The following is a 56586-nucleotide window of genomic DNA, read 5'->3' on the forward strand; positions in this document are numbered from 1 at the left end:
CGTACGTCGTCGACGGGCTGTCCAAGCGGGTCGCCCCCGGGCTCACCGTCGGCTTCCTGGTGGTGCCGGAGGGGCGTGGCGACGAGGTGGCAGGGGCACTGCGGTCGGGCGGGTGGACGGCGGGGCGGTTCGCGCTGGAGGCGGCCGTGCGGTGGATCGGGGACGGGACCGTGGCACGGCTGGTCGAGGCGAAACGGGAGGACGCCCGGGCGCGCCAGCGGCTGGTCGCGGAGCACCTCGCCGGTTTCGCCGTACGGGCCGACCCGCGGGCGTACTTCGCGTGGTGGAGGCTGCCCCGGCCCTGGCGCGCGGATGTGTTCACGGCGGCCGTGGCCCGGCGGGGGATCGCGGTGACCCCGGGACCCGCCTTCGCGGTCGGCGGCCGTGGGGCGGATGGCGCCGCCGCGGACTGCGTCAGGCTCGGACTTGCGTCGGCTCCTCCGCCGGAACTGGCGGGGGCTCTGCGGACGCTCGCCGCCGTCGCACGTACAGGCCCGTGAGCCAGGCGCCCAGGGCGACCGCGAGCCCGACCCCCAGCAGCACCCAGGAGACCATGCGCAGTGTCTCGGTGAGCGCGTCGTAGACCGCGCCCGCGGCGGGGTGGGAGACGCCCGCCGGGAGGTCCTCCAGCGTTATCCGGCGGCCCACCGCGATCGCGATGGCGAGCAGCGCCGCGCCCAGTGCCGTGCCGAGTCCGGTCGCCAGCACGGCCCGGCGGCGGCACACGGACAGCAGGATGCCGGTCAGGGCGAAGCAGGCCGAGGCGACGGGAAGCCAGAAACCGGTGACTTCGAGCACGTGGAACCCCTTCCGGAGCTTCGTCAGGTCCTCCGACTGCAGCAGGGTGATCTTTCTGTGCGCGACCGGGATATGGGTCGCGAACGGCACGTGCTCGTCGGTGAGTTGCCGCTTCATGCGCTCGGTGGCGGGGGCGAGGTCGATGGTGACGGGGCGGTCGCCGCCGTCGTGCAGGGCCCGCATCACCGCGTCGTGGGCGGAGAGGTTCGCGGTGTCCCAGGCAGTGCGGAAGGCCTCGGTACCGGTGAACGAGCGGACCGCGTCATGTACGAACGTGTGTACGGAACCCTGGAGGGGTGCCCCGACGTGCACCGTGCGCATGATGCCGTCGGTGACGGCGCTGGCGACGGCGTCGCGGACCTCGGCGTCGGAGGCGAGTGGGGCGGTGGTGGCGGCGTAGCGGGCGCCGTCCTCGATGCCGTACTTCGCCCACGCGGTGAGGACGCCGAGCGGTGTGAGCAGGCATGCGAGGCCGACCAGCACGGCGGAGAGCATGCTCTGGAGCTGTCGGGACACGCCACCAGCGAAACGTGTCCGCGCAAGGTCGGCGAGCGGATCGCCTGCAAATGGGTTGATATGACCACCCGAAGGGTGAGTGGTGGCGGGCGGGCGCGGCGCTCTCCGGTGGAGGGTTCACCCGAACGGGTGTTATCTGGTGTGGAAGAGGAAAGCGGCTCAGGCTCCTCGACCGGCCCCGGGAGCAATCCCGGGTGGCGGGTGAGTGAGGGAGACGCATGAGGCCCCGGCACCGGCATGGGCCGACATGCCGGGGTCTCGTGCGCCGGGGAGCTGGGGAGGGCGGGGAAGCCGTAACGGGGAAGTGCGCAGGGTGCGCAGGGCGAACGAATCCGTGGAAGCCGGGAGACGGACGGGACTCGGGAAGCTGGGGAGGCGGGTCGACGAGCGGAGGACGGGAAGCCGGGGCCCGGGACGCGGGTTGGCGGGGAGCCGGGCGCGGCGACCGTGGGTTCCCGCGCCCGGGAGGCGAGCTGATCGAAGGTCAGCCGATGCGGTGTCCCTCCGAGTCCTCGTGCGTGTAGTAGCGGTAGAAGTCGGCCAGGAAAACGGCCGCGGCGACCGCGAGCGCGATGGCGGCCGAGCGCAGCACGCTCTCACCGGTCTGGCTGTACAGGAAGCCGAGCGCGATACCCGCGAACGCCGCCCACAGCACAGCGTGCAATTCGCGCCGCAGGAGCGGCGCCACGATGAGCAGACCGATGCACAGCGCCGCGAACACGATCGCGGACACGAAACCGAACAGCAGGTTCCAGCCGGTGATGGGACCGGCGTCGCGCCGCAAGGCCGCGGCCCAGTAGCCGTAGACGAGTCCGATGGCGACGGGCACCGCCACCCTCGCGACGGCGTGCGTACGCTCGTCGAAGACGTCCGGCGGGCGGTGGACCGTCCTGGTCCCGGGGGATGCGGTGATGGACGCGCGTGGTGTTCCGGACGTGGGTGCCGCACGAGCCATGGGAGCACTCCTTCCTCTTCGCTCCTGCCCTCCAGGTCACACCTGGCCGCGGCGCCCGGCAAGTCGGGATGCGCGGGCAATTCGGATGCACGGGCAATTCGGATGCACAGGCAATTCGGATGGACGGGCAGGTCGGATGGACGGGCAGGTCGGGATGCAAGGGCCCCGCGCGCGTGTTTCGCTGGGCTTCATGAGGATCGTGCTGTTCGGGGCGACGGGGATGGTGGGCAGCCGGATCGTCGCGGAGGCCACGCAGCGCGGACACCGGGTCACGACCGTGAGCCGCTCCGGTCGGTCGCCGGTGCCCGGGGTGACGGCCGCGGCGGCGGACGCCACGGACCCGGCCAAGGTCGCCGCGCTGGCGGCGGGTGCCGACGTGGTGGCCAGCGCGTGCGCACCGCCACGAAACGGTTCGGACCCGAAGGAGCCGTTCCTCGCCCTCAACCGCGCTCTGGTCCGCGGCACGCGCGAGGCCGGGGTACGGCGGCTCGTCGTGGTCGGAGGCGCGGGCAGTCTGGAGGTGGCGCCCGGGCAGGCGCTGAGCGACCAGCCCGGGTTCCCCGAGGCGGTCCTGCCCGAGGCGCTCGCCCACAGCGCGGTCCTGGAGTACTACCGCACGGTCGACGACCTGGACTGGACGTACGTCTCCCCCGCCGCCGAGATCGCCCCCGGCGAACGCACGGGCAGCTTCCGCGTGGACGGTGACCGGCTGCTCACCGACGCGGACGGCAACAGCCGGATCAGCGCCGAGGACTACGCGGTCGCATTCGTCGACGAACTGGAGCAGGGCGCCCATACACGCGCGCGCATGTCGGTCGCGTACTGACCGGACGGACGGCGACGCGGGTGCCTGACAGGCGACCGCCGCATCAACGGCCGGAGGAGGGCCGGTCCCTGCCGCCCGGCGACGCCCCCCCGCTGGGCCTCGGCGAACTGGCCCGAGGGGCCGTCGGCCACGCTGCACGTGCCGCTCGCGCCCGGCGAGACGCTGCTGCTGGTCACGGACGGGATGGTCGAGGCACGGAACGCCCCCGGGAAGTTCTTCCCGCTGCGGGATCGGGTGGCCCGCGCGGTCGCCGAGGATCCGCGCGCCGCCGAGCCGGGCCGTCCGGTGCGCCCAGTCCGCGATGGCACGCTGCGCCACCGCGGGGGGCGTCTCGAGGTCGACACGACGATCTTCGCGGTACGACGGGGGCGGGCGCCCGGCGGCCTGCAGCGAACGCCCGGTCCCCGCGTCCGACCGCACGGTGCGAGGCTGGAGGCATGCGGCAGGCGTACGGGACCGTGGGCAGGGGCGGGGCGGACGCTCCGGCGACTCCCCGTCCGATCGAGACGGTGTGGAAGACCGGCTACCGCTTCGGCCCGCCGACGGACGAGCCCTCCCCCGACATCGAACCCCGCCGCGAACGCCATCACGAACCTCACCGCGAACGCCATCACGAACACCACGACGACCGGACGGGCTGACCGGCCGTGCACGCCACCCTGCTCATCGCCCTCCTGGCCTTCCTCGGCGCCGTCGCGGCCGGGCTCGCCGGGGCGGTCGCGCTGGTGCTGTTGCGGCGGCGGTCGCTGGTCGCCTCGCTCGTGGTCGTGGCGGTCGTCGCCGTGACCGCGATGCTCGCGGGGACGCTCGCCGTGGCCTGGGCGATGTTCCTGTCACCGCACGACCTGACCGTCGTCACCACGGTCGCCGCGATGGCCGCCGTCGTGTCCCTCGCCACCGCCCTGATGCTCGGCCGCTGGGTCGTGTCCCGCAGCCGGGCGCTCACGGACGCGGCCCGCACCCTCGGCGACGGCGCCGACTTCACCGCGCCCCCCGGCCCCGCCACCGCTGAACTCGCCGCGCTCAGCAGGCAGTTGGCAGCCACCAGTGCCCGCCTGGCCGAGTCCCGGGACCGCGAGCGCGATCTGGAAGCATCGCGGCGCGAACTCGTCGCCCGGATCTCGCACGATCTGCGCACCCCGCTCGCCGGCCTGCGCGCGATGACAGAGGCGCTGGAGGACGGCGTGTCCGCCGAACCCGAACGCTACCTTCGCCAGATCCGCACCGAGGTCGAACGCCTCGACGCCATGGTGCGCGACCTGTTCGAACTCTCCCGTATCCACGCGGGCACCCTCGCCCTGTCCCTCTCCCGCATCTCGGCCTACGACCTCGTCGACGAGGCGATCGCGGGAGCGGAACCACTCGCCCGCGAGCTGGGCGTACGGCTGGTCGGCGGGCGGGTCGACCCCGTGCCGGTCGAGGCCGACGGCCGGGAGATGAGCTGCGTGCTGGGCAACCTGCTGGTCAACGCGATCCGGCGGACGCCCGCGCACGGCACGGTCGCGGTGGCCGCCGAGCGCTGCCCGGCCGGGGTCGTCCTCTCGGTCACCGACGGCTGCGGCGGGATCCCGGAGGAGGACCTGCCGCGCGTCTTCGAGGCGGGCTGGCGCGGTTCGGACACGCGGACCCCGCCCGGGGCGGGTCTCGGACTCGCCATCGTCCGCGGCATCGTGCAGGCCCACCACGGCCGGGCCGCGGTCCGCAACGTCGCCGGCGGCTGCCGCTTCGAGGTGACGCTCCCGGCGGCCGCCACCTGACCCCCCTGCCGTCTCACCCCTCTGCCGCACAACCCGTGCCATAGGCGGGCGTTTGCTCTGCCTCCGTCGCCCCTTTGCAGGCGCAGCGGTTACCGTGCTGACGTAAGTGATCGATCGGGGAGGGAACGATGCCCGGAACCGTGCTGCTGCTCGCGGCCTCGCCCGCGGGCAAGGGGTGTCTGGTGGACGCGTCGTCCGTGCTCCCGGTGCTCGCGGCCGTCGCCCCGCCGGTGCTGTCGGGCACGGACACGGCGAATGTCGTCGAACTCGTCGACCCGCTGGAGCCGCAGGCCGTCCTCACCCGGCTGCGGGCCGCCGCGACCGCGCCCGGTCCGCTGACGGTGTTCCTCACCGGGCAGCTCCAGCTCGACCGCCGCCAGCGCCTGCCGCATCTGGCGCTGGCCCGCACCACGGCGGCCACGGTCCGCTACACGGGGTTCCCCTGGCACTGGATCCGCGAGGAACTGCGGCTGCGGCCGCCGGGTGCGACGACGGTGTTCGCGGATCTGCATGCGGACCCGGAGACCTGGCAGCACCTTGTCGCCAGCCCCCTGGACTGCGGCCCGTCGGTCCCGCTCTACGGCCGCCTCGCCCCGCCGCCGCCACGCCGCGCACTGGCGGTTCCGGCGTACATGAAGACGCTGGCGACGATCCTGCGCAGCGGCCACCGCCCGGACCCGGCGACCCTCCACCAGCAGACGCTGACCCGGGTGTACGCGGACACCGGCGCGCAGGGGGACATCGTCCTGTCTCCTGCCCTCAACCACCCGGTACCGGCGCGGAGCTGGCAGACCCCGCACACCTCGCACACCCCGCACACATCTGGGACCCCGCACACCCCACGGAACCTGGAGAACCCCAGGACCGCGCACGACCCCCAGACCCCGTACATCCCCCAGGCCCTGGACATCCCGTACACCCCCCGGCCCTCGCACGCGCCGGGGTCGGCCCGGACACGGCAGACGGCCCCGGCCCCCGTACCGTCCCAGGCCGGAGCCCCGACTGCCTGGGATTCCCCCGCTCCCCTGGATACCCCCGCTCCTCCGGCTACCTCGGCTCCTCCGGCTACCTCGGCTCCTCCGGCTACCTCGGCTCCTCTGGATACCTCGGCTTTCCTGGATACCCCGGCTCCCTTGGATACCCCGGCCCCTCCGGATCCGCACGCCGCGCTCACGGCCGCCGTCCAGGACGGGCGGCACGCGGAGGCGGCCGATCTCGCGGCACGGTGGGAGCGGTCCGCGCTGCGGGAGCACGGCCCGGGCTCCGAGGAGTCGCTGCACTGGATGGAGGTCCGCGCCGACCTCGCGATGCTCGCGGGTGATGCCGACCGCAGCTGTGAGACCTGGCTGTCGGTCGCCAACGCCCGTCTGTCGGCCGGTCAGAGTCCCAAGGACCCGGCGGTGGAGGCGGCCGTCGACCGAGCGCACCACCAGTGGGGCCGGATGGGCGATCCGGTCCGGGCTCGTGAACTGGGCCCTGCGCTCGCCGACTTGCGCGCACGGGTGCCGGGACGGCGCGAAGGTGCCCTGATCCACGTCCAGGAGCACCTGCGCCGTCTTCAGCAGCTTCAGAGCCAGCCGTGACGGCGCACGGCCGCGCGTGCCCCAGCCGGTGAAGACGAAGTACTTCCAGCTCCCGTGCGTCGACGAGTGCGCCGAGTGCGCCGGGTGTGCCGAGGGCGGCGAGTGTGCGAAGACCGGCTCATGTCAGTGACACATGCGCAAGTGCCCCCGAGACCAGGGTCGTTACGCCGGGCAGGAGCGTGGACAGGTCGGGCGCGAAGTGGGGGCTGTGGTTGCTCGGGACCGCCGCGAACTTCTCCATCAGCTCCGCGCCCGGCGCCACCTCCCACACATCGGCCGGCGTGGTGGTCACGAACCAGTACGCGTACGGGACCCCGTCCGGCGCCAGATGCGGGAAGTCCTCGCTGCCCATCGCGGGGCCGGGGTCGAAGACCGTGGCCGCGCCGAACACCTCGCCGTGCACGGCGGCCACCCGGCGGTCCGTGCCCGCGTCGTTGACCGTGGCCGGGAAGTCGGCGCCCACGGTCACCTCGGGCTCGCGCGGGCAGCCCGCGGCCAGGCACTCTCCCGCCGCGATGCGCCGGACGGCGGCGGTCATCCGGTCGCGGACCTCGGCCGACTGCGTGCGCAGGTTCAGGGCGATGTGCGCCCGGGACGGGATGATGTTGTGCCGGGTGCCCGCCTCGATCCGGCCCACGGTGAGCACCGCGGAGTCGCGCGCGGCTGTCTCCCGGCTGACCACGGTCTGCAGACGGGTGACGAGGTATGCGGCCGTCACCACGGGGTCCACGGTCGACTCCGGGCGCGAGCCGTGGCCGCCCCGGCCGTGCACGACGACGTCCATGTCCGTCGAGGCGGACAGGATCAGTCCCGGGGAGTGCGCGTAGAGCCCGGCCGGGCCCGGGGCCGCGTGCTGGGCGAGCAGCACGTCGGGGCGCGGAAAGCGCTCGTACAGCCCGTCCGCCACCATCGCCCGCGCGCCCTGGCCGGTCTCCTCGGCGGGCTGCCCCACGACCACCAGCGTGCCCGACCAGGTGTCGCGTCCGGCGGCCAGCGCCCGAGCCGCGCCCGCCAGCCAGGTGACGTGCAGATCGTGCCCGCAGGCGTGCATCGTCCCGGGCACCTCCGAGGCGTACGGCAGTCCCGTCTCCTCGGCGACCGGCAGCGCGTCCATGTCGGCGCGCAGCAGGACGGTGGGCCCCTCGCCGTTGCGCAGCACGCCGACGACCCCGGTGCCGCCGACGCCCTCGGCGGTCTCGAACCCCGCCGTGCGCAGGACCTCGGTGAGTTTCCCGGCCGTACGGTGCTCGCGCAGGGACAGTTCGGGATGACGGTGCAGATCCCGGTAGAAGCCCTCCAGGCCGGTGACCGGGAGGTCTGCGGTGAGGTCCAGCGCGGTGCGTGCGGCGGGGGAGGTCACAGGGCAAGCGTATGCCGGTGCCGGGCGCCGCCGCCCGCCTGCGGAAAGGGTTCAGGCGGTGGGGTGCTGGACGTGCCGGACCTGCCGGACGTGCTCGGTGTGCGGAACCGGCCCCGCCGCCCGGGCGGGGCCCGTGTCGGCCGCCGCGATCAGGGCGGCCACGGCTACGACGGCCGCGGCGAAGCCCCTGGCGTACCGCGCGGATACGCGTCCCTGGCGCACGGAAAGGTGTCCGAGCACGGCAACCGACCTCGCAATTACAGCCACGGATCAAGCGCATTTAACGTGCTCCCAACTTAGGGTGTGGGCCGCCTCACGGGAAGGGAGTCATGGGGCTGGATTGCCCAAGCGGTAGCCCCGAACGAATTGACAGGAAGTCAGTAATGCGTCCTCCGTAAGTGCACTTACTGGCATGATTGATCGCATGGCGGATCGGGACGACCCGGAGACCATCGGACGCAGAGTGCAGCGCCTGCGACGCGAACGCGGCCTGACCCAGCGACAGTTGGCGGAGCCCTCCTACACCGCCGCCTACATCTCCACCCTGGAGGCCGGCCGGGTCCGCCCCTCCGACGAGGCGCTCAGGCATCTCGCCGAGCGTCTCGACGTGGGGTTCGACGAGCTGGCCACCGGGCGTCCGGCGCACCTCGCCACCGGTCTGCGGCTCAGGCTGACCGACGCCCAGCGCACGCTCGCCACCGGCGAGGCCGAGGTCGCGGCCGAGCAGTACGGTGCCCTGCTGACCGAGGCCGAGGCGCACGGTCTCGGCGCCGAGCGGGCCGCGGCGCTCCTCGGGCTCGGCGAGTGCGCCCTGGAGCTGGGCGACCTGGCGGCCGGCCGGCAGTACTTCGAACGGGCCGAGAAGTGCCTGGGCGACGCACCGCTGCCCAGGCGGGTCCCGGCGCTGCGCGGGCGCGCCGTCTCCCACTACCTCGCCGGTGAACTCCGCTACGCCTGCTACCTGCTGGAGTCCACCCTCGACGAGCTCAACCGCTCCGGACTGCACGACCCGGACGCCCTGCTGCTGCTCTACGCGAGCGCCATCGGCCCGTACATGGACATGGGTGCGCACGCGCGAGCGGCACAGGCGGCCGAGTTCGCGCTGGCGCTGGCACCCCAGGTGGGCGATCCGGCGCTCGTGGCGCGCATGCACCGGTCGGTGGCGCGCACCCTCCTCGCCGAGGGCCGGCTCGCCGAGGCGGACGCCTCCCTCGCCAAGGCCGCCGAGCTGTACCGGCAGCTGCAGATCCGCACCGAGCTGGCCAATTGCCACTGGATGCGCGGCTATCTTCATGCCCAGAACGGTGAACTGGGGCGCGCCGAGGCGGAGTTGCGCGAAGCCCTCGCCATGCTCTCCGAGCAGCGGGCCGCCCTCTACAGCAGCCAGGTCGCGGTGGAGCTGGCGGACGTGCTGCACCGCGGCGGCAGGTCCCAGGAGGCCGCGGAGCTGCTGCACGGCGTGCTCGGCGACATCGGCCCCGAGCGCGGTGCCGTGCACTCCGCCGCCGCGCACCGCCTCCTCGGCATCATCGCCGAGGACGCCCGCGACATGGAGGCCGCCGAGGAGCACTACGTCCGGGCGCTCAGTCTCCTGGAGCGGGCGGGGGCGGCAGGAGACCTGGCGGACCTGTGCCGGCTGCTCGGCGATCTGCTGCGCCGTACGGGCCGGGTGGAGGCGGCTCTGGACGCGTACCGCACGGGCCTCGGCCATCGCACCGCCCCCGGCACGACCACCCTCGGCCCCGCACCGGCACAGCCGCCGCTCTGACCGCCCGCTACCGGGCGGATCCGGGCGGGCGCACAGCGGCCGTCGTCAGCGTGCGGAGCGAGGACGGTCGGGCAGGTCGAGGAGCGCAGGTCGAGGAGCCTTCGGATCCCCCGCGAGACGGATCCCCCGCGAGACGGATCCCTCGCGAGACGTATCCCCGGCAAGACGCTGCGGATCCCCGGCGAGATGGTTCTGATCCCCCGCGCGACGCGTCAGGGTGTGACGATCGCGAACCCCCGGTCCGGGGCCGTCACGTAGGAGAACAGCCGCTTCAGCAGCCCCCGGTCGCCCTCCGTCTCGATGCCCGCGAGGCCCCTGCCCGCCAGCAGCCCCAGGAGTTCGGGGCGGGTCAGGGTGAGCGTCAGGCCCGCGCGCGGCCTCGGTGCGCGGTGCAACGGCAGACTGCGGTGCGTGAGCGCGCCGTGCTCCAGATTGATCCGGTGCCGGCGCTGCTCGTCGATCACGACCAGGTCGATGACCAGCCGTGGCTCCTTCGCCGCGCGCGGACCGTCGATGCGCACCGCGAGGGAGTCGAGCAGCATGCCGACGGTGAGCGCCGACGTCGTCTCGGCCGTGTCCGTGGCCATGGCGCCGCCGCCCGTTCCCGTGCGCAGTTCCTGTGCGCCGGTCAGATAGATGTTGCGCCAGGGCCCGTTCTCGGCGCCGTACCCGAGCCGTTCGTACAGGCCTGCCAGGGTCTCCCTCGCCCCTTCGTCGTCCGGGTCGGCGAAGACGAGGTGGTTGAGGAGGGTCGCGGCGAACCGCAGGTCCCCGGCGTCGGCGTACCGCCGGGCCGCCGCGTGCATCGCCCGCGGCCCGCCCGCCACCTCCACGTACCGCCGGGCGAGCGCGACCGGCGGATGCTCCCAGAGGTGGGCGGGGTTGCCGTCGTACCACCCCAGGTAGCGCTGGTATACCGCCTTGACGTTGTGGCTCAGGGACCCGTAGTAGCCCCGTGCGTGCCAGGCGGCCTGCAGCGCGGGCGGCAGCCGCAGTTCCTCCGCGATCTCCGGGCCCGTCAGGCCCCGGTTCATCAGCCGCAGCGTCTGGTCGTGGAGATACGCGTACAGGTCCCGCTGTTCCCCGAGCAGCCGGACGACGTTCTCGTGCCCCCAGGTCGGCCAGTGGTGCGAGGCGAAGGCCACGTCGTAGGCGTCGCCGAAGAAGTCGACAGCCTCGTCGAGGTAGCGGGACCAGACGCGGGCGTCACGGACCGGGGCGCCGCGCAGGGTCAGGATGTTGTGCAGGGTGTGCGTGACGTTCTCGGCGAGACACAGCGCACGCTGATCGGTGAAGAGGAAGTTCATCTCGGCCGGGGCCTCGGTGTCCGGCGTCAGCTGGAACAGGATCCGGACGCCGTCGACGGTCTCCGTCTGCCCGCTGTGCGTGATGTCGACGGTCGGCGGGACGAGGGTGACCGTGCCGGTGGACAGGGTGGTGCCGAGCCCGGTGCCGATCTGCCCGTCGGCCGCCTTCGGCAGCCGGGTGCCGTGCATGAACACGGCGCGGCGGGCGATCGCGGGCCCGGCGAACACGTTCTCGCTCACCGCGTGTTCCAGGAACCGGACGGGCGCGAGGACCGGCACCCCCGCCTCGTCCTCGCGGGACAGCACCCCGCGGGCGCCGCCGAAGTGGTCGACGTGGGAGTGGGTGTAGACGAGCCCGGTCACGGGCCGTTCGCCGCGGTGCTTCCGGTACAGGGCCAGGGCGGCCGCCGCGCACTCCGTTGAGATGAGCGGATCGACGACGATGACGCCGTCGTGCCCCTCGACGAGGGTCATGTTGGCCAGATCGAGCCCGCGCACCTGGTAGACGCCCTCGGTCACCTCGTACAGCCCCTGCCGCGCGCACAGTTGGGACTGCCGCCACAGACTCGGGTGCGCGGTGCCGGGACAGTCCCCGTCGAGGAACCCGTAGGCGTCTCCGTCCCACACCACCCGCCCGTCCGCGGCCGTCACCACCCCCGGCACGAGGGCGGCGACGAACCCGCGGTCGGCGTTCTCGAAGTCGGTCCGGTCCTCGAAGGGCGGCAGACCGTCGGGGGGCGGGGCGTCCATGGGGCCAGCTTCGGCGCGGGGGATCCGAGTGGCCAGCGGTGGGGGACCGTTCGAGGTGCCCGCGGATCACCCGGCCCCGCCCCTGACGGGACGGTGCACGAGGACCTTCGCCAGGGCCCCCGCGGACGCGGGCAGATGGGCCGGTGTCGCCGGCTGCCTCCCCTGGGCGGGGTGTTCGGCGAACAGGGCCGCCGTCATGCTCAAGGCGGGGGTGGCGGTCGTCATCCACAGGGTGCGGGTGCCGGGACCCGTGCCCGCGCCGCCTGAGAAGCCGTAGGGCACCGGCTCCGCCTCGCCGGCCGCACGCGGAACCGCCGCGTACGTGGCCACCACCGGGGCCGCGAGGGCCGGAATGACCTGGCTGGTGTCCGGGTGGGCCGAGTAGACGGTGCGTCCGGCGCGGGTGATCGTCGCCACCGTGTACGGGGTCGCGTACCTGCCCTGGGCCGCCATCGCCGCGTACGCCGAGGCCAGCTGCAGCGGGTTCGGGGCTGCCGTCCGCCGGAGCGGGGCCAGAGGGCCGACCGGCTTGAGACGCATGAAGGGGTCGAGCGCCGTGCCCGCCTCCACGGCGCCCGACAGCGCGTCGTTGAACGGCTGGTGGGCGTAGTCCGCGCCGCCGTACAGCACCCGGACCGCCCCGTCGCCGGGCACCAGGCCGATCACCGCCGCGTGCAGCGTCGTCCCCTCGGACAGGCCCGGTACTCCCTCCGCCACCCGCTGGCTCACCGCGTCCTGCCCGGCCAGGTCGAACGTCGTGTGCACGGTGTAGCCACCGCGGGCCAGCTGGTCCACGGTGATGCCCAGCCGGTCGGCGGACTCCTTCGCCGCCGCGTCGATCAGATACTGGCGCTGCCCGTCCATGTCGCCCGGCGGATAGAAGCGGAACGCGGGGAACCGGGCCTGGGCACGCTCCGCCGCCGTGAGGGCACCGCTGTCCGCCATCGCGTCCAGGATCCACTCCCAGCGGTCCATCAGCTTCCGCGTCACCTCGGGGTCGGAGCCGGCGCGCTCGTAGTACGAGGGGATGTTGATGACGGCCGCCAGCGCCGCGCCCTGGCCGACCGTCAGGTCCTGGACGTCCACGCCGAAGTAGTTCCGCGCGGCGGCCTCGATGCCCGCCGCGCCCCGGCCGAAGTACACGGTGTTGAGGTAGCCCTGCAGGATGGAGTCCTTGGAGCGGGTGCGGTCCAGCTTGACCGCGATCAGTGCCTCCCGGAACTTCCGGGACAGCGACTGCTCGGGGCTGAGGAGCGCGTTCTTCACATACTGCTGGGTGATCGTCGAGCCGCCCTGCCGCTCGCCGCCGCTCAGCGTGGACACCGCCGCGCGCAGGACGGCCCGGGGCGAGATCCCGGAATCCGTACGGAAGGAGCGGTTCTCCGCGGCGATCACCGCGTCCTGAACGGGGCGCGGCACCCGGGACAGCGGCACCTCCTGACGGTCCACCGGACCGCGCCGTCCCAGATAGGCGCCGTGCCCGTCGACGAAGACCGTGGACTGCATCGCAGTCTCCGGGTGCGGCTCGGGGATGCCGGTCATCTCGTACGCCACGACGAGCGCTCCCACGGCGAGGAGCGCCAGCGCGCCCAAGGCGGCCGCCGCACGCCGCAGCCCACGGCCCCGGGCACGGCGGCGACGAGGGGTGCGGGCGTCCCGACGGCGGCGCGAGGCCGCGGACCGTATGCGCGCTCCCGGGCGTCGTTGCGCGCCCAGCGCCCTCGACGCGCTCATCGGCCGAAGTCCGTGCTCGCGATCACCGCGCCCGCCGCGTCGTACACCGTGACTCTGCGTGTGCCTCCGGAGGGCGGCGGGGACGTCGACGTCTTCGAGGCGGCGTCGGGCAGCTTCACCGAGGCGTACCAGACGCCCCAGCCGGGTCCTCCCGCGAGGGTGAGGGCCATGCCCTCGACGTCACCGCCGACGGTCTCGGTCCTCACGCGCGCCGCCTCGCCCTTGCCGTGGTAGATGCCGAACAGGAACCGGGCGCCGCCCCGGCCGGTCGCCTGGAGCCCGACACCTGGCCGGTCCCGGGCGAGGCCGCCGTCGGTGACACCCCTGAACCGGGCCGGGCCCTGGGGTTCCGTCCAGTGCATGCCGTCCGCGGTCAGCCAGATCCTCCGTCCGGGCGCGACCGGGACCCGTTCGCCGGGCGTGACCACCCGCACCTTCCCGGCGGTCACGGACGGCGCCGCGACCGGCGAGTTGACGCGGTCGGCCTCGGACCCGGTGCTCCGAGCCGCCATGGCGGCCAGCGGCACCAGCAGCAGTGCGCACCCCGCGCCCAGCAGGGCCGACCGCCGCCTGCGCCGGGTCCGGCGGCCGAGACGCTCGATGCCCGCGAGCGGCGGCCGCGACGGAGTGATCCCGTAAGCGGCCTCGGCCAGTGCCTCGCGCAGACGCGCGGCCTCGGCGTTCGTCACGCGCGGCTGGGCTTCGGTCCTCGAGCGTTTCATGGGTGTGCTCCGGAGACGGGGTGGGGGCGGTCGCAGACGTCGTAGGCGGGATGGGCGCGCAGGGCCGCAAGGCCGCGCCGGACATGGGTCCTGACCTTGCCGGGCGAGCAGCCGAGCAGCTCGGCGATCTCGGCCTCGGTGAGGTCGTCCCAGTAGCGCAGCACCAGTACGGTCCGCTGCCGGGCGGGGAGCGTGGCTAGCGCCTCGGCGGCCGCGGTCCGGCGCTCGACCGGCTCGGTGTGCCGGGCGTCCCGTCGGCGCATCGGCTCGGGCAGCAACGGGATCGGCAACAGGGCCGGCGTACGGGCGACGCGTCTCCTGCGGATCCGGCCGAGGTTGTTCCTGACGAGCGAGCGCCGCACGTGGAAGTCGACGTCATCACGCGGGACGCGCCGCCAGCGGGAGTACACCTCGGCCAGCGTGGTCCGCACGAGGTCCTCCGCCTCGTGGAAGTCTCCGGTGAGCAGGTGCGCGGTGCGTACCAGAGGGGACCAGGCCGCGGCGGAGTACGCGGCGAAGTCGGTGCTCACCGCGGAGGCTGTAGACGTCTCGTACTGCGGCACGGGCTTGGTTCCTCCGGGTCGGGTATGTGTGGGGGTGAGGGGCGGGAGGCGCGTGGACCGGGGGAGCGTGCGGTTACCCCGCCCACGGGTCACCTCAGCCGGGCGTGGACACGGCCCTTGGCGTCGTGGATGGCGAATTCCCCACGCGGCCGCGCTCCCCGCCGCCGGTCGGCCCGTCAACTGCCGCTCGACGTCCGCCCTTTGGCGCACCGGCACGGGGTGGCTGAAGATGACGGACATCGGCATGCCGACGCCCGTCGCTCTCCTCGTCGTCGATGTCGAGATGGGCGACGCTCAGCCGTTTCAGCGGCGCGGGCGTGGACTTGGCACTCGCCGGGGCCCTCGGAGTGGGCCGCGCGGTGACGCTGAACTCGGTGGTCGCATCGGTCCGGGCCGTGCGGGCGCAGCCCGTGAGCGCCCGTCAGTGGGCACATGGCGGCGGCAGCCCGGGCGAGCCCGCCGTGCCGGCTCCTGGCTCTGCTGGTCATCCTGTCTTCCCTGTGGTGTGTTTCGATGTGCGGCGTACGGGACCTGTACGCACGGGGGAGACGGCCGGGTTGCACGGGAGTCGCGGGAATTCGGACCAAGTCGTGGCGGGGCCATGAGCGAGCGGGCGGCGGGGGCGTGACCGAGAGCGTGGTGGGGGCATGACCGAAGAAGAGTTCGACGCGTTCTACGCCGCCGCGTTCCCCCGGCTGACCGGGCAGTTGTACGCGTTCACCGGGGACCACGGTGAGGCCCAGGACGTCGTCCAGGAGGCGTTCGTACGCGCCTGGGACCGGCGGCGGGAGTTCCTCGCCGACGGGGCGCCCGAGGCATGGATACGGACCGTGGCGATGCGGCTCGCGGTGAGCCGCTGGCGGCGGGCGCGACGCCGGCTGGAGCTGATGCGTCGTACTCCGCCACCGGAGCACACACCCGGTCCGGACCCCGAGCGGGCCACGCTCGTGGCCGCGCTGCGCAAACTGCCCGAGGCACAGCGGATGGCCCTGGTTCTGCACCATCTGTGCGACTTGAGTGTCGAGCAGGTAGCCTCCGAAACCGGTGCTCCCGTGGGGACGGTCAAGGCCCGGCTGTCCCGGGGCCGGGCGGCGCTGGCGCGGGAACTGGCCACCGGCGAGGGGGAGAGGGAGGACGACCGTGTCCGATGACCTCACCACCCGACTGCGTGAACTGGCCGAGTCCGGGCAGCGTCCGTCTTCCGTCTCCGGCGCGGATGTCCGCCGCCGGGCGGGTGCGCGCCGACGCCGCCGCCGTACGGCCGCCGCGGTGGCCGGCGTCTCCGCGGTGACGACCCTGGCTGTCGCACTGCTGGTGAACCTCACCGGCCCGGACCAGGGCGAACGCCCCTCTCCCGCCGCGACCCCGACCACAGTGCCCAGCACCGTGGCGGCGGCCTCCGCCACGGTGGATCTCACCCGGCGGGTGCTCCTCATCGGCGGTCGGCAACTGCCCGTCAGCGCGGGCACGGTGCTGTCCCCCACGCCCACCGGGCGTATGACGGTCACCGCCCGGCTGGACACCAAGGCGGTGCCCGGCCGGGACGCAGGCGTCGCGGGCTCCTACAGCGTCAAGATCCCCTGGGTGATCGAACTCCGCGCGGACGACGGCAGGACCACCTTTCTCGGCGGCCTGATCTACGACGCCAAGGCGGCCGGGAACCATGACGCGACGAACGGCTGGATAGGCCTGGAGCCCGCGCAAGCCGTGTGGCTCTACCGGCAGTTGCGGGTGGGCGACGTGATCGACATCGAGGACGGCGGACCCTCGCCCTCGGCGCTGCGGACGTCCGAGCCGGGCGGAACCCCTGAGGCGGGGCCGCCGTCGAGCACGCCGTCGGTGCCCGGCGGGCCGGGGAGCGGGCAGTCCGGCTAGCCGGACTGCGGCTCCTCGGCGAGCCGTGCTCGTCGTCGGCTCCTCGCTCGGCGGCTGGATCGTCGCCGAGATGGCCGTACGCGACCACGCGGGCGTCATCACCGGGCTCGTCCTGATCGACGCCGCCGGCGTCGTGGTCGAGGGCGAACCGATCACGGACTTCTTCGCCCTCGACGCCCGCGGGGTCGCCGAGCACGCCTACCACGACCCCGACCGCTTCTCCATCGACCCGGCCGGTGTCCCCGCCGAGCAACTCGCCCTGCGCCAGGCGGACATGGCAGCCCTGCGCGCCGTCGCCGGTGATCGGGACATGCACGACCCGAAGCTGCTGCGCCGTCCGGGCCGCGTCCAGGTCCCCACCCTGCTGCTGTGGGGCGAGAGCGACCGCATCGTCACGCCCGCCTACGGCGCGGCCTACGCCGCCGCGTTCGGCGACGGCCGCCTCGAGATCGTCCCCGAGGCGGGCCATCTGCCGCAGATCGAGCAGTCGCAGGCCACATTCGCCCTGATCGACGCATACGCGAAGGAGTGAGCAACCCCACGCACGGCGCCGGGCGCGCGCCGGGGCCCGGGCGCAGGGCCGCCCCTAGGATCGCGGGCCATGGACACACTCGGTCTCTTCGTCGTTTGCGCTCTCCTTCTTGCCGGTTGTGCGGGTTACGCCGGTGTCGACAGCAGGATCAGGCGGACCGACCGCCGCATCGCCCGCGTCGAGCAGAAACTGGACCTGCTCCTCGACCACTTCGCTCTCACCCGGACCGACCCGGCCCTTGAGCAGGTCACGGCTCTGGCGCGGGACGGCAGGAGGATCCAGGCGATCAAGGTGTACAGGGAGATCACCGGGGCCGACCTCAAGGAGGCGAAGGAGGCGGTGGAGCAGATGGCCGAGTCGACGTGAGGCGCTGCCTCGCTCATCGGGACCCCGGTTTTACTGCAACTTGCTTGCAAGTAGTATTCCCATGCACAAAGGTGGGTGTCGCAGTACCCGGAGCAGAGGGGATTGCACCAACCCCTCCCGCGAAGAAAGGCCCCACTCCATGCCCCCGTCCTCCTCACGGATGCGCATGTCCATCACGCGGCAGGAGTGGGGCCGACTCGGCGGGATGGCCGCGTTCGTCCTGGCGCTGCACGTCATCGGCTGGTTCACGCTGGTCGGGATCGTCGCGCCCGAGCACTACAGCATCGGCACGAAGTCCTTCGGCGTCGGCATCGGCGTGACCGCGTACACGCTGGGCATGCGCCACGCCTTCGACGCGGACCACATCGCCGCGATCGACAACACCACCCGGAAGCTGATGGGCGAGGGGAAGCGTCCGCTGTCGGTCGGCTTCTGGTTCTCGCTCGGCCACTCCAGCGTCGTCTTCGGCCTGGCGCTGCTGCTCTCGTTGGGTGTCAAGACCCTGGCCGGGCCGGTCCGGAACGACAACTCCGAGCTGCACAACGTCACGGGCCTGATCGGTACGACGGTCTCCGGCACCTTCCTCTACGTCATCGCCGTGATCAACCTCGTCATCCTGGCCGGCATCTGGAAGGTCTTCCGGCAGATGCGGTCCGGGCGGTTCGACGAGGCGGCTCTGGAGGAGCAGCTCAACAACCGCGGCTTCATGAACCGACTGCTCGGCCGCGTGATGAAGTCGATCACCAAGCCCTGGCAGATGTACCCGCTGGGCCTGCTCTTCGGCCTCGGCTTCGACACCGCGACGGAGATCGCCCTCCTCGTCCTGGCCGGTTCGGGCGCGGCCTCGGGCCTGCCCTGGTACGCGATCCTGTGCCTGCCCGTCCTCTTCGCGGCCGGCATGTCGCTGCTCGACACGATCGACGGGTCGTTCATGAACTTCGCGTACGGGTGGGCGTTCTCCAAACCCGTCCGCAAGGTCTACTACAACCTCACGATCACGGGTCTGTCCGTCGCCGTCGCGCTGATCATCGGCACGGTCGAACTGCTGGGCCTGCTCGCCGAGAAACTCCGGCTGCAAGGCACCTTCTGGGAGTGGATCGCGGGAGTCGACCTGAACACCCTCGGCTTCGTGATCGTCGGAATGTTCTTCGCCACCTGGGTGCTCGCGATGATCGTGTGGAAGGTCGGGCGCATCGAGGAGAAGTGGTCGGCGGGACTGGCGCAGCCGCAGCCGCAGCCGGTGGAGCAGGCAGCCGAATAGGGGGAGAAGGCGCGCGGGAGCACGGCTGCCGGGACGTAGGCATCGGGGCTCGCTCGGTGGATCACCCGGTCGCCCATCTCGCCGTCCGACGGTCCTGGCCGGCGATGCCTGACTCGCGCTGCTCGCGATCGGTGGCGGGGCGGCCTTCCGGAACGTGGAGATCCGGGAGTCCGGCAGGTGACCGGACCTGCTCATTCCTGATGTGGCCGAACCGTGATGGTCAGTGAAGTCGTCGCGCTTTCAACGAGGTTGACACGCCGCGCCCACTGATCGACTATGTGGTCGAACCGTGACTCAAGTGACCAGTGAGCTCGGTGCTTCTCTTCGACCACTCTTCCCGGCCACGGTCCCCGGCGGCTTCGCGCTGCCCGAGTCCGTCATCCGGGTCCGGGCTCATGAAGTTGGGGATCGTATGCGCGATGTCTCACCGGGAGGCGGCGGCAACGCCCTGCCGATCGGGGCCGGTGCGGCGGGCATCGCGGTCGTCGCGCGGCGACGCCCCTCACGAACCCGGGCATGACGCCCCCGGCGTCCTTCCGACCATCCTCCAACGGGCCCGGCGCTCTATTCCCCCGGTGAGCGCCGGGCCCACCTTTCGTAGGCCCGACCCGCGCTCCGTGGAGGAGGGGGAGATGCGGGTCGGGCCAGCTCGGCCTCGTGGGCGGCGCGTCGCCTCAGCCCGTGGTCGGCACCGGTGAAGGCGTCGTTGACGGCGGCGGGGTGAAGCCCGGGGGCGGGGAGAGGACCACCGTGGGCTCGCCGGGCTGCGGGGCCGGCGGGGTGAGGTTGACCTTCGGATCCTTCGGCGGGGTCGTCTCCTTGAACAGGACCTGGTCGAAGTTCACCAGGCCCGTCTGTTCCAGCACCGTGATGTGGTCGAGGACGGTGTCATTGGCCTGGTCGGCCAACTGGCGGACCAGGGTGTTCTGCGTGGTTGCGCGGATGTTGGCGATGACCGGGAAGATGGAGCCGTGTGTCACGCGCAGGATGTTCGCGAGGTCCTGGTCGAACTGCTTGCCCTGGTCCGCGGTGAGCGTGGCCACGAACCCCTGCTGCTGCGGGCTCGCCTGGTTGGGCAGCGTGATACCCAGCTGCGTGGCCACCCTGCGGCAGGCGGCATCGAGGTTGGCGTGGCCGTTGATCAGGTGCATTCCCGCGGTGCGCACGGCCGGCGTCGTGCCCTTTTTCAGGGCCAGCTCACCGGAGGGGAACTCCCACAGGCCCGCGGCCCGTACCTTGACGACGAAGTCGCGGTCCGCCTCGGTCAGCGGCCCCGCCGAGGTGTTCGCGATCACGCGGTTCTGTGCGCTCGACGTGGTCTGCAGTCCCAGCATGGTGGGGTAGGCGAGCGCCGTCAGCGTCAGCATCAGGGCGCCCGCCACGAAGACGGTTCCCGCCGCGTTCCGTGAAATGCGCATGGCCCCTCCTGGTTGTTCGGACGTCCAGGGGTACGGGTAGGGCGGGAGCCAAGAACCTTTTCCTTAGGCAAAATCCGCGGCCCGCGCTGTGGGGGGCGTCACACCTGAGGTTGCCGGTTAACTCCGCCGTCCCCGCGCCCAGTTCGGCGGACAGCGGGACGATCAGGTCGGAGGCGTACGGCAGGGGCATACGGACGGTTTGCCACGAAGTCCTCGAAGTCCCCTTCGCGCACGGCCCGTCCCGTCTTCGGCGGGCAGGCGGGCAAAGACACCGCGCGATACGGAGGGGGCCCGAGAGCGGCCTCGATATCGGCCTCGCTCATGTCGTTTACGATGACCGCTACCCGCATGCCCTCGCGGTTGCCGAGGACGCCGAGGACGCCGAGGACGCCGAGGACATGGTCGAGGAGGGTGGTCTTGCCTGCCTGCGCGTGGCGGTACCGGGGAGGGAAGGCGCGCGCCCGTTATGTTCAGTCGGAACATCCGAAATTTCGGAGCGAGCATGCAGAAAACGGATGAACTGGCTGAGGCGGTCTCCGTGACTCCCACGGTGACCGTCGAGACTCCCGTACGCCCTCGTCCGGTGCCCTGGCCCCTTCTCGTCGTGCTCCCCGCGGTCGCCTCCGCGGCGACCGTCCTAGCCGTCCGGGGCCCGAACGACCCGGCGGTCGCGGCCTGGCGGACCGTCTGCCTCGCCATCACCGTGCAGGCGATGCCGTTCCTGCTGCTCGGCACGGCCCTGTCCGGCGCGATCAACGCGTTCGTGCCGGCGCGGGTGTTCACCCGGGCGCTGCCGAAGCGCCCCGCGCTCGCCGTTCCGGTCGCAGGGGTCGCCGGCGCCGTGCTGCCGGGCTGTGAGTGCGCCTCGGTGCCGGTCGCGAACAGCCTGATCAGCCGGGGAGTCACGCCGGCTGCCGCGTTCGCGTTCCTGCTGTCGGCCCCCGCCATCAACCCGGTGGTGCTGACCGCCACGGCCGTCGCCTTCCCCGGCAGCCCCGCCATGGTCCTGGCCCGGCTGCTCGCCTCGCTCGCCACCGCCGCCGTGATGGGCTGGCTGTGGCTCTGGCTCGGCCGCGAGGAATGGCTCAGGCCGGCCGTACGCCACACCGGACACCGCCCGGGGCGCAGCCGCTGGAACGAGTTCCGGCTCGGCTTCCAGCACGACTTCCTGCACGCGGGCGGCTTCCTGGTCCTCGGGGCCATGGCGGCGGCCACCTTCAATGTGACGGTCCCGCGCTCGGTGCTGGACACGTTCTCCGGATCGCCCTGGCTGTCGGTGCTCTTCCTGGCCGCTCTCGCCATCCTTCTCGCGGTCTGCTCGGAGGCCGACGCGTTCGTGGCCGCCTCGCTGAGCGGCTTTTCGCCGCTGGCCCGGCTGGCGTTCATGGTCGTCGGCCCGATGGTCGATCTGAAACTGATCGCGCTTCAGGCGGGGACCTTCGGCCGGGCCTTCGCGCTGCGCTTCTCCACCGCGACGACGGTCGTCGCGGTCCTGTGCAGCGTGCTGATCGGAGGGGCCCTGCTGTGAAACGCCCCGCTCAGGTGCTCCTGCTCGTCGTCAGCGGCCTCGGCCTGCTCCATGCCTCCCTCTTCACCGACCTGTGCCTCAGATACGTACGGCCGGGGCTGCGGCCGTATCTGATCGCCTCGGGCGTGCTGCTCCTCCTGCTGGGGCTGGCCGGCGCGGCGCTGGATCGGAGGGAACCGCACGAAGGCGGTCACGGCAGCGGTGGTCCGGAGGGATCCGCGCGGGGTCACGACGGTGCGCAGGCGCACGCGGACGGCCTCGGCGGTCAGGGGACACACGCGGACGCTCTCGTGGGTGCGGAACCCCGCACGGAGGGACTGCGCGGCACGGACGTGCGCGTGCCCGGTCAGGAGGGTCCGGCAGGGCATGCGCCCGGCCGTGACGGTTTCGAGGGGCATGCGCCCGGCCGTGACGGTTTCGAAGGGCTGGCGCCCGGTTCCGCGGGGCACGCGCCCGGCCACGACCACTCCGGCGCCCCCCGTATCGCCTGGCTGCTGTTCCTGCCCGCGCTGAGCCTGCTCTTCTACGCGCCACCGGCTCTGGGCGCGTACACCGCGTCGCGCGAGGCTCCGAAGGCCGTGAAGGAGCAGAAGCGGTTCGACCCGCTGCCCGCCACCTCGCCCGTCCCCATGACCCTCACGGACTTCACCACCCGGGTGCAGCAGGACCGCGGGCAGGCCATCAAGGCGCGCAGCATTCAGATGACCGGTTTCGTCACGCCTGCGCAGGGCGGCGACTGGTACCTGACCCGGATCATCTTCACGTGCTGTGCGGCGGACGCGCAGTCCGTCAAGGTGCGGGTGTACGGGGCGCCGAGCCTGCCCTCCAACACCTGGGTGTCCGTCACGGGCACCTGGCACCCCGGCGGCCTCCTCGGCACCAGGTCTGCGCCCGTCGCGCTCGACGCCCATGACGTCCACCGCATCACCCAGCCGGTGAACGCCTACACGGACGCGCTTCCGCTCACGCCTTCCCGCTGACGGACCGCCGGGACGGGGCGAGAACCGGACACGCCCGGCTCTCGGCCCGTGCGGAACGGCCGGTGAACCAACGCCCAAGCCGTACCCATGAGTTCACAACCATCGGCCATGGCGTGGATAAACCTTCAACAAAACTTCTCCCGGTCCCGCAAAGGGGTCTACCCGCATAGAAATCCCGGTGCTGTCATGCTCACGACCGCCCGGACCATGCCGGGCACCACACCGGGAGACCCCCATGTCCCGAATATCCCGATCCCTGGTCACTTCACTCTCCAGCCTCGCCCTGGCCGCCGCGGGCCTCGCCGTCACCGCCGGCTCCGCACACGCGCAGTCGTGCAGCCAGGGCGACCTCCCCCTCCCCGACCCCAGCTGTCAGCCCGGCGCCCTCAACCCGGACGTCACGCAGAACACCATCCGCTCCACGATCTGCGTCTCCGGCTGGACCGCGACCGTGCGCCCGCCGTCCTCGTACACGACCGCACTCAAGAAGCAGCAGATCGTCGAGTACGGCTACAGCGACACCAACACCGCGGACTACGAGGAAGACCACTTCGTGCCGCTCGAGCTCGGCGGCGCCCCCAGGAGCGAGCAGAACCTGTGGCCCGAACCGCACTACGGCAACGAGACCTCGGCCGACAAGGACGCCGTCGAGAACAAGCTCAAGAAGGCCGTCTGCGCCGGTAAGGCGAACCTCGCCGACGCCCAGAACGCCATCATCACGGACTGGACGACCGCGCTCCACAAGCTCGGCCTGGGCTGAGAACCGTCAGGCCATCCAGAAGAAGACGGCCGTCATGCGCTTGTCCGCCAGGTCGCTTCCCCAGTAGCCCGTGGCGCTGTGCATGATGTTGGCCTTGTAGAGAAGAAGCCGGTTGTAGCGCTGCGGCACGCGTACGTCCTCGGTGAACGCGTCCGGTGAGACGTAACGCGTGCCCAGCGCCTCGACCAGGTTGGTGTGCGGCGCCTGCACCATGTTGCCGCCGAGGACGCCGCCCGGCAGGTTCTGCCGGTAGAAGCTGGTGCCGCAGTCCTTGGGAACGTTGGGGCTGAGGTAGAGCACCGCGGCATAGCGGCACAGGGCACGCGAGTCGGTGTGCGGGCGCGGCTCGCCCTCGTCCTTGCCGACGACCTGGATGCAGTTGTGGTTGAGGGTGCCGCCGCCTGGCGCGGTCTCCTGCCACAGCTTCTGCGCGCCGGTCTCCTTGCGCACCAGCCGTTCCACCCGGGCGAGTTCACCCGGTTCCAGGCCCGGCATCGTACGCAGCCCGGGCCAGCTCTCCCGGGTGTAGGGGTACCCCTTGGTCCAGTCGTCCTTGGCGAGACAACGGGCCCTGACCTCGTCCACGTTCGGCAGCACGTCGTCGAGGATCCAGTAGTCGCGGCCACGTGTGGGCTTGCGGTACGGGAGGACCGGCAGAAGTGGGGGCTGGGGGGACATGCGGGTGAACATACAGTCCGCGACCACCACCGTTCCCCTTTGGGCCGGTCAACCTTCCGTCAACTCAATGACTTTGTGGAATGGCGGAGGTGGCGCCCTTGTGGCCATGGCGCGGGCCGGTCAGGGAGCCGGAGTGGCCGGGCCGGACCGTCTTTGTCCGCTGGGGCGATTCCGCCGAGCTGTCCTCCGGTGAGAACACCGCCATGCCCACGAACATCGCCGTGAGGAACAGCGCCGCCGCCGCGATCAGGCCCACCGCGCGAGGCCGGCGGACGGCGAACGCGCGAAACGACGTCCGCTCACGACGGCTCCCGGCCGCGGGGCGTTCCTGGCGCACGGATGCGGCCGGGCGTTCACGGCGGCCTCCCGTGCCCGCGTGTTCACGGCGGCCTCCCGTGCCCGCGTGTTCACGGCGGCCTCCCGTGCCCGCGTGTTCACGACGGTCTCCCGTTGCCGGGCGTTCGCGGCGGGTCCCCGTCGGCCGGTGCTCGCGCTGGCCCGCAGTCGCGGGACGCTGACGGTGGGCCGCCCGGTGGCCGGGGGGCGGGGGTGTCGACGGGAGTTTGTACGTCGTCACACCGGTCTCCGTGTGCGGAGGCAGGAGCGGTGCCGGGGCCGCCGCGGGGGTGTGGCGCGGCTCCGAGGCCGCGGCCGGGAGCGGTTCGGGACGGCCTCGCCAGGCGCCGGTGGCGAACCAGTCGGCGGCCTGCCGTGCGGTGGGACGGTCTTCGGGCCGCTTGGCGAGCAGACCGAGAAGGTAGTTCTCGAAGGCGGGCGGCAGGGCGACGCCCAGCTCGCGGGGTGGTACGGGAGCCGTGTCGAGATGGTGGTGGAGGATCGCGATCGGGGTGTCGGCCCGGAACGGCGGGTGACCGGTGAGGAGTTGGTAGAGCACACAACCGAGCGAGTACACATCGCTGGGCGGTCCCGCGGGCTTGCCCAGGGCGCGCTCGGGGGCGATGTACAGGCTCGTGCCGACGATCTGTCCCGTCGCCGTGAGCGCCGCCGACGGGTCGTCCATGAAGCGGGCGATGCCGAAGTCACCGATCTTCACCGTGCCGCCCGCGTCGAGGAGCAGGTTGCCCGGTTTGATGTCCCGGTGCACGATGCCCTGTTCATGGGCCACCGCGAGTCCGGCCGCCGCCTGTGCGGCGATGTCCGCGACCCGCTCGACGGGCAGCGGTCCGTCCTCGGCGAGCACCTGGGACAAGCTGTCGCCCTCCACCAGCTCCATCACCAGGAACAGCCGTCGCTCGTGCTCACCGAAGTCGAGGACTCCGACGACATGAGGATGGTGGAGCCGCCCCGCCGTCTGGGCCTCCAGGCGGAATCGGGAGTCGGCGGTGGGGTCCGCGTTCTGGGCGAGCAGCACCTTGACGGCGACGGGCCTTCCGAGCATCTGGTCGTACGCCCGCCAGACCTCGCCCATCGCGCCACGCCCGATGGTGGTGTTCAGCTGGTACCGGCCCGCGATCAGCACCTGTTGTTCATCCTCATGCCGTGAGACGAATGCCGTGAGACGGCTCGACCGCCGCCGGCCCATGACTCCGCCGGGGCGGGTGATGGTGGGGTGCCGCAGCGGGTCCCAGCCTACTGGTACGGAGGCGCGTTTCGATCACGGTCTCCCCGCTGTGGTGGGTGAGGCGTCACGATTCGGCCGCATCGTCCACGCGTGTCCGACACCAAGGCCGGTGCGCAGGACGGGAATTGTCTCCTTGCCCGGTGTCCCGGGATGTCGATTCGGGCCCAACTCGTCATGCCCCGCCAAGAGTTCAGGACCGGGCCTTCCTCGGTAGTACCAGGGGACCGGTCTCCTTGGTGTTGATCGTCCGCAGGGAGGATGTAAGGCGTGTCCATGATCGATGACGATGACCGAGCCATGTTCGGACACCAGGGGAGGAACAACCCTTGCGCATCAACCGGGTCATCGGAACCGTCCTCGGCACCACCCTGCTCATGACCGTCGCGGTGCCCACCGCATCCGCCGGCGTCGGATCAGCCTCCGAAGCCGCCGGCACCGGATCGATGTCCGCCCCGCCGGCGGCCGACTCCTTAGACCGGGCGGCGCTGGACACCTCGCTCCGCGCCGTCCACGAGGCGGGCATGTACGGCGTCTACTCGTCCGTCCGCGACGGCAGCCGGCGGTGGACCGGCGCGTCCGGGCTCGCAGACGTCGACACCGGACGCCCCGTCAGGCCCGGTATGCGTCACCGGGTGGGCAGCATCAGCAAGACCTTCACGGCCGTCGCCGTACTCCAGCAGGTGGAGCGCGGCCGGATCCGCCTGGACGCACCCGTCGGCGCATACCTCCCCGGTCTGGTCCCCGGGGCACGGGGCCGGAAGGTCACCGTACGGATGCTCCTGAACCACACCAGCGGAATCGGCGACTACATCCCGGGAGCCTTCCCCTCGCTCGCCAAGGGGTCGACGGCCAGCCTGGACGAGGACCGTTTCCGCTCCATCCCGCCCGAGGAACTGGTGCGGCTCGGCCTCCGGGCGCCCGCCACGGGACGGCCGGGCGAGAAGTGGTCGTACTCCAACACCAACTACGTGATCGCCGGGCTGCTCCTGCGCAAGGTCACCGGCGAGGATCCCGGCACGTACATCACCCGGAACGTCATCCGGCGGGCCGGGCTGCGCCACACCTCCTACGCGCGCACCCCGTACATCGAGGGCCCGCACGCCCGGATGTACGAGTCGTTCTACGGCCTGATCAACCCGCCCCGCGACTACAGCGTCTACAACATGTCCTGGGCGTCCACGGCGGGCTCGATCATCTCGACCACCGACGACCTGAACCACTTCTACCGCGTGCTGCTGGGCGGGAGGCTGATCGGGTCCGCCGCCCTCGGCGAGATGCTGCGCACGGTCCATGCGAAGGGAATGGAGTACGGTCTCGGGATCTTCGCGCTCGACCTGCCCGGTTGCGGCCGCTTCTGGGGCCATGACGGAGCGGTCTTCGGAGCCGGCACGATCGCGCTGTCCGGCCGCGACGGCAAGCGCCAGGTCGCCATGGGCTGGAACCTGATGAAGTACGAGCGGCTCAACGCGGACGGCACCGTGCGGCCGAGCCCGATCGACGACGCCCTCAACGCCCACATCGTCCGGGCTCTGTGTCCGGCCGGGACGTCGTCCGTGACCGCGGACTCCCGCTCGGCGCTCGCCAAGGTCCGGCAGTTGCTGCCCGGCGGACTTCCCGGCGCCGACCTCACGCCCGGCACCTGGGCCGCCGGCCTTCGCTGAAGCGGAAGCCGCAAACCCCTTTGGGAAAGACCCAGCGAAAGGCCCCGCACCAGGGCGGGGCCTCTTCGTTGCGCATCGCCCGCAGGGCCACGCGTGGATCGTCAGCCGAGGCAGACCACGAGCACGCATACCTGCGAGGGAGAGGTCGAGGCCGGCGCGGGGCCCGTCCGAGAGGTTCCCGGGTTCGCGGAGCTGCCGGTGGGCGTGGACTGCGGCTGCGCCGCCGTACCGGTGCGGCCGGCGGCCGTGCCGCCGCCGGAACGGGACGAGGTGGCCGACTGCGGCACCGACGCCACCGTCGCCACGGGCGCCGTGCTCGGACTCGTACGAGGAGCCGTGTGAGCGGGCGCGGCGACGTCCGTATGGACGCTCGGCGGCGCGGCGCGGGGCGTGGTCGCGGCCGACTGCCCACTCGGCAGGCCCCCGGAGGGGGACTGTGCGGCGGGTGCGGGCGAGGACGGGTGAGCACTGGGCAGGGCCGGCGCCGGAACGCTGTGCTCGGTCACCCGCTTCTGCCCGGCGCCCATGGTCGCGACGTCCGGTGCCGTGGCCGCCTGGGCCCGGCCTGCGGAGGTCCGCTCCATCGAGGCGAGGGCCAGGCCGCCTCCGACGAGAGCGACGGCGGTGGCGACCACGGCCCGGCGCTGAGTCTTCTTCCAGCGGGCCAGCTGGCGCCGCCGGGCCGCTCGTCCTCGCGGCGCCGGCGGGGCGCCCTCGAGGTCGCCGGACGCGCCGGTCCCTGCGGGCTCGCCCGGTCCGGTTGCCGCGGCTGCCCCGTCACCGGGGCCGCCGTCGTGCCACGGCTCCGAGGCCGTGAACTCCCACGTCGTCGCCGTGACCGCCGGCGCCACGGTGGCCCGGGCCGTGACGGGGCGGCCGTCGACGGTGGCCGGAGCGATGTCCGGAGCGTAGGCACCGCACCCGGGGCACACCAGGGCACCGTTGAGATGTCGGCGACACGAGGAGCAGTAGTCCATCTGCGGTCTTCCTGAGTTGACATGCCGTCGGCGCGGGCGCGGCCTGGTCATATTCGTTCGTGGAATCGAACGGCTTGCAACGCTAACGAGGCATTCCCAAGACTGTGTGCAGTCTGTGTGACTCTCCTGCGTGGATTCTCCGGGGGCCTCGCGGGTGCGGCCTACTGGGCCCGGGCCACGAGAAGGGCGACGTCGTCGTGGTCGTCGGGGTGGCGCAACCCGTAAAGCAGCAGGTCACAGGTCTCCTCCAGGGGGCGGCTGGGTTCGTCGAGAAGGCTGAGCAGGAGGTTCAGACGGTTGTCGATGGGGTGGTGGCGCGTCTCCACAAGGCCGTCCGTGTAAAGGACCAGCAGGTCTCCGGGGGTGAGTTCGGCCGTGCTCGTCCCGAAGGGGATGCCGCCGACGCCGAGCGGGGCTCCGGTGGGCAGGTCGAGCAGGACCGGGGCATGGCCGGGGCGGACCAGCGCGGGTGGCATGTGTCCCGCGTTGGCGATGCGGCACTGCTGGTCGTGGGGGTCGTACACGATGTAGAGGCAGGTGACGATGTAGTGCTCCAGATCGCAGGTGATCTTGTCGAGGTGCTGGAGCACCGTGTCGGGGGCGAGGTCGAGGTCCGCGTAGGCGCAGGTGGCGGTGCGCAGTCGGCCCATGGTGGCGGCGGCGTCGATGCCGTTGCCCATGACGTCACCGACCACCAGCGCGGTCTTGTCGTCGCGCAGCGGGATGACGTCGTACCAGTCGCCGCCGACCTCGCTGGTGGCCTGGGCGGGCTGGTAGCGGGAGGCGAGCTCCAGGCCGGTCTGGTGCGGCGGGTGGTCGGGCAGCAGGCTGCGCTGAAGGGTGAGCGCGGTGTTGCGCACGCTCTGGTACCAGCGGGCGTTGTCGATGGCCACGGCGGCGCGGCCGGCCAGCTCTCCGGCGAGGACGACGTCGTCCTCGTCGAACGGGACCGGGTTGCGGGTGCGCTTGAGGTCGAGGGCACCGAGCACCTCGCCGTGGGAGATCAGTGGCACCGCGAGATAGGAGTGGACGCCGGCTCGGGCCAGCAGGGAGGTGGCCTCGGCGTCACGGGCGATGCGCCGCAGATCATCCTCGTCCACGTGGCGCACCAGGACCGGCCGGCCGGTGTGGACGCACAGGGTGACCAGACGGTCGCCGTCGTAGGCAGCGAGGTCACCGGGAGGGTCGGCGGCGCGGAGCGCGACCGTGGGCTCGGCCGCCTTGAGGGCCAGGGCGCGGAAGAGTTCCGGGCCGTTGTCAGGACGCCTGGTGCGGCGGCAGGCGAGGGCGGAGTCGAGGACGTCCACCGCGACGACGTCGGCGAGTTCCGGGGTCGCGATCTCGGCCAGTTCACGGGCGGTCCGGTCGACCTCCAGGGTGGTGCCGACGCGGGCGGAGGCGTCGGCGATGAGGGCCAGGCGGCGGCGGGCCCGGTCGGCCTCGGTGGCCGCGCGGTGCCGTTCGGTGACGTCTACGACCGAGAGGGCCGCACCGAGCACCCGGCCACCGGGGTCCTCCAGCCGGTAGAAGGAGAGGGACCAGGCGTGGTCGTTGTGGGGGTCGGCGGGGGTGCGGCCGACGGCGTACTGGTCGAGCACCGGGGTGCCGGTGGTCAGCACCTGGTGCAGCGCGGACTCGATGGTGTCGATGTCGGGGAAGGCAAGTGTTTCCCGCAGATGGCGGCCGATGTGATCCGCGGCGGGTATGCCGTCGATGCGCTCCAGTGCGGGGTTGACCAGCAGGCAGCGCAGGTCGGGGTCCATGAGGGCCAGACCGATCGGGGACTGGTTGACCAGCCGCTCGCACAGGGCCAGGTCCGTCTCGACGCGCTGGAGGGTGGTGTGGTCGGCCGCGATGCCCAGGGCGAAGACGTCCCCCTTGCCGTTCAGCAGCCGCATGTTGCGGAACTCCATCAGCCGCGTGCTGCCGTCCTTGTGCCGGATGGGGAAGGCTCCGGCCCAGCTCCGGCCGGTCTCCATCACCTCGGCGAACAGGCTCAGGACGGACTGCAGGTGTTCCGGGCCGACCAGCAGCCGAACCGCGTACTGGCCGAGGGCCTCCGGCGCGGTGTAGCCGAAGAGCTCCTCGGCCTGTGGGCTCCAGAACACGATGCGCCCGTCGGTGTCGAGCACCACCGCGGCGATGCTCAGCACATCCAGCAGACCGGTCGGGCGGGGCTGGTCGCCTTCGGCCTGGAAGGATTCCGTCGTCATCCCAGTCTCCTTCCGCCCGCCGGCGCGACATGCGGTCATGCGCCGGCACCGCTCGACACCTGCTCCCGGCTTCCGGTATCTCCCATGCTGCCCCCGGCCGGGTGGCCTGCCCAGCCCAGGACCGTCCACGCGACCCTGCGGATACGGAGCGCGGTGACGCGGTTGCGTCCCGCGATTCCCTGGGGTGGCGGACGAGCCGGGTGGATGTGCGGGACCCGGGGCGGGCCGTTTCCTGCGGACCTCGCGCGGGGGCGTGTTGCCGCCTCCGTGCGCGGGGGCGGCAACACGTCGAAAGCGCCGGGTCCCGGGAGCGAGGCGGCCGTGGGAGGCGTGGGTTTTGGACCCGCGTCCCGCCCCCCGGTCCCACGGCCTGTCCCGCTTGGGGCTAACGTCCCGTTGTCGAACTGCTTCCGGGCTCGTCCCGTTGGACCTGAGGAGGGTGATGTGCGTGGTTGGTTACCCGTCGAGTGATCTTGCGGCGGCGAGCCTGCCGGAGCTGACAACGGGACGTCTGCTGTCGTCCTGGCAGCTGGACGTGCCCGCACTGCTCCTGGTCCTCGCCCTCGGCGGGCTCTACGGCTGGGCAGTGGTGCGACTGCGCAGCCGGGGCGAGGGCTGGCCACCCGCCCGCACCGCGGCCTTCGCCCTCCTCGGGCTCGGCACGCTCGTGATCGCCACGATGTCCGCGCTCGCCGTGTACGACCACGTGCTGTTCTGGCCGGCCGCCGTCCAGAACATCCTGCTCGACCTCGTCGCGCCGCTCGGTCTGGCCCTCGGCGACCCCCTGAGCCTGGCCGTACGGGCTCTCCCGGGGCCTTCCTCGGGGCGGCTGCGGCGGATCATGAGCGGGCGACTGGTGCGTCTGCTCACCTTCCCCCTGGTGAGCACGGCCCTGGTGCTCGCGACCGAGCTGACGGTCTACTTCACGCCGTACTTCGCCACTGCCCTGCGGGTGGGCTGGCTGCACGAGCTGATGTATCTCCACCTGCTGGTGGCCGGAAGCCTGTTCGTGGTGCCGGTACTCACCCATGAGCAGACGTTGCCCGCCTGGTGCACCCACCCCGTGCGTGCGGGGCTGGTGTTCCTCGACGGGATCGTCGACGCGGTGCCGGGCGTCGTGGTGATGACCCACGGCACGCTGATCGCGGGGGCCTGGTATCTGCACCACGCGCCGACCTGGGCACCGGACGTCCGCCACGACCAGCAGCTGGGCGGCGGCGCGATGCTCGGCATCGCCGAGCTGGTCGCCCTGCCGTTCCTGCTGGCGATCCTGGTGCAGTGGGCGCGCCACGAGCGCGTTGAGACGGCGGCCCTCGACCGTCGCCTGGACACGGAACTCGTCCCCGCCGCCCCCCGGACGCGGACCCCGGACCAGGCGGAGACCGCGGGCCTCGCACGTCAGGCCAAGGCTCCGGATCTCGTGCGTCAGGCAGAGGCTCCGGACCTCGTACGCCCCTGGTGGGAGACCGAGCAGAGTGAGGTCGCCGATCGTATCCGGCGGCAGCGGCCGCGGGACTGAGTGCGGAACCGACGGCCGCGCAACCGCCGTGTCACCGGGGCGGTGGTGCGGTGAGGACGTGTGCGGCGTAGTGGGCCGCGCCCCGGTGCGCGGGGGCGGCGCCGGCACCGTGTCCGGCGGTGCCGTGTGCATGAGGGGACGAGGGCTGGAAGGCCGAACGTCCGCTGTCCTCGACCCCGCTCTCGCGCTCGGTCGCGATCGCCGTCACCAGGACGGCGCTGACGGCGATCGTGCAGAGTGGGATGGCCCAGTCGCGCAGCGCGTGCCGACGGTCCTCGATGACTTCGGCGCGTCGCATGTCACTCCTCCTCGGTGTTCACACCTTGTACGGATCGCCCGGATCGCCCGCCGACTGCCGCCGTGGTGCGGGGGAGGGCGCCTTCCGGCGACCGGGGCCCCGTAGGCTGCGGTGAGCAGGATCCGAGCGGAATGCGTAATTACCTCCGTGACGAACGCGACGACCGGCCTCGACGCGATTCGATCGGCGCCAAGAGTTCACTCTATAGTTGCGCAATCCGGCAAGTGTCTCGCTATGCTTCCGGCGGTTCGCGACAGGCGCCTCGTACGGCGAGGCGTCTGCGGGGCACAGGCCACCACCCGACGGCGCCACAGGACGGCCGGGGCGGGGCGGGTCTCCCGGTCCAGCGGGTGACCCACGCGGCGTCCCCTCCGCGGTGGCCGCGTCCTCGGCCGTCCCCACGCCGGAGGCCGGCAGACGGGAAGGACGGAACGTGCGGAACGCGGAGACGGCGGGAGCCGCGCCCGGGGACGGGACGCGGATCGGCCGGATCGGACGTTACCCAGTGCGGTGGCACCACGCACTGCTGACCTTTTGGACGGTTGTCTGGTTCTTCGTGGCCGAACGCCATGGAGCCGTGTCCTGGCACTATCTGAGAAGCGGTGAGGAACTGCTCTTCAGCCAGGTGCCCGGCGGCGGCCTCGCGCTGTACGCCAACCACCCCGAGCTGCAGATAGGCCCGGTCAGCTTCCTGGTCGCCGGTCTGTTCTCCCCGTTCCCGGCCGACGTGGGCGAGAGGCTCGCGGAGGCGTTCATGTCGGGCCTCGGGATGTACATGCTGGTCCTCGTCGGCCGCGCGGCGGCCGACCACAACCTGGGCACCGGGCTGAACCACAGGCGCCTCCAGCAGCGCGTGCTGATTGCCGGGGCCGCCTTCATCCCCATGTGGGTGGAGGTTTCGGTGCGTTTCGCCCACCTCGACGACGTGATGGCGTTGTTCTTCACCACACTCGCCGTACGGTCGCTGGTGCGCGGCAACGCCGTCGCCGTCGGTGTCCTCCTGGCGCTGGCCGTGGACTCCAAGCCCTGGGCGGTGGGCTTCCTGCCGCTGTTGCTGGTGCTGCCCCGGCCCGCGCGGTTGCGCTCCGCCGTCTGGCTCGTGGGGCTGGTGGCGGCCGCCTGGCTGCCGTTCTACCTCACCCACATGGACACCTTCGCCGCGGCGCGCTTCACCATCCCCAACCAGGCGGCCTCGTCCCTGCGCTGGTTCGGTGTGAACGACCCGTCCACCCCCTGGTGGGACCGGCCCGCGCAGATGGCGCTCGGCATCGGCCTGGGCGCGCTCGCGGTGCGCAGACACCGCTGGGCGGCCGTGGTGCTGCTCGCCGCCGACGCGCGGATCCTGCTGGACCCGAGCGTATACACGTACTACAACGCCTCTGTGCTGCTCGGCACGCTGATCTGGGACTCGATCGGGCAGCGGCGGCTGGTGCCCTGGGTGAGCTGGATCGCGCTGATCTCGCTGTACGGCAGCGCCCTGCTGGTCCCCTCCGACTCCACCCGGGGGCTGATCCGGCTCGCGTTCGCCGTCGGCTCCGCCCTCTACGTCCTGTGGTGGCCCCAGCGCACGCCCCGCAACAAGCGACGCAACGGACAGGCGGAGGGCCCACCTCCGCAACAGGGGTCGACGGCCGGGGATGCCTGGACGAGGCTCGGCGCGGGGACGCAGTCCACCGTGCGCGAAGCGCTGGTGGACGTGGTCGCGAGGAAGGGCGCCCGGGTCGCGGGCCGCCAGGTGGCGCCGGCCGATGGCCCGGCACGGCCCGTCGGACGGCCCTCGTATGTGTTCGGACGGTCTTCCTACGTCTGACGACGCCCTGTGCCGGGGCCTGTGGGGCGCGTCGGACGGGAGCCGGTCAGGCGACGGTGAGGTAGGCGAGGCCGCCCAGTCCGGCGAGGGTGCAGTAGACCGCGAAGGGCGTCAGGGAGCGGGTCTCGAAGTACTTGGTGAGGAAGGCCACGGCCACATATCCGGCGGCGAACGCGGCGACGCTGCCCGCCAGCAACTGGCCGTGGATGCCGTTGCCGGCGGGGCCGAACAGCTCGGGCATCTTCAGCAGGGCGGCGGCGCCGATGACGGGGGTGGCGAGCAGGAAGGCGAAGCGGGCGGCGTCCTCGTGCCCCAGGCCGCGCAGGATGCCGGCGCTGATGGTGGAGCCGGAGCGGCTGATCCCGGGGAACAGCGCCAGGATCTGGGCTGCGCCTATCAGCGCCGCGTGGCGGAAGGTCAGTTGGGCGAGGCGACGGTCGGAGAGCTCGTCCGCTTCGAGGTGTTCGTCACCGGGGGCGGGCTCGTGCCCGGCCCGGTGCCGTCCGCCGCCGCCCTGGCGCAGCCGCTCGGTGATGTACAGCACCAGGCCGTTGAGGGTGAGGAAGATCGCGACGGGGACGGGGCGGCCCATCACCGTGCGCAGGAAGTGCTCCAGGGCGAGTCCGACGATCCCGACCGGGATGGTGCCCACGACGAGCAGCCAGGCGAGCTTCTCCGCGGGTGTCTCTATGCGGCGGTTGCGCACGGAGGAGATCAGGCCACCGACCACGCGGGCCCAGTCGCGGCGGAAGTAGACGACCAGTGCGGCGGCGGTGGCCAGGTGCAGGCCGACCAGCACGCTCAGGTAGGGCGAATTGTCGGCCGCCACGTTCAGATCCCGCGCCCAGTGGCCGCCGAGCAGGGCGGGCAACAGAATGCTGTGGCCGAGGCTCGAGACCGGGAACAGTTCCGTGACGCCTTGCAGGAGACCGACCCCCACGGCTTCGGTGTAGGACAAGGCGGACATCAGGAGCATTTCCTCTCGGGTCTGAGGCTGACGGGCCGACCGCCGAGCGCCCTCGGGAGACCGATCCGGTGAGGTCGCCGACTTCAAAGGTTGCGCAACTTCTGAAGAGTATCGTCCGGTCCCGCGCGCCCCTTCGGCCAGCCCCGTCTCGGTCCGCGAGCAGTCTGCCCTTGGGGACGACGGGTGTCGGAACGGTGCCGGGTGGGAAGTGCGGTGCCGGTCAGGCCGAGGGCGGCCGTATCACAACGCGGCCTCAGTTGAGGCTACGTGAGGTCGAGACGCATGAGCTGCCCTTGTTCACACGGCCCATTCCGCCCGGCCACCGGACCCAAGGGTTCCGGGCCTCGCGTCATCGCTCGCGTCGGCGACGCAGCACATGCCGGGCGACGAACGCGGCGGCCAGGACTCCCAGGGCGACGAGTGCGTAGAGCTGGTAGCGCCCGATCTCGTCGTAGATGGCGGTGACATGGGTTCCGGCCAGATAGGCCAGGGTCGCCCACAGGCCGACCCACAGCGCCGCGCCGAGCGCGTTGAAGGCGAGGAAGCGGCGCCAGCGCATTCCGGAGGTGCCGGCGAGGATGCCGTTTGCCTGGCGCAGGCCCTCGACGAAGCGGGCGACGGTGACGATCTTGCCGCCGTGGCGGGTGAAGAACACCTCGGCCGCGTGGAAGCGCTTCGGGGTCAGGAAGACGTAGCGGCCCCAGCGGTGGACGAAGGAACGTCCGCCGACCCGGCCGATCAGATAGCCCAGGTTGTCCCCGATCACGGCCGCGGCGAATGCGATGACCGCCACGGTCACGATGTTCAACTGCCCGGCACCGGCGTAGACGCCCGCGGCGATCAGAACGGTCTCGCCCGGGGCGGGAACCCCGAAGTCCTCCACGAAGACGAGGACCCCGACGGCCCAGTACCCGTAGTGACTGAGAAGGGGGGCCACCGGAGCCAGCGGACCCGGAAGCGGAGGGGCCATGCCCCCACGGTACGCCGCCGGCCCGCAGCGGAGCCGGTGCGCCGTCTCCGACCCCGTGGTGAAGAACCGCGCGCACGGGCCTGAAACCGGCTCGGCTCGCCGATGCGGGCACTGCGCCGGCCATGCGCCGGGCCGGGCGGCGACTGCGGCAGGCGGACCGCCCGGCCGACGCGGTCCGCCTCCCGCACGAAGCCGGCCCGGCGATCACCCCTTTGCCCGTTGCCGCCTCCGCAATGCGATACGACCGTGATGCCTCAATAGGGATGAAAAAGTCATTTCATCCCGTGGGGCGCCCGATCCGGCCGCCGTTGTGGAGAGAGGTACGGGTGGACATCTTGCTGAGGCACGATCGTGCGCGGGAGAGAGGGCACGGCAGTTCGGCCGGTGCCGGGCCGTTGACGGGCACCGGCTCTTCGCGCAGGCGCCGAGGATGGCATTCGCTCGTGGTGGCGGTTCTGACCCCGCTGTTCGCCCTGACGGCCGCCCTCGCGCACGCCCAAGGGGTCTGGCTGACGCTGCCACCGATGCCCACCGCCCGCAGCTTCCTCGGGGCGGCCGCCGCGCCGTGCCCCCACGCCGTTCCCGGGCTGAGGGAATCCTGCGTGTACGCCGTCGGGGGCTACGACGGCACCAACGACCTGAACACGCTGGAGGCATACAGTCCCGCCACGAACAGCTGGGTGACGTTGCCCCCGATGCCCACCGCCCGCAGGCTCCTTGCGGCGGCTGCCGCGCCGTGCCCCAGGAACGTCGCCGGGCTGAGGGGGACCTGTGTCTACGCCATCGGCGGCTTCCACGGTGTCGACCTGAACACCGTGGAGGCGTACAGCCCGGCCACGAACACCTGGGCGACGTTGCCCCCGATGCCCACCGCCCGGGAAAACCTCGCCGCTTCGACCGCACCCTGCCCCAGAGGCGTCGCCGGGCTGAGGGGGACCTGTGTGTTCGCCATCGGCGGCCGCAACAGCGCCATCCTGGACACGGTGGAGGCGTACAGCCCGGAGACGGACACCTGGGCGACCCTGCCCTCGATGCCCACCGCCCGTGTCGCACTGGCAGCGGCGACCTCCGACTGCCCCCGGAGAGTGCCTGGGTTGAGGGAGACGTGCGTGTACGCCGTCGGTGGCAACAACGGCTCCGCCGTCCTGGACACGGTGGAGGCGTACAGCCCCGCCACGGACTCCTGGGCGGCGCTGCCCTCGATGCCCACCGCCCGCTTCGACCTGGCGGCGGCGGCAGCTCGCTGTCCCGACGCATCGACGGACGCATCGAGGGGAGCCTGCCTGTATGCGGTCGGTGGCATCAACACGGTCGCCCTCAACACGTTCGAGGATTACAGCCCGGCCAGGAACGCCTGGACGGCGTTGCCTCCGATGCCCACCGCCCGCGACTCGCTGGGCGCGGCGAGCGCACCCTGTCCTGATGCTCCGCACCGGACCTGCGTCTATGAAGTCGGTGGCGAAAACGCCGCGAGTACTCCTCTGAACACCTTGGAAGCCTTCGAAATCGACGAGGGGCACCACCCGTAGGCGATCGACGGCGGGGCGCGGTCGTTCCGCGTCCCGCCGTGCCGACGTTCCTCTGCCAACTCGTGCGGGGTGGCAGGCGGGGCGTCGTTCAAGGATTTACTTCTTCCTGATTGTCTCTCCTCGTCAGGGCGGCTAGCGTCCCGCCAGCAGCCTCCTCCACTGAGCGGATCGTTGGCCGTGGAGGCTTCTGCGAGTGTTTCTGGTCCGTCTACTCGCCTGTTCGGGCGTGGGGATTCGGCGAGGCGAGGACGTGGACGAAGTCGACGACGCGTACGAAGAGTCGGTGCACCCTGTGCACGACCACGGGACGCGTTCCTCCTGCCTGCGAAGCCACGGAACCGTCGGCCGTCCTTGCGGGTCAGCACCGGGGCCACGTTCCTGCCGTCGCGTCCCCGTCATCGGCGCGCGTCCCACACGGCGCTGATCGGCAACATTCGCCACACGTCCGCCGACATCTGTCGAAACGACTGTCATGAGCAGATCCGTCGGCCTCAATCGGTACTACAGAGAAGGGCAGTTCCTTGCGCTCAAGGGCTGAAAATTCCACAGCGGGACCGGGCGGCAGACGCAGACGCCGGGCGGGCTCCGCCGCGGCCGCCGCGCTGTCCGCCGCGGCACTCATATCCGGCGGACCCCTCATGGCGACGGCGTACGCGGCCTCGGCCGCACCGGCGGCCGCCTCGGCGGGCCACGTCAAGCACCTGTGCGCCCACGCCACCACACCAGGCCGGATGGCGTGTCTCGCCGAGGCCCGGACCGATGTCGTCCAGCACATGACCGCCAGCCCGAACACCCCGCCGCCCGGCTACGGCCCCTCGGACCTGCAGAGCGCCTACAACCTGCCCTCCTCCACCGCCGGTTCGGGCCGGACCGTGGCGATCGTCGACGCGTACGACGACCCGACCGCCGAATCGGACCTCGCCACCTACCGGTCCCAGTACGGCCTTCCTGCCTGCACCACCGCGAACGGCTGCTTCCGCAAGGTCAACCAGACCGGCGGCACCACCTACCCGAGTGCGGACCCGGGATGGGCCGGCGAGATATCCCTCGACCTCGACATGGTCAGCGCCGCCTGCCCGCAGTGCCACATCCTGCTCGTCGAGGCCAGCTCCGCCGACATGTCCGACCTCGGCACGGCCGAGAACGAGGCCGTCGCCCTCGGCGCGAAGTACGTCTCCAACTCCTACGGCGGCACCGAGGACCCGAGCCAGACCACTGCGGACGTCCAGTACTTCAACCACCCCGGCGTAGCCATCACCGTCAGCGCGGGTGACAGCGGCTACGGCGCCCAGTACCCGGCCACCTCCCCGTTCGTCACCGCCGTCGGAGGCACCTCGCTCAGCCGAGCCGGCAACTCCCGTGGCTGGAGCGAGTCGGTGTGGTCCAACTCCAGCGCCCAGGGCACGGGATCCGGGTGCTCCGCCTACGAGTCCAAGCCCTCCTGGCAGGCGGACGCCGGTTGCTCCCACCGCACCGTCGCGGACGTCTCGGCGGTCGCCGACCCGGCCACCGGCGTCGCGGTCTACGCCACCTACGGGGCCTCCGGCTGGAACGTCTACGGCGGCACCAGTGCCTCCTCGCCCATCATCGCGGCCACCTACGCCCTTGCCGGCACCCCGAGCGCGAACAGCTACCCGTCCTCGTACCCGTACGGCCACACAGCGGCGCTGAACGACGTCACCACGGGCTCCAACGGCACCTGCTCACCGAGCTACCTGTGCAGCGCGGGCTCCGGCTACGACGGCCCGACAGGCCTCGGCACCCCCAACGGCACCGCCGCCTTCACGGGCGGAGCGAACACCGCCAATTCGCTGCAGCCCGGCCAGCAGCTCAGCTCCGGCCACCGACTGAGCAGCGCGAACGTCACGTTGTCGATGCAGAGTGACGGCAACCTGGTCGCGTACCTCACGACGGGCGGAGCGGGGAACGGCCCGGTGATCTGGAGCAGCCGCACCGGGGGCCACTCGGGGGCGTACGCCTACATGCAGAGCGACGGGAACCTCGTCGTCTACGCCGCCGGCGGCGGTCCGGGCCTCGGTGGTGCCCTGTGGTCCACCGGCACCTACGGTCACACCGGCGCCTACGCCCTGGTGCAGGACGACGGCAACATCGTGGTCTACGGCGCCGGCGGCGGTCCGGGCATGGGCGGGTCGCTGTGGGCGGACGGCACCAACGTGCGGTCGGCGACGGTCGGTTCGGGTCAGAAGCTGGGCGGCGGCTGGTGGACCCAGACCCGGTACACCCGCCTGGTGGTGCAGTCGGACGGCAATGTCGTGATGTACCGCAAGCGCGACGGCAAGGCGATCTGGTCCACCGGCACGTGGGGTCACACGGGCGCCTTCATGGACATGCAGAGCGACGGCAACCTGGTCGTCTACAAGAGCGGTGGCGGTCCGGGCCTCGGTGGTGCCCTGTGGTCCACCGGCACCTACGGTCACACCGGCGCCTACGCCGTCGCCCAGAACGACGGGAACTTCGTCGTCTACCGCAGTGGCGGCGGTCCCTCCACCGGCGGCTCGCTGTGGGCCAGCAACACCTGGCGCAGCGTGCCCTGAGGCAGTCGCGACCAGCCCACGAGGACACCCCCGGGTCACTGACCCGGGGGTGTCCTCGTAGAGGAATCAGCGGAGGCGGAAAGGCGGACCCCGGGCGCAGACGGACGGTTGACAACACGCCGTTGTGCCGTTGCCCCCCCCCGCGCTCTCAGGACTTGCTTCGGCGCCGGGCTTCCGCCTCGGCCATGGCCTCGGCCTCGGACGCGCCCAACGCGATGGCGAAACCGAGCGCCTCGGCGATGTGGCCCGCAGCCGACATGACGCGCGCCGTGCCCACCACGGGGGCGATCGCGACGAGAACGTCCTGTACCTGCTCGGCCGACAGGTTCGCCTTGATCGCGGGATCGACGTGGGCCAGGTAGGAGATCGCCGGTGCGTCCATGGCTGCGAGCGCGGCGAGACGAGTGAGGATGAGCGTGCCCTCATCCATGCCGCAGCGTTCGATCGAGTCGATCGTCATGGCGGCGAGCGTGTCGAGTACGGGAGCTTCCGACGCTGTGGCCATTTCGGACTGCCTTTCGGTGCCGTGCGGAGCCGACACGCGCCACTCGCTGAACGCGGGACTCCCGCGCATCGGCGGATTGCCTTTCCACCGTAGGAGCAGCCCGGGTGTTGCGCATGTCGGCTGCAGATGGATCGACCGACCGCCACTGCACGATCGGAGACCCACTCGTTCACCCGTCCCGGGTGAGGCCGCCCGGTCCTCACCGTGCGCATGCTCAAGGCAGCAGGAGAGCGGCCTCCGTCACCTCCACCGCTCACCGAGCAGACATCTCCACCGGTCATTCGGCAGACATATCCGCCGGTCGCCGAACGGGCCGGACGAGCCAGAGCGAGGCGAAGGAATGACCTCGATACACACCACACATGCGCAGACGGCGAGGCAGCAGTGGGCCAGAGGCCTGATGGTCTTCGGCGCGATCATGCTGACGATCGTCGGGGTGCTCGACGTCTTCCGGGGCGTCATGGGGATCGTCCATGACGACGTCTTCGTCGCCACCCGTAACTACACCTTCCAGTTCGACCTCACCGGCTGGGGCTGGGTCCACGTCGCCCTGGGGGCGGCCGCCGTAGTCGTCGGCATCGGGCTGCTGTTGAAGGCGGCCATGTGGGCCCGTGTCTGCGGCGTGGCCATAGCGGGGTTCGTGCTCATCTCCAACTTCCTGTCCGTGCCGTACTACCCGCTGTGGTCGATCGTGATGATGGCGCTGTCGGCGTTCATCGTCTGGGCCCTGTGCGTGGCACCCAGGGGGGACACCTTCGACTCGGAGTCGGGGGCGTCGCGCACTCCCTGAGCCTTCCGTGGTGCGGGATCGTTCAGTCCTGGAGCCAGTTGCCGTGAAAGCCGTACGGCACCCGGGCGGGCAGGTGGATGGTCGCGACCGGGGCGGCGGTGAGGTCACCCGCGTCCAGGACGACCAGATCGCTGCGGTCGGTGGCGGCGTCGTAGACGTACGTCATGAGCCAGCCGGGACCACCGGCCACGTCGTCGGCCGGAGCGAAGGCCGCCTCGCCGGGCGTGCGGCCGGGGCCGAAGTCGTGTGCGGTCGCGCTCCCGGTGGCCAGCTCGTACCGCACCAGAGAGTTGCCGCAGGTCACATGCCCGTGCGTGGCGTCGAGGCCGGTCAGCCGGTCGTCGATCCGGGGGAACTCGCCGGGCCGGTCGTCGCACTGCTCCTCGCGGACCGTGCCGGTCACCGGGTCGATCGTCCACTTCCAGAGCACGGCCTCCTGCCTGTGGTCGACCGTGTCGCCGGTGCGCCGCCACAGCTCCGGGTAGCGCATGACGTACACGACGACGGTGCCGTCGGGCGCGTCGTAGGCGTTGAGCGGGTGGAACACGTAGCACGGGTCGATGCCGAACCAGCGCACCTCGCCGTAGGGGTCGTCGCGGCGCAGCACGCCCAGCCGGGCACCGTAGCCGTCGTCCCAGCGGTACGGCATGGTTCCGCCTGCGATGGCGAGCTCGACGTCGAAGACGACGGGCAGGTCCATGAAGACGACGTGTGCGGCGGTGAGGTTGAAGTCGTGCAGCATCGTCGGTGCGGGGACGTCGACCGGCCTGCTGATGACCAGTTCTCCCGCGGCGTCGGCCCGGTGGTAGGTGAGGTGCGGGGCGTCCAGCATCCCGTAGCCGAAGAAGTGCAGCTCTCCGGTGACCGGGCAGGTCTTCGGGTGCGCGGTCATGGCGCTGTGCAGCCGGCCGCCGAAGTCGTGCGGGCCCTTGGTGTCCAGGTCGCAGGTGAGCTCGTAGGGCAGGGCCGTCTCGACCAGGGCGAGGGTCCGGCCCGCGTGCCGGATGACGTGGGTGTTGGCCGGTCCGGCGGCGAGGTCGCGGTGGTTGCGCTCGTCGAACATTCGCGCCCCGTCGGTGAAGGAGCGGGTGCGCACCCAGCGGTTGCGGTACGAGACGGCCCGCCCGTGCTCCAGCCGGACCCCATGGATCATGCCGTCGCCGAAGAACCAGTGCCCGGAGGCGGCGTCGGCCGGGTTCGGCCCGTTGCGGAGGTACCAGCCGGCCAGCTCCGCCGGGATCCGGCCCGTCACCGGCAGGTCGTACGCGGTGAGTTCATCGGTGACCGGGGCGTAGTTGCCCGCGAGACGGCGACGGGTCTGCTCGCTCATCGGGCGGCCTGCCCGGCCTTGGCCTGGACGTGGGCGACGTAGCGGACGGTGAACACCATCGGGACGACGAAGCCCGCGACCTGGATGAGCGTGGCGGTGGTCGAATGGGCGTTCCCGGCCTGCGCCACGAAGGCGAGCACGACGGCGGTCAGGGCGAAGGCAGTGGTCCACGCGGCGGTGATGACGACGTTGGTCCGGATGAACGGCTTCAGCCCCCACATCTCGCGCGGTGTGGTGCGCTTGGCGATGCCCAGCGTGAACGGTTTGCCGACGGCGAGTGAGACGCCGGCGATGACCGCCAGCGTGCCGGAGGAGAGAGCCGCGGAGTAGTCGTGCACACCCGAGTGCGGATCGGCGAAGGCGATGACGGTCAGGACGGCGAAGAAGACCGCCGACCCCAGCTCGATGATCAGCGCATCGAGTCCCGTGCCGGCCCGGACCTGCTGGCCGATCACCGCAATCGCGACCACGAGGGCGGCCAGCGCGCCCCACTGCCAACTGCCGGAGGGCAGGACCGCGAAGACGATCCAGGGGAGGAACGTGCGCAGGTAGGACATCTTGGTCTCCGTGTTGGTGTTCCGCACCGGCTTTCTTTCCTGACATGTCAAAAGTAGAAGGTCGGTAAATGACATGTCAAGGATGGAATGTAGGCTGGAGACATGAGCCTTCGACACGCACTGCTCGGCCTCCTCGCGGAGCGGCCCGCCAGCGGCTACGACCTGCTGAAACTGTTCGAGACCTCGCTGGCCAACGTCTGGCCGGCGACGCAGAGCCAGATCTACACCGAGCTGACCAAGCTGGCAGAGGCCGGACTGATCACGGTGTCGGCCGAGGGGCCGCGGGGGCGCAAGGAGTACGCCCTCGCCGACGAGGGCCTGACGGAACTGCGGCACTGGCTGACCGAGACGAAGCCGCAGCGCAACGTCCGCAGTGACATCCTGCTACGGGTGTTCTTCCTCGGTGTGCTGACGCCGGAGCAGGCGCGAGGCTATCTGACCGAGTTGATCGAGCTGTCCGACCAGGCTCACGAGGACCTGCGCCGGCTCACGGAGTCCATCGACTGGGACGACGACAACCTCTCCGTCTACGGCCGGATCGTCCTGGAGTACGGCCTGCGGTTCCACGCGATGCGCCGTGAGTGGGCTCAGTGGGCGGCCGGTCTCATCAAGTAGTGACCAGGGACCGCTGCGCAGTGCACACGGCGGCGCCCCGGAAACCGTTACGGGGGCGTCCGGGGCGCTGCGGGCAAGAGCGGGGTCGGCCGCCGACCGTCTGCTGGATCCAGCTGTGGACGCGGTGAAGGTCAGCGACTGCGCGGGCGGTTACCACGACCGCGGTTTCAAGACGCCCAACCCCCTGTACCGCAGCCCCTGATCCAACCGCTCGCTGCAACTGGCCACTGACAGACGGCCCCTGGCGGTCCGCCGCTGCCTTCACCGCGCCCCGGCGGTCGTCTGCTTCTTCCTCGATGCCGTGAACGTGCTGGCAGGGGGCGGCCGTTCGTACCGGCAGGTGCTGTTTGGGTAAAGGATTCGACATCGACAGTTCAATGGTCTTGTCCTGTGCATGACTCAGTCGATGGGATGCGCAGTGACCACTTTCGTGTAACTCCGGACCACTCAGGGGGATTCATGCGCATAGCCCGTACCGGGCGCCGCGTCGCGGCTTCCACGGCTGCCACCGCCGCCCTCGTCGTCGCCGCGCTGGCGACCGTTCCGCTGGTCGGCGCCACCACCGCCGCGCCCGCCGCCGTACCGCACACCAAGGCGGTTCCGGCCATCGCCGGGCACACCCTGGTCCACGGTGTGCCCAGCCCGCTCCCCATCGCGCAGTGCCAGGCCAAGTGGAAGATCGCCTGCTACAACCCGCTCCAGTACCGCACCGCGTACGACCTCAACGCGCTGTACCGGAAGGGCATCACGGGCAAGGGGCGCACCATCGTCATCGTCGACTCGTTCGGCTCCCCGACCATCCAGCACGATCTCGACGTCTACAGCAAGCAGTTCGGCCTGCCCAGCACCAAGGTCGACGTGGTCAAGTGGGGCAACGTCCCCGTCTTCGACCCCAAGAACTCCGACATGACCGGGTGGGCGGGCGAGTCCACCCTGGACGTCGAGATGGCCCACGCGGTGGCACCCGACGCCAAGATCGTCCTGGTGGAGACGGCGGTCGCCGAGACCGAGGGCACCACCGGTCTCCCGGAGATGATGGACGCCGAGAAGCACCTGATCGACCACGGGGTCGGCGATGTCATCAGCCAGAGCTTCGGTGCCACCGAGAACACCTTCCCCGGCTTCGACAAGGGCGACTTCTCGAGCATCGGGAAGCTGCGCTACGCCTTCGAGGACGCGAACCGCAAGCACGTGACCGTCCTCGCCTCCTCCGGTGACGGCGGCGCCACCGACAACACCGCGGACGGCAAGGGCTACTACAAGGAGCGCGTCAACTCCTGGCCCTCCTCGGACCCGCTGGTCACCTCCATCGGCGGTACCCAGCTGCACCTGAACGACAAGGGCGAGCGCGTCAAGCCGGACAGCGTCTACAACGACAACGGCGCGGGCGGCGGCGGCCAGTCCCACGTCTTCTCCCGCCCGGCCTTCCAGAACGGCGTGAAGAGCACCGTCGGCGCCCGCCGCGGCACCCCGGATGTGTCGATGGCCGCCGCGGTCAACGGCGGCGCCTGGATCTACTCCAGCTTCGACCCGACCGCCACCGGCTGGGACGTCAGCGGCGGCACCAGTGAGGCCTGCCCGCTCTTCTCGGGCATCATCGCCCTCGCCGACCAGGCGGCCGGCCACCGGGTGGGCAACATCAACGAGGCGCTGTACACCCTCTACAAGCGGTCCGCCCACCACGACAAGAGCACCGGCATCGTGGACGTCAACGACGGCACCGACAACAGCTACGGCGGCGTCACCGGCTACAAGGCCGTCAACGGCTACGACATGGCCACCGGCGTGGGCACCGTGGACGCCCTCCGCTTCGTGCCCGCCCTCGCCCGGGCGAGCCGCCGCGGCTGACGCCACTCCGCTGCAACGGGGTTTTTCCTCCCTGTGAGTTGCCCCTGAGACGGCCCGGGTTCCGCACCCGGGCCGTCCGCCTGTCCGGCCGCCGATCACCGGGGGGTGCTGCCCTGGGCCCACGCCCCGGCCACGACGACTCCGGCCGTTCTCACAGGTCCAGGGGTTCTGGGCGGCCGAGCAGTTCCGACGCGGTTTGGAGCGGAGTGGAGGCAGCCGCGGGCACGGCCTCGGGGTGGTGGGCGTGGCAGGTGAAGCCGAGGCGAATCATGGCCCGGGTGACTTCGCTGCTGGTGAAGTCGCGGCGGTCCTGTCGGGTGATGACTTCGCCCACCTGTTTGACCGGGTAGCGACGGCGGCCGATGGTCACGGACTCACCCGTGATGAGCTCGGGCGTGACGCCCTGCATGGATGCCAGCACTCCGCTCTTCGTCAGTTCGAACGGGTACCGGGCGATGACACAGCGCATGTTGCCTCACAGGAGGAAGAACGGGCCGGCTGGAGCGGATGTGGATCAGCGGGGGAGGGCGGAAACGCGCCCGGGGCCCGGCCGTCCCCGTCGTCCTCGCCGGCGGCGACGGGCCGAGCGCCGGGTGAGCCGCACGGTCAGCCGAGGACGTCCCGTAGACGAACTCGGTCGGTGTACGTGGAGCTGTCGCGGAGAGCGGCCAGCTGGGCCCGGGTGACCAAGCCCGTGGACTGGTCGTCCGCGTCGCACAGGAGCAGAAGGTCGACGCGGGCACCGGCCATGACGGACAGGGCCACCTCGATGGTCATGTCGTCCCGGACCCGCGGTCCGGAGGCGTCCATGGAGCCGATCAGGGGCATGGGATCGGGGTGCGCCCGGTGTTGCTGCGACTGGGCCGATGTCAAAGCTGCCTCCTGCGGGGATGGGTGAGCTTTCTGATCGCGATGGCCCTAGGCTGCCGGGTCGACGGCGGACTTCCGTCGCACACCGCGGCGCGGAGCTTCGCCGGCGGGCCGGCCCTTCGTGGTGCGGCTGCCGCGGCCTCGGGTCGGAGAGGGAGCGGCGCGGCGTCGGGCACGTTCCACGACCGGCGCGGTCACGACGACCGGGACGCCGGAAGGAGTTTGGGCACCTGTGATGCGGCTCAGCTCTGCCTCACCCGAACGGACCGGGGTGATGCGCGGGGTGATGCCGGCCGAAGCCATCAGCCGACTCATGCCGCGGCGCTGGTCGGGTGTCACCAGGGTCACGACGCTGCCGGACTCGCCGGCGCGGGCCGTGCGGCCGCCGCGGTGCAGGTAGTCCTTGTGGTCGTTGGGCGGATCCACGTTGACGACCAGGTCGAGGTTGTCGACGTGGATCCCGCGCGCCGCCACGTTGGTCGCCACCAGCACTGTCACATGACCGCTCTTGAACTGGGCCAGGGTCCGTGTGCGCTGCGGCTGGGACTTGCCTCCGTGCAGGGCCGCCGCGCGGACCCCGCTGTTCAGCAGGTGCTTGGTCAGCCGGTCCACCGCGTGCTTGGTGTCCAGGAACATGATCACCCGACCGTCTCGGGCCGCGATCTCGGTGGTTGTCCGATGCTTGTCCGCGTCGTGCACGTGGAGCACGTGGTGCTCCATCGTGGTGACGGCACCCGCCGACGGGTCGACGGAATGGACCACCGGGTCGGTCAGGTAGCGGCGGACCAGCAGGTCGACGTTGCGGTCCAGGGTTGCGGAGAAGAGCATCCGCTGCCCGTCGGGTCGTACTTGGTCGAGCAGCACCGTGACCTGGGGCATAAAGCCCATGTCGGCCATCTGGTCGGCCTCGTCCAGGACCGTGATGCCGACATCGTCCAGTCGGCAGTCGCCGCGGTCGATGAGGTCCTTGAGCCGCCCCGGGGTCGCGACGACGACCTCCGCCCCGGCACGCAGCGCCGCGGCCTGCTTGCCGATCGACGTCCCACCGACCAAGGTGGTCAGCCGCAGCTTCACGGAACGGGCGTACGGCATGAGCGCGTCGGTGACCTGCTGGGCGAGCTCGCGGGTGGGGACGAGGACGAGGGCGAGCGGCCGCCGTGCCTCGGCGCGCCGAGGCGCTGTACGGGCCAGCACGGCGAGGCCGAAGGCCAGGGTCTTGCCCGAACCGGTGCGACCACGGCCGAGTACGTCACGGCCGGCGAGGGAGTTCGGCAGGGTTGCGGCCTGGATGGGGAACGGTACGGTCACGCCCTCGTGGCCGAGCGCGGCGAGCAACTGCCCCGGCATGGCGAGATCGGCGAACGACTCCGCCACGGGCAACGCGGGCGTGGTCGTCTTCGGCAGCGCGAACTCGCCCTGTGGCGCGGCCGCTCGAGGTCCGTAGCCCTTGTGACGGCGCGGAGCTCCTGAGCGGTTGGCGGCAGAGCCGCCGAAGCGGTCATATGTGCGGGATGTGCGTGCACGGTTCATGCGGAACCTTCCTTGATGGGGCACGTACCAAGGAATTCCCGCAGCAATTGAGCAGCGCAGAGAATCGCGAGAACGAGCCGGAGATGAGGGGGCGGCTGGATGGGCGGAGAACGTATCGCCCGTTCGGCGGAGAATTCCCTCGAGGCGTCCTGAATGCAGCGAGCTGGGGCCCGCACCCCAAGGTGCGGGCCCCAGCTGCGAAGCAAGCGTCGGTGTCGGCGTCAGGCAGGAACGATGTTCTCGGCCGTCGGGCCCTTCTGGCCCTGCCCGATGTCGAACGTCACCTTCTGGCCCTCCAGCAGTTCGCGGAAGCCCTGGGTGGCGATGTTCGAGTAGTGGGCGAAGACGTCGGGGCCGCCGCCGTCCTGCGCGATGAAGCCGAAGCCCTTTTCCGCGTTGAACCACTTCACGGTGCCAGTAGCCATTTTGTTTCTCCTTCGGGGACGGTGCTCGGAGTTCGCCCTGTGTGAACTCCGGTCGCCGCGATGATCACCCCGTCGGAAAACCTCCAGGCAACCACAACTGCAACTGGCCTCGACAGTAGCATGACGTGATCGGCCCTGGGCGGTATGAAAATTCTGTCCGGTCTGGTCGTCCATGGAATATTCAGTGCGCGCCGCGTCGGTTTCTCACGCCGCGAGCACAGATATTGTTCCGCCCGGACCGCAGTGTTGCCGATGGGCGTTTCCTCCGACGGTGCCCCGAGTCGGTGGTGCGGCCGAATCCGTGCCCGGGCAGCAGCCCTGGCCCTGGGCCCGGATACCACGCCGGGCGCGGTGGAGCCGGTGCGCGGAAATCGGGGACACCCATCCTCAGCGGCCGTTCCTTCGGGCTCCGTTACTCGAATCTCGAGGCGTGGGGGAGGCCCGTGTCACGTGCCCCGGAAACGGGAGATCTCAGCGGACCGGGTTACGTGCGAGGTCAAAAATCAAACCGGGGCGGTGGGGAGGGGCTGTTCGGTCCAGATGGACTTGCCGGTGCGGGTGTGGCGGGTGCCCCAGCGCCAGCAGAGCGCGGAGACGAGCTGCAGGCCGCGGCCGCCCTCGTCGGTGGCGGAGGTGTTGCGGATGTGCGGCGTGGTCAGGCTGGCGTCGGAGACCTCGCAGATCAGTGCGCGGCTGCGGAGCATGCGCAGCCGGATGGGGCCGCAAGCGTGCCGGACGACGTTCCCGACCAACTCGCTGACCAGGAGTTCGGTGGTCATGATCAGGTCCTCGTCGGCCAGGTCCCAGTCGGTGAGCTGGGCGCGGACCAGGTCGCGGGCCTCGCGCGCCGCCACCGGGTCCTCCGGCAACGGCCACTCGGCGACGTTCTTCGCGTCCAGCGGGTGGGTGCGGGCCAGCAGCAGGGCGGCGTCGTCGATCAGCGCGCCGTGGGCGGGGAGGAGAGCGGAGGTGATGGTGGCGCAGAGGGTGTCCAGGTCGGACGCGTCCGCCGGTGGGGCCGGCATGGCGTTCACGGACTGAATGAGGAGTTCGGCGAGGCGGTTCATGCCGGTGGTGACATCCCTGTCCTTGCTCTCGACCAGGCCGTCGCTGTAGAGGGCGAGCAGGCTGTCGGCGGGCAGTAGGGTCTCGAGGGTTTCGAAGGGTGGAGTGGCCACCCCCAGCGGAGGGTCCGGGGTCATGGACAGGAAGCTGACGGTGCCGTCGGGGTGGGCCACTGCCGGGGGCGGCTGACCGGCGCTGGCGTATGACAGACGCTGGGTCACCGGGTCGTAGATGCCGTACAGGCAGGTTGCGAAGACATCGGTGCCCGGCTCGCCGACGATGTCGTTGAGGTGGCCGAGGATTTCGTCGGGCGGCAGCTCCAGCTCCGAGAGGGTGCGGACGGCCGTGCGGAGCCCGCCCATGGTGGCGGCCTCGGCCATGCCGTGGCCCATGACGTCGCCGATCACGAGCGCCACGCGGGCCGCGGAGAGCGGGATCACGTCGTACCAGTCGCCGCCGACGTCGGCTCCCTGCTTGGCCGGCTGGTAGCGCGCTGCGGCCGTCACCTCGGGCAGTTCCGGCAGTGCCTGCGGCAGCAGGCTGCGCTGGAGGGTACGGGCTCGGGTCGTCGCCTCGTCGTAGAGACCGGCTCGCTCCAGGGCCTGCGCGATCAGTCCGCTGAGCGCGGTCAGCAGCGTTCGTTCGTCGTCGTCCAGCACCCGCGGCCGGCCGAAGCAGATCACCGCCGCGCCGATCCCGCGCCCCGACACCGCCAGGGGCAGAAAGACCCACGCCTGCTTGCCGCCCTCCCGGATCAGGAGCTCGGCCCCCGGGTAATGCTTGAGGAACTCCTCCGGGGAGGAGATGTGGAGGGGGGTGCGGGTGCGCAGGGCGTCCCCCACCGGGTTCGTGGTGTCCCTCACTGTCCACTGCCCGTCCAGCAGCCGGGTGAAGCTCTCCGAATATCCCCGGGAGCCGACCACGGTCAGCCGGTCGCCGACCACGCCGAGCATGATGAGACCGGTGGCCCCGAGGGGTGTCATCACGCCGTCGGCCACCGCCGCCATCACATCCTGGGCCGTGACGGCCTCGGCCAGCTCCCGCGTGATCTGCTGCACCAGGGCCGACCGCTCAGCGGCCGATCGCTCGGCTGCGGCCCGCTCGACCTCCCGCAGATGCCGCTCGGTGGTGTCGGTGATGTACAGCGTGAGGCCTTCCGGCACCGGCACCAGCCGCAGGTGGTACCAGGACGTCCCGTCCGGCCACGGTATGTCGAACCCGGCCGGCCGGCCCTCGGCCGCCGTGGCCCGGCACCGTTCCTCCAGCCCCCGCACGGCACCTACCGCGGGAACGTTCCAGAACACGGCTCCGGCCACATCTCCCGCGGCGCCGAAGAGCCGCTCGGCGGCCTGATTGAGAAATCCGATGCGCCAGTCCGTGTCCAGCGAAACGAAGCCGTCGCTCATGTGTCGCAGCGCCCGCCCCACCGACTCGGCGACGGCGTGCGTTTCGCTGCTGTCCCGGAGGGTGCCGGTCACCTTCACCGGTGTCCCCTCTTCGTCCGTGATCGTCCGGGCATGGGCCTCGATCCAGAGATATGTGCCGTCCTGGCGCCGGATCCGGTACTCGTTCTGGAAGCCGCCGCGCAGTTGGATGCCCGTGTCGAAGCCGGCTACCGCCCCCGGCAGATCGTCCGGGTGGATCAGCGCTGCCCACGCCTCGATGCCGCCGCTCATCACCCTCGGATCGATGCCGGCCAGCACCTCATCGACGGGCCGCTCGGACGTCAGCTCGCCGGTGCGCAGGTCCCAGGTGTACGTGATGGAGGGCGCCCCTTCCACGTCCCACGGGAGAGCCTCACGTGGCACTGGCCCGTTCTCGAGGGCGCGCAGCAGGGTGGGGGACGGATTGAGGATCCCGGACGACCTGAGCCTCCCGGACATCCAGGCCGCCACCTCGCCGAGAAACGCGCGTTCCGCCGCGCCGGGCTCGGCGCCCGGGGCGAACAGGACGGAGAGCGCGCCGCGTCGCCGGCCGCCGCCCGGAAGCCGGCCACCGCCCGGAATGGGAACGGCCAGGTGACCGATGCCGGCGGGGAGTCGGGAAGGCCACAGGGCGGCAGGGTTCCGGCCGGGCACCGGGTCGGGCGGGGCCAGGTCGGACTGCCAGGTGACGGTGTCGTCGAAGGCAGCCCTGCTGGGCGGCGCCGTGCCCCGTACCGGGATGATCAGCCAGGGCCGGGTCATCGACTCGGGCAGGCCACTGTCGGCTACCAGGTAGAGGATGCCGCTCATGCCGCCGCCCGGGAGATGCACCATGCCGCCGAGGCCGTGCACCTCGGCTATCGCCTGCTGGAGCGCGGTCAGCAGCACGTCGACATCGCGCCGGTCCTCGTCCACGTCGTCGAGCAGCCGCATCCGCATGCGGTGTCGTTCCAAGGGCCGCACGCTCTGTATGGTCCGCAGGCTCTGCGGCTGGTGCAACGGATGGGGGGCGCGGGGCATGGACGGGCCGCTGTTGTCCGCATCGCCGTCTCTGGCATTCACCACTGCCAACTGTCGCCTCCGCTCACCGCTTGGGTATCCGCCGGGCCGCATGTGATCGGATATGGATCTTCAGCGATCTACATCCGTTGAATTCACCCTGATCGTAATTAGTCCTGATCCAAGTAATTTAGGTTATTTCATCTGTTTTGGGGAGCCTCTCGCGTCCGATCAAACCGCCTTGACTCACCCTCCGTTACCACTCGGAACCTTTCCGTCGGCTTGGACGGTCCTCTTGGTAGGTACAGCGGCGGTGGCTGATGAGGGCGCCGGCGATGCCGACGAAGGCGAGGAAGTGCCCGGTTTTGCGCGCGTAGCCGCGGTGCAGGCGTCGGCATCCGTTCAGTCAGGACTCGTTCGTTCCACGACCCAGCGGTGGGTCGCACGTCACGCGCCCGGCCGCCCTTCCCAGGTCACGGCCCCTTCTGGGGACTGGTGGGCGGGAGAGCAGGCCTGGTACCGGGCTACCGCTCGCCGTAGTTCCTCCAGTTCGGCGTCCGGCAGGCTGCCACCGCGAGCGAATTTCAGCACATCTTCGGCGACGACGCGCAGCTTCATGTTGGTGCGCTGTGAGACGTCCCGCAGGGCCCGCCAGGCCTCTTCGGGTGGAATCTGCCCGAGAACCACCAGGGCGCCCATGGCCTGGTCGATGACCGCGTGCGAGGTCACGGCCTGCTGGAGCTGCTCGTTTTCCGCCTGAAGCCGCTCATTCTCCATCGCGAGGTCGGTGGCGGACAGCAGTTCCAGGGGGCGGTGCTTGGAGAAGGCGAAGAACGCCATGAGATCACCCGGTCGAAGGGGGCGGGGACTCTGTACGGCTACCCCGCCTGCATGGAAACAGTTTCCCGTACGCAACCTTTACCTGCGACCTGAACGCGTGACGCGTTTTCCGCCTCCCCCGCAACGGTCGAACAACGGGGCAGTCGCCTCGGACAGCAGGACTGGTTTCCGCTGGTCCCGGACTCGCCGGCGGTCCGGCCCCAGTCAGGCCTGCCTCGTGGCCCTGATCAGTGGGGCGGACAAGCCCGGCGCCGTCCAGCAGTCCGGCCCGCCACCCTGGCGCGGCCAGACTTCCGGCCCTCCGCCGTGCCACTCGATCAGGTCCGATTCGGCCACATCCAACTCGTCCCCGGCCATCAGCCCGGTGTATCGGAGGAACACCGTCAAGTCGTGCAACGAATACGCCGTGCCCAGGATCTCGTCGTCGACGCGTAGGCGGCGGCCGCCAGATCCGCAGGGCGCCTCCACGATCACGGAACACTCGACCATGAGCTCAGCTTCTCCCAGTCAAAGCCCGACCGCATTTCGAGGCGTGATCTGCGGCAGGCGGCCCCGCGCCTGTGTACCAGGCAGCGTCGGCCCGCATGCCACCGCCACCACGATCCGACCTCCATCGGTAACACAAAGCGACTTTGACCTGCACCGTTCGGGATCGCCGTTGGCCCCCGTGCCCGAGGTTGGAATGTGGCCGCCGCGCTTGGCGCGGCCCTCGGCGTCGGCTCCCGTACGGCGCCGGCGCTCTCCTCGTTGGCTCAGCGGACCAACCAGGACAGCATCGCTGTCACCAGGTACACGACGACCGCCGCCAGCCAAACCGCAAGGCGTGTCGGCCGCGAAGACCTGGCCGGCGCCCACTCCTCTCCTCCCCGTGACAGCAGCGCATCCGCGAACGCCTGCGCGGTTTGGGGTCGGTCCTCAGGATCTACGGACAGCGCAGCACGAAGAAGTGTGTCGACGCCGTTCGAAACCCCCGGCTCCCTGGGGATCGTTGGCAACGAAGACGTGGATGCCTGCTCTGTCGTGAGGATTGCGCGACCGCCCGAACCGAACGGCTTTCGTCCGGTCAGTAGTTCGAACGTCACGACACCGAGGGCGTACACGTCGGCTCGACCATCGAACCCGCCGGTTTGGAAGGCCTGCTCGGGCGCCATGTACGCGGGAGTGCCCGTGGTCACGGTCAACCCCGACGCGTCAGCGAGTTGCTTCGCACTGCCGAGGTCCGCGACAAGTACGGCAGTGGGCGTGCGGCCGGCGTCGAGCAGGAGGTTCGACGGCTTGATGTCGCGGTGGATGACGCCTGAGTCATGAAGCACCTGAACCGCGTATCCGGCCTCGGCTGCCAGATGGAGTGCCTCAGCAGGCCGGCAGTGCCCGATCTTCTCGGCCAGCGTGCCGCCTCGGACGTAGTCCATGACGAAGTAGGGCCGGTCGTCCTGGACACCGACGTCGTGAACTCGTACGACACGAGGGCTGGAGATCCTGCGGAGCAGCCTCGCCTCCGCCAGAAATCGTTGTCGTACATCGGCGTTCGACGCCCAGTTGTCGGCCAGCACCTTGACCGCGACATCCGTGTCGAGCTCGGGATCGTATGCTTTCCAGACGGTGGCGAACGAACCGGCTCCCAGTCTGTCCTCGAGGAGGTAACGGCCTAGCTTCTGCATGTGGCAACATTTTGCCTGAGGCGTCGGGGCTGGGAACTTCGGTGTGGCCAGGCGGGATTCAGGCCAGACGGGAACGGAAGACAGCAGGGTGATCGAAGAGGACGAGCTGACACAGCTCGTGGCGTCTGCACAGGCAGGTGACCGGGCGTCTTTGGACCGCCTCCTTGCCAAGCTTCGACCCACGGTCATGCGCCGCTGCTCCAGGTTCCTTCCGCACCACGCCGACGCCGAAGAGGCCGCGCAGGATGCTCTGCTGTCCATCAGCACACATCTGCACGAGTACAGCGGGCGTGGCTCGTTCCTCGGCTGGGTGACAGTGATCGCCTCGAACGCCGCCAGGTCCACGTATCGCTCGATGCGTCGGCGGGCGGAGGACAGTCATGCGGTCGTTCCCGAGGGTGTCGACCCTCGCACGACAAGCGTCATCGCGGGGACCCGCCTGGACCTGATGGAGTCGCTGGCCGCGCTCGAGGAGCGGCATCCGGCCCTGGTGGAATCGTTCGTGCTCCGCGATCTCGGAGACCTGACCTATCTTCAGGTCGCTGAGATCACCGGCGCTCCCCTGGGCACGGTCAAGGACCGCATCCACCAGGCTCGCCGCTTCATGCGGGACCGCCTCGGCGGCGGCTTCTGAGGTATCCGACCCTTCCGCTCTCGACCGACATCAGCTTGAGGAGGAGCTGGGAGGTGCTGCCGTGCGAGCTCGGACGATCGTCGTCATCCTGGCGGTAGCCATTGGGCTTGGCCTGTTGACCGGCCGGTTCGTCCTGCCCGCTCGCTCCACTCCGACTGCTCCGACTGCTCCGACAGTGACGCCAGGCTCTGCGTCGTCTTCGCCGGGTAGCGGCTCTGAGGCGCCGAAGCCCGCCAGCGGACCTATGACGGACCGGCACTTGTTGGCAGCTGCCGAGTTCAGGAAGGTCGGGTTCCCCAAGCACATCTACGTGCGGGATCGTGTCGGAGACGGCAGGTACGCCAACGCTGCCTGCGCCGGAGAGAAGACTCTCGGCGAGACCCTGGGAGGGCCGGACGCGCACTTCCGCGGATTGGTGACGAGCAGGGACACGGACGACAGCGACCCCACGCTGGCGGTGAACATCAAGGACCAGGTCGCGCGCGAAGTCGCCGCTGACGCCAGAAGCCCGACATTGGCTCAGAACTTCACCGAGCGCCTCCTGCTGGAGGAAGTGCCCTGCCAGGAGGAACCGGCCACCCACTGGGTCTACGGGCCGACGCACAAAATCGATGTCGCCGCCGGTATCACTGCGAGCTGGATGGGTTCTTACGACGGTGACCTGAACACCACAGGGACCGCACCACGAGGCAAGGAGCCTTGTGGAGGCATCGCCATACTCCGGAACGGCTCTCACTACGGGGTCCTGGAGGTTGATGCCTGCCTGGACACGGCTGCGATGACGCGGATCGTTCGTGCGGCCGTGACACAGCTCTGAGACCACCCCGACCTCGCCGACAGAGGTGAGGTGACTCACACCGATCGCAGCAGACTGCCGTCCAACATCTCCCGTACGTCGTGCATCTCCCCGGGTGTACGAGAACCCAAGCCGCATCGTGACCACACAGGGGATGAGATGTTCGACAACCAAGCAGCCAGCAAGAAGTTCTCGCGCCGCGGTCGTGTCGCAGGAGTAGCAGCCTCCGTCGGTGCTGCCCTGCTGGCGGTGTGCATCGGCACGCATCCTGCTGCCGCAGGCGTGGACACGAGCTCACCGAGCCGGCCGGCAACCGCGCCTGCCGCCACTCATGCCGAGCCCGGCCTCGGCTCCGACAACCTGATCCAGAGGGACGACTTCTTCCAGCAGGGCCTGGCCCCGGTCCGCGCGACTGTGGACTTGACCGGGAGGCAGGCTCTCTCGGCATGCTCCGGCGAGGAGACGATGCGAGGGCTGACCAAGGGGAAGGCCGGCGCCTATGCCGATGTGACCTGGATCTTCGACACCAAGGACACCTTGCTGACCGAATCCGTCGCAGACAGCTCGGCCAACACGTCG

General features: G+C 71.0%; 51 protein-coding genes and 3 pseudogenes (1 of these 54 only partly in view). 26 read left to right on the plus strand and 28 right to left on the minus strand.

What is annotated here, in order from left to right:
* Positions 1–500: aminotransferase class I/II-fold pyridoxal phosphate-dependent enzyme (locus tag AAW14_RS11670; RefSeq protein ID WP_265562845.1), on the plus strand; the 500-nt coding region annotated here is incomplete at its 5' end.
* On the opposite strand, the gene AAW14_RS11675 is transcribed toward AAW14_RS11670, so the two are convergent.
* Complete coding sequence (locus AAW14_RS11675; protein ID WP_265562846.1) at positions 415–1314, minus strand: hypothetical protein; 900 nt, start codon at positions 1312–1314, stop codon at positions 415–417. The genes AAW14_RS11670 and AAW14_RS11675 overlap by 86 nt on opposite strands.
* Before the next feature lie 484 nt (positions 1315–1798).
* Positions 1799–2269, minus strand: coding sequence for a hypothetical protein (locus AAW14_RS11680; RefSeq protein WP_265562848.1), 471 nt, complete (start codon positions 2267–2269; stop codon positions 1799–1801).
* Positions 2270–2459: 190 nt separating this feature from the next.
* On the opposite strand from AAW14_RS11680, the gene AAW14_RS11685 reads away from it, so the two are divergent.
* The 5 genes and pseudogenes from AAW14_RS11685 (at position 2460) to AAW14_RS11705 (ending at position 6435) form a co-directional block, all read left to right on the plus strand.
* Positions 2460–3095, plus strand: a complete 636-nt coding sequence (locus tag AAW14_RS11685) for an NAD(P)-dependent oxidoreductase (RefSeq protein ID WP_265562850.1) — start codon at positions 2460–2462, stop codon at positions 3093–3095.
* A gap of 183 nt (positions 3096–3278) precedes the next feature.
* Positions 3279–3401: pseudogene (locus tag AAW14_RS39730) on the plus strand (serine/threonine-protein phosphatase); the annotation flags it as partial.
* 131 nt (positions 3402–3532) lie between these two features.
* Entirely contained in the window at positions 3533–3736 is a 204-nt protein-coding gene (locus tag AAW14_RS11695; RefSeq protein ID WP_265563200.1) for a hypothetical protein, read from the plus strand.
* A gap of 6 nt (positions 3737–3742) precedes the next feature.
* On the plus strand, positions 3743–4852 hold the full coding sequence (locus AAW14_RS11700; protein WP_265562852.1) for a sensor histidine kinase: 1110 nt from the start codon (positions 3743–3745) through the stop codon (positions 4850–4852).
* Between the two features lie 128 nt (positions 4853–4980).
* Positions 4981–6435 (plus strand): hypothetical protein, encoded by a 1455-nt coding sequence (locus tag AAW14_RS11705; RefSeq protein ID WP_265562854.1) that lies wholly within the window; start codon positions 4981–4983, stop codon positions 6433–6435.
* A 118-nt stretch (positions 6436–6553) separates the two neighbouring features.
* On the opposite strand, the gene AAW14_RS11710 is transcribed toward AAW14_RS11705, so the two are convergent.
* Together AAW14_RS11710 and AAW14_RS11715 are read right to left on the minus strand one after the other, a co-directional pair.
* Positions 6554–7795 carry an amidohydrolase gene (locus tag AAW14_RS11710; protein ID WP_265562856.1) on the minus strand — a complete coding sequence of 414 codons (1242 nt, stop codon included), beginning with the start codon at positions 7793–7795 and terminating at the stop codon, positions 6554–6556.
* 51 nt (positions 7796–7846) lie between these two features.
* A complete protein-coding gene (locus tag AAW14_RS11715; protein WP_265562858.1) occupies positions 7847–8035 on the minus strand; it encodes a hypothetical protein in 189 nt (62 codons plus the stop codon).
* A gap of 184 nt (positions 8036–8219) precedes the next feature.
* Here AAW14_RS11715 and AAW14_RS11720 point away from each other — a divergent pair, with 184 nt between their 5' ends.
* Complete coding sequence (locus tag AAW14_RS11720) at positions 8220–9563, plus strand: helix-turn-helix domain-containing protein (protein WP_265562860.1); 1344 nt, start codon at positions 8220–8222, stop codon at positions 9561–9563.
* A 212-nt stretch (positions 9564–9775) separates the two neighbouring features.
* Here AAW14_RS11720 and AAW14_RS11725 read toward each other — a convergent pair whose 3' ends face one another.
* From AAW14_RS11725 to AAW14_RS11740, 4 genes are all read right to left on the minus strand, one after another.
* Positions 9776–11620 (minus strand): alkyl/aryl-sulfatase, encoded by a 1845-nt coding sequence (locus AAW14_RS11725; protein WP_265562862.1) that lies wholly within the window; start codon positions 11618–11620, stop codon positions 9776–9778.
* A 66-nt stretch (positions 11621–11686) separates the two neighbouring features.
* Positions 11687–13354, minus strand: a complete 1668-nt coding sequence (locus tag AAW14_RS11730) for a transglycosylase domain-containing protein (protein ID WP_265562864.1) — start codon at positions 13352–13354, stop codon at positions 11687–11689.
* A complete protein-coding gene (locus AAW14_RS11735; RefSeq protein WP_265562866.1) occupies positions 13351–14076 on the minus strand; it encodes a hypothetical protein in 726 nt (241 codons plus the stop codon). The genes AAW14_RS11730 and AAW14_RS11735 overlap by 4 nt, the downstream gene beginning before the upstream one ends.
* The gene (locus AAW14_RS11740; RefSeq protein WP_265562868.1) at positions 14073–14639 is read right to left on the minus strand and encodes a SigE family RNA polymerase sigma factor; all 567 of its coding nucleotides are present in this window, start codon (positions 14637–14639) and stop codon (positions 14073–14075) included. The genes AAW14_RS11735 and AAW14_RS11740 overlap by 4 nt, the downstream gene beginning before the upstream one ends.
* Before the next feature lie 647 nt (positions 14640–15286).
* Here AAW14_RS11740 and AAW14_RS11745 point away from each other — a divergent pair.
* The 5 genes and pseudogenes from AAW14_RS11745 to AAW14_RS11765 all read left to right on the plus strand — a co-directional run bounded on the left by AAW14_RS11745 (position 15287) and on the right by AAW14_RS11765 (position 18673).
* Entirely contained in the window at positions 15287–15790 is a 504-nt protein-coding gene (locus AAW14_RS11745) for a SigE family RNA polymerase sigma factor (protein ID WP_265562870.1), read from the plus strand.
* On the plus strand, positions 15780–16514 hold the full coding sequence (locus AAW14_RS11750; protein ID WP_265562872.1) for a L,D-transpeptidase: 735 nt from the start codon (positions 15780–15782) through the stop codon (positions 16512–16514). Before AAW14_RS11745 ends, AAW14_RS11750 begins: the two co-directional genes overlap by 11 nt.
* A gap of 25 nt (positions 16515–16539) precedes the next feature.
* Positions 16540–17046: pseudogene (locus AAW14_RS11755) on the plus strand (alpha/beta fold hydrolase); the annotation flags it as partial.
* A 69-nt stretch (positions 17047–17115) separates the two neighbouring features.
* Entirely contained in the window at positions 17116–17412 is a 297-nt protein-coding gene (locus AAW14_RS11760) for a ribosomal protein L7/L12 (protein ID WP_265562874.1), read from the plus strand.
* 139 nt (positions 17413–17551) lie between these two features.
* Complete coding sequence (locus AAW14_RS11765) at positions 17552–18673, plus strand: HoxN/HupN/NixA family nickel/cobalt transporter (protein ID WP_265562876.1); 1122 nt, start codon at positions 17552–17554, stop codon at positions 18671–18673.
* Between the two features lie 674 nt (positions 18674–19347).
* Here AAW14_RS11765 and AAW14_RS11770 read toward each other — a convergent pair.
* Together AAW14_RS11770 and AAW14_RS11775 are read right to left on the minus strand one after the other, a co-directional pair.
* Positions 19348–20091, minus strand: coding sequence for a DUF4142 domain-containing protein (locus AAW14_RS11770; RefSeq protein WP_265562877.1), 744 nt, complete (start codon positions 20089–20091; stop codon positions 19348–19350).
* Positions 20092–20384: 293 nt separating this feature from the next.
* A pseudogene (locus AAW14_RS11775) lies at positions 20385–20516 on the minus strand (GTP-binding protein); the annotation flags it as partial.
* Between the two features lie 41 nt (positions 20517–20557).
* Here AAW14_RS11775 and AAW14_RS11780 point away from each other — a divergent pair.
* From AAW14_RS11780 to AAW14_RS11790, 3 genes are all read left to right on the plus strand, one after another.
* Positions 20558–21619, plus strand: a complete 1062-nt coding sequence (locus AAW14_RS11780) for a permease (RefSeq protein ID WP_265562879.1) — start codon at positions 20558–20560, stop codon at positions 21617–21619.
* A complete protein-coding gene (locus tag AAW14_RS11785; RefSeq protein ID WP_265562881.1) occupies positions 21616–22599 on the plus strand; it encodes a TIGR03943 family putative permease subunit in 984 nt (327 codons plus the stop codon). The genes AAW14_RS11780 and AAW14_RS11785 overlap by 4 nt, the downstream gene beginning before the upstream one ends.
* 235 nt (positions 22600–22834) lie before the next feature.
* Complete coding sequence (locus AAW14_RS11790; RefSeq protein WP_265562883.1) at positions 22835–23359, plus strand: hypothetical protein; 525 nt, start codon at positions 22835–22837, stop codon at positions 23357–23359.
* Between the two features lie 6 nt (positions 23360–23365).
* Here the strand turns inward: AAW14_RS11790 and AAW14_RS11795 are convergent, their stop codons facing one another.
* Both AAW14_RS11795 and AAW14_RS11800 read right to left on the minus strand, forming a co-directional pair.
* Complete coding sequence (locus tag AAW14_RS11795; protein ID WP_265562885.1) at positions 23366–24037, minus strand: DUF6445 family protein; 672 nt, start codon at positions 24035–24037, stop codon at positions 23366–23368.
* Between the two features lie 64 nt (positions 24038–24101).
* On the minus strand, positions 24102–25517 hold the full coding sequence (locus AAW14_RS11800; protein WP_265562887.1) for a serine/threonine-protein kinase: 1416 nt from the start codon (positions 25515–25517) through the stop codon (positions 24102–24104).
* A 428-nt stretch (positions 25518–25945) separates the two neighbouring features.
* On the opposite strand from AAW14_RS11800, the gene AAW14_RS11805 reads away from it, so the two are divergent.
* Positions 25946–27280 (plus strand): serine hydrolase domain-containing protein, encoded by a 1335-nt coding sequence (locus AAW14_RS11805; protein ID WP_265562889.1) that lies wholly within the window; start codon positions 25946–25948, stop codon positions 27278–27280.
* Between the two features lie 101 nt (positions 27281–27381).
* On the opposite strand, the gene AAW14_RS11810 is transcribed toward AAW14_RS11805, so the two are convergent.
* Complete coding sequence (locus AAW14_RS11810; RefSeq protein ID WP_265562891.1) at positions 27382–28257, minus strand: SCO2400 family protein; 876 nt, start codon at positions 28255–28257, stop codon at positions 27382–27384.
* 161 nt (positions 28258–28418) lie between these two features.
* Positions 28419–30470 (minus strand): SpoIIE family protein phosphatase, encoded by a 2052-nt coding sequence (locus AAW14_RS11815; RefSeq protein ID WP_265562893.1) that lies wholly within the window; start codon positions 30468–30470, stop codon positions 28419–28421.
* Between the two features lie 448 nt (positions 30471–30918).
* On the opposite strand from AAW14_RS11815, the gene AAW14_RS11820 reads away from it, so the two are divergent.
* Positions 30919–31989, plus strand: a complete 1071-nt coding sequence (locus AAW14_RS11820; protein ID WP_416223290.1) for a cytochrome c oxidase assembly protein — start codon at positions 30919–30921, stop codon at positions 31987–31989.
* 31 nt (positions 31990–32020) lie between these two features.
* Here AAW14_RS11820 and AAW14_RS11825 read toward each other — a convergent pair whose 3' ends face one another.
* A complete protein-coding gene (locus AAW14_RS11825; RefSeq protein ID WP_265562896.1) occupies positions 32021–32287 on the minus strand; it encodes a hypothetical protein in 267 nt (88 codons plus the stop codon).
* Positions 32288–32720: 433 nt separating this feature from the next.
* On the opposite strand from AAW14_RS11825, the gene AAW14_RS11830 reads away from it, so the two are divergent.
* The gene (locus AAW14_RS11830; RefSeq protein ID WP_322741061.1) at positions 32721–34097 is read left to right on the plus strand and encodes a hypothetical protein; all 1377 of its coding nucleotides are present in this window, start codon (positions 32721–32723) and stop codon (positions 34095–34097) included.
* A gap of 46 nt (positions 34098–34143) precedes the next feature.
* Here the strand turns inward: AAW14_RS11830 and AAW14_RS11835 are convergent, their stop codons facing one another.
* Both AAW14_RS11835 and AAW14_RS11840 read right to left on the minus strand, forming a co-directional pair.
* Positions 34144–35064 carry an undecaprenyl-diphosphate phosphatase gene (locus AAW14_RS11835; protein WP_265562898.1) on the minus strand — a complete coding sequence of 307 codons (921 nt, stop codon included), beginning with the start codon at positions 35062–35064 and terminating at the stop codon, positions 34144–34146.
* Positions 35065–35413: 349 nt separating this feature from the next.
* Positions 35414–36034 carry a DedA family protein gene (locus tag AAW14_RS11840; RefSeq protein WP_265562900.1) on the minus strand — a complete coding sequence of 207 codons (621 nt, stop codon included), beginning with the start codon at positions 36032–36034 and terminating at the stop codon, positions 35414–35416.
* A gap of 443 nt (positions 36035–36477) precedes the next feature.
* On the opposite strand from AAW14_RS11840, the gene AAW14_RS11845 reads away from it, so the two are divergent.
* Positions 36478–37563 (plus strand): Kelch repeat-containing protein, encoded by a 1086-nt coding sequence (locus tag AAW14_RS11845; protein WP_265562902.1) that lies wholly within the window; start codon positions 36478–36480, stop codon positions 37561–37563.
* 638 nt (positions 37564–38201) lie between these two features.
* On the plus strand, positions 38202–40118 hold the full coding sequence (locus tag AAW14_RS11850) for a hypothetical protein (RefSeq protein ID WP_265562903.1): 1917 nt from the start codon (positions 38202–38204) through the stop codon (positions 40116–40118).
* 148 nt (positions 40119–40266) lie between these two features.
* Here the strand turns inward: AAW14_RS11850 and AAW14_RS11855 are convergent, their stop codons facing one another.
* Positions 40267–40623: a carboxymuconolactone decarboxylase gene (locus AAW14_RS11855; RefSeq protein WP_265562905.1), complete on the minus strand. Its 357-nt coding sequence runs from the start codon at positions 40621–40623 to the stop codon at positions 40267–40269.
* 340 nt (positions 40624–40963) lie between these two features.
* Between AAW14_RS11855 and AAW14_RS11860 the strand changes: the two genes are divergently transcribed.
* The gene (locus tag AAW14_RS11860) at positions 40964–41413 is read left to right on the plus strand and encodes a hypothetical protein (RefSeq protein ID WP_265562907.1); all 450 of its coding nucleotides are present in this window, start codon (positions 40964–40966) and stop codon (positions 41411–41413) included.
* 22 nt (positions 41414–41435) lie between these two features.
* Here the strand turns inward: AAW14_RS11860 and AAW14_RS11865 are convergent, their stop codons facing one another.
* Positions 41436–42743, minus strand: coding sequence for a carotenoid oxygenase family protein (locus AAW14_RS11865; RefSeq protein ID WP_265562908.1), 1308 nt, complete (start codon positions 42741–42743; stop codon positions 41436–41438).
* A complete protein-coding gene (locus AAW14_RS11870) occupies positions 42740–43327 on the minus strand; it encodes a hypothetical protein (protein ID WP_265562910.1) in 588 nt (195 codons plus the stop codon). The genes AAW14_RS11865 and AAW14_RS11870 overlap by 4 nt, the downstream gene beginning before the upstream one ends.
* A gap of 75 nt (positions 43328–43402) precedes the next feature.
* Here AAW14_RS11870 and AAW14_RS11875 point away from each other — a divergent pair, with 75 nt between their 5' ends.
* The gene (locus tag AAW14_RS11875) at positions 43403–43915 is read left to right on the plus strand and encodes a PadR family transcriptional regulator (RefSeq protein WP_265562912.1); all 513 of its coding nucleotides are present in this window, start codon (positions 43403–43405) and stop codon (positions 43913–43915) included.
* Between the two features lie 459 nt (positions 43916–44374).
* Positions 44375–45763 carry a S53 family peptidase gene (locus AAW14_RS11880; protein WP_265562913.1) on the plus strand — a complete coding sequence of 463 codons (1389 nt, stop codon included), beginning with the start codon at positions 44375–44377 and terminating at the stop codon, positions 45761–45763.
* 151 nt (positions 45764–45914) lie between these two features.
* On the opposite strand, the gene AAW14_RS11885 is transcribed toward AAW14_RS11880, so the two are convergent.
* From AAW14_RS11885 to AAW14_RS11925, 8 genes are all read right to left on the minus strand, one after another.
* Complete coding sequence (locus AAW14_RS11885) at positions 45915–46232, minus strand: SCO5918 family protein (protein ID WP_265562915.1); 318 nt, start codon at positions 46230–46232, stop codon at positions 45915–45917.
* A gap of 137 nt (positions 46233–46369) precedes the next feature.
* A complete protein-coding gene (locus tag AAW14_RS11890; RefSeq protein ID WP_416223291.1) occupies positions 46370–46636 on the minus strand; it encodes a hypothetical protein in 267 nt (88 codons plus the stop codon).
* A gap of 45 nt (positions 46637–46681) precedes the next feature.
* Positions 46682–48163 carry a DEAD/DEAH box helicase gene (locus AAW14_RS11895; protein WP_265562917.1) on the minus strand — a complete coding sequence of 494 codons (1482 nt, stop codon included), beginning with the start codon at positions 48161–48163 and terminating at the stop codon, positions 46682–46684.
* Between the two features lie 221 nt (positions 48164–48384).
* Positions 48385–48588, minus strand: coding sequence for a cold-shock protein (locus tag AAW14_RS11900; RefSeq protein WP_265562919.1), 204 nt, complete (start codon positions 48586–48588; stop codon positions 48385–48387).
* Between the two features lie 503 nt (positions 48589–49091).
* Positions 49092–52031: a SpoIIE family protein phosphatase gene (locus AAW14_RS11905; protein WP_265562921.1), complete on the minus strand. Its 2940-nt coding sequence runs from the start codon at positions 52029–52031 to the stop codon at positions 49092–49094.
* 492 nt (positions 52032–52523) lie between these two features.
* Complete coding sequence (locus tag AAW14_RS11915) at positions 52524–52916, minus strand: ANTAR domain-containing protein (protein ID WP_265562923.1); 393 nt, start codon at positions 52914–52916, stop codon at positions 52524–52526.
* Between the two features lie 204 nt (positions 52917–53120).
* Positions 53121–53405 (minus strand): hypothetical protein, encoded by a 285-nt coding sequence (locus AAW14_RS11920; RefSeq protein WP_322741062.1) that lies wholly within the window; start codon positions 53403–53405, stop codon positions 53121–53123.
* Positions 53406–53668: 263 nt separating this feature from the next.
* Complete coding sequence (locus AAW14_RS11925) at positions 53669–54766, minus strand: serine/threonine-protein kinase (protein WP_322741063.1); 1098 nt, start codon at positions 54764–54766, stop codon at positions 53669–53671.
* Between AAW14_RS11925 and AAW14_RS11930 the strand changes: the two genes are divergently transcribed.
* The 3 genes from AAW14_RS11930 to AAW14_RS11940 form a co-directional block, all read left to right on the plus strand.
* The gene (locus AAW14_RS11930; protein ID WP_265562925.1) at positions 54666–55211 is read left to right on the plus strand and encodes an RNA polymerase sigma factor; all 546 of its coding nucleotides are present in this window, start codon (positions 54666–54668) and stop codon (positions 55209–55211) included. The genes AAW14_RS11925 and AAW14_RS11930 overlap by 101 nt on opposite strands.
* A gap of 244 nt (positions 55212–55455) precedes the next feature.
* Positions 55456–56028 (plus strand): hypothetical protein, encoded by a 573-nt coding sequence (locus AAW14_RS11935; RefSeq protein WP_265562927.1) that lies wholly within the window; start codon positions 55456–55458, stop codon positions 56026–56028.
* A 138-nt stretch (positions 56029–56166) separates the two neighbouring features.
* Positions 56167–56586, plus strand: partial view of a hypothetical protein gene (locus tag AAW14_RS11940; protein WP_265562929.1) — the 5' portion only. It continues 279 nt past the right edge of the window; 420 of the gene's 699 nt are visible here — the first part of the coding sequence; the start codon lies at positions 56167–56169; its stop codon lies off the right edge, out of view.

The sequence above is a fragment of the Streptomyces hygroscopicus genome, from assembly GCF_026168105.1.
In the GTDB taxonomy this organism is placed as follows: domain Bacteria; phylum Actinomycetota; class Actinomycetes; order Streptomycetales; family Streptomycetaceae; genus Streptomyces; species Streptomyces hygroscopicus_D.

What these genes read in the sequence shown, in the direction of transcription:
- AAW14_RS11825 (WP_265562896.1), bottom strand. Translation starts at nt 32,287, where the DNA reads ATGCGACGCGCCGAAGTCATCGAGGACCGTCGGCACGCGCTGCGCGAC.
- AAW14_RS11730 (WP_265562864.1), bottom strand. Translation starts at nt 13,354, where the DNA reads ATGAGCGCGTCGAGGGCGCTGGGCGCGCAACGACGCCCGGGAGCGCGC.
- AAW14_RS11935 (WP_265562927.1), top strand. Translation starts at nt 55,456, where the DNA reads ATGACGGACCGGCACTTGTTGGCAGCTGCCGAGTTCAGGAAGGTCGGG.
- AAW14_RS11790 (WP_265562883.1), top strand. Translation starts at nt 22,835, where the DNA reads ATGTCCCGAATATCCCGATCCCTGGTCACTTCACTCTCCAGCCTCGCC.
- AAW14_RS11745 (WP_265562870.1), top strand. Translation starts at nt 15,287, where the DNA reads ATGACCGAAGAAGAGTTCGACGCGTTCTACGCCGCCGCGTTCCCCCGG.
- AAW14_RS11795 (WP_265562885.1), bottom strand. Translation starts at nt 24,037, where the DNA reads ATGTCCCCCCAGCCCCCACTTCTGCCGGTCCTCCCGTACCGCAAGCCC.
- AAW14_RS11835 (WP_265562898.1), bottom strand. Translation starts at nt 35,064, where the DNA reads ATGTCCGCCTTGTCCTACACCGAAGCCGTGGGGGTCGGTCTCCTGCAA.
- AAW14_RS11900 (WP_265562919.1), bottom strand. Translation starts at nt 48,588, where the DNA reads ATGGCTACTGGCACCGTGAAGTGGTTCAACGCGGAAAAGGGCTTCGGC.
- AAW14_RS11720 (WP_265562860.1), top strand. Translation starts at nt 8,220, where the DNA reads ATGGCGGATCGGGACGACCCGGAGACCATCGGACGCAGAGTGCAGCGC.
- AAW14_RS11735 (WP_265562866.1), bottom strand. Translation starts at nt 14,076, where the DNA reads ATGAAACGCTCGAGGACCGAAGCCCAGCCGCGCGTGACGAACGCCGAG.
- AAW14_RS11725 (WP_265562862.1), bottom strand. Translation starts at nt 11,620, where the DNA reads ATGGACGCCCCGCCCCCCGACGGTCTGCCGCCCTTCGAGGACCGGACC.
- AAW14_RS11815 (WP_265562893.1), bottom strand. Translation starts at nt 30,470, where the DNA reads ATGACGACGGAATCCTTCCAGGCCGAAGGCGACCAGCCCCGCCCGACC.
- AAW14_RS11915 (WP_265562923.1), bottom strand. Translation starts at nt 52,916, where the DNA reads ATGGCGTTCTTCGCCTTCTCCAAGCACCGCCCCCTGGAACTGCTGTCC.
- AAW14_RS11840 (WP_265562900.1), bottom strand. Translation starts at nt 36,034, where the DNA reads ATGGCCCCTCCGCTTCCGGGTCCGCTGGCTCCGGTGGCCCCCCTTCTC.
- AAW14_RS11780 (WP_265562879.1), top strand. Translation starts at nt 20,558, where the DNA reads ATGTTCAGTCGGAACATCCGAAATTTCGGAGCGAGCATGCAGAAAACG.
- AAW14_RS11695 (WP_265563200.1), top strand. Translation starts at nt 3,533, where the DNA reads ATGCGGCAGGCGTACGGGACCGTGGGCAGGGGCGGGGCGGACGCTCCG.
- AAW14_RS11860 (WP_265562907.1), top strand. Translation starts at nt 40,964, where the DNA reads ATGACCTCGATACACACCACACATGCGCAGACGGCGAGGCAGCAGTGG.
- AAW14_RS11705 (WP_265562854.1), top strand. Translation starts at nt 4,981, where the DNA reads ATGCCCGGAACCGTGCTGCTGCTCGCGGCCTCGCCCGCGGGCAAGGGG.
- AAW14_RS11850 (WP_265562903.1), top strand. Translation starts at nt 38,202, where the DNA reads ATGGCGACGGCGTACGCGGCCTCGGCCGCACCGGCGGCCGCCTCGGCG.
- AAW14_RS11685 (WP_265562850.1), top strand. Translation starts at nt 2,460, where the DNA reads ATGAGGATCGTGCTGTTCGGGGCGACGGGGATGGTGGGCAGCCGGATC.
- AAW14_RS11880 (WP_265562913.1), top strand. Translation starts at nt 44,375, where the DNA reads ATGCGCATAGCCCGTACCGGGCGCCGCGTCGCGGCTTCCACGGCTGCC.
- AAW14_RS11885 (WP_265562915.1), bottom strand. Translation starts at nt 46,232, where the DNA reads ATGCGCTGTGTCATCGCCCGGTACCCGTTCGAACTGACGAAGAGCGGA.
- AAW14_RS11765 (WP_265562876.1), top strand. Translation starts at nt 17,552, where the DNA reads ATGCCCCCGTCCTCCTCACGGATGCGCATGTCCATCACGCGGCAGGAG.
- AAW14_RS11680 (WP_265562848.1), bottom strand. Translation starts at nt 2,269, where the DNA reads ATGGCTCGTGCGGCACCCACGTCCGGAACACCACGCGCGTCCATCACC.
- AAW14_RS11920 (WP_322741062.1), bottom strand. Translation starts at nt 53,405, where the DNA reads ATGGTCGAGTGTTCCGTGATCGTGGAGGCGCCCTGCGGATCTGGCGGC.
- AAW14_RS11810 (WP_265562891.1), bottom strand. Translation starts at nt 28,257, where the DNA reads ATGGACTACTGCTCCTCGTGTCGCCGACATCTCAACGGTGCCCTGGTG.
- AAW14_RS11855 (WP_265562905.1), bottom strand. Translation starts at nt 40,623, where the DNA reads ATGGCCACAGCGTCGGAAGCTCCCGTACTCGACACGCTCGCCGCCATG.
- AAW14_RS11895 (WP_265562917.1), bottom strand. Translation starts at nt 48,163, where the DNA reads ATGAACCGTGCACGCACATCCCGCACATATGACCGCTTCGGCGGCTCT.
- AAW14_RS11875 (WP_265562912.1), top strand. Translation starts at nt 43,403, where the DNA reads ATGAGCCTTCGACACGCACTGCTCGGCCTCCTCGCGGAGCGGCCCGCC.
- AAW14_RS11770 (WP_265562877.1), bottom strand. Translation starts at nt 20,091, where the DNA reads ATGCGCATTTCACGGAACGCGGCGGGAACCGTCTTCGTGGCGGGCGCC.
- AAW14_RS11865 (WP_265562908.1), bottom strand. Translation starts at nt 42,743, where the DNA reads ATGAGCGAGCAGACCCGTCGCCGTCTCGCGGGCAACTACGCCCCGGTC.
- AAW14_RS11925 (WP_322741063.1), bottom strand. Translation starts at nt 54,766, where the DNA reads ATGACCGTGGGTCGAAGCTTGGCAAGGAGGCGGTCCAAAGACGCCCGG.
- AAW14_RS11760 (WP_265562874.1), top strand. Translation starts at nt 17,116, where the DNA reads ATGGACACACTCGGTCTCTTCGTCGTTTGCGCTCTCCTTCTTGCCGGT.